Source organism: Nocardia sp. NPDC058480 (assembly GCF_042720495.1).
Classification (GTDB): Bacteria; Actinomycetota; Actinomycetes; order Mycobacteriales; family Mycobacteriaceae; genus Nocardia.
The window spans coordinates 1-57,671 of the sequence record NZ_JBHXMN010000024.1 but is presented as its reverse complement, the minus strand read 5'-3'; the positions used below and the strand labels follow the sequence as shown (position 1 = coordinate 57,671).

Here is a 57,671-nt window from a genome sequence, read left to right as displayed (position 1 = left end):
GTCGAGGCCGCCGAACTCGATGAGCATGTCCATGATGGCGGGCGTGGGCGGGCGGACACTGCCGGCGGTGACGACATGGGTGTCCATCATCGCCAGGGTCGCGACGTGGGCGCCGGCGCGCCGGAGTTGGACGGCGATCGCGTGGGCAATGGTGCCGCCGAGCGAGTAACCGAGCAGGTGGTAGGGACCGCGCGGCTGAACGGACCGGATCTCCCGCACATAGCGGGCGGCGAGTTGGTCGAGCGTCTCGAATCGCGCGGCCGGGTCGGTCAGTGTCGGGGATTGCAACCCGTATACGGGACGTTCGGGGTCGAGATGCTGCACCAACCCGCTGAAACCCCAGGCCAATCCGATGGCGGGGTGGACGCAGAACAGTGGGGGTCCGGTGCCCGTCGCACGCAGCGTGAGCAGAATCGAGAGCGCCTCGCCGGGGTCCTGCTCGCCGAGGCCCCGGCGGCCGGCGTCGATCCGCCGGGCCAGCAATTGCGGTGTCGAGTCGGTGAATATCCACTGGACCGCGACGTCGGAACCAGTTGACGCCCGCAGCCGCTCCACCAATCCGATAGCGGCCAGCGAGTTTCCGCCGAGGGTGAAGAAGCTGTCGTCGACGCCGGCTCGTTCGATGTCGAGGGTCTGGGTGAAGGCGGCGCAGACGGTGGCCTCGAGCGCGGTGGACGGCGGCCGGAACCGGGCGGGTTGCGGGTCGGGCGCCGGTAGGGCTTTGTAGTCGAGTTTGCCGCTCGGAGTGACCGGTATCCGTTCGAGGATATGGATGACGGTGGGGATCATGTGGGTGGGCAGATGGGCCGTGAGGTGGGCGGTGAGCGCGGTCGTGTCGACAGTGGTGCCGGGATTGGCAACGACGTAGCCGACGAGTAGGTCGGCGTCGTTGGATCGGGTGTCGACGAGGACGGCGGCATTGGCGATATCGCGATGGCTACGGAGGGCGGTTTCGATATCGCCGGGTTCGACGCGGTGACCGCGGATCGCGAGCTGAAGGTCGCTGCGGCCTTTGTACCGCAGTGTCCGTTCAGCGGTCCAGGTGACCAGGTCGCCGGTGCGGTACATCCGGGTACCTGCCTGGCCGTATAGATCGGGGACGAATCGGGCGGCGGTGGTGACGGGCTGCTTGTGGTAGCCGCGGGCCAGGCCGGGTCCGGACAGGTAGAGCTCCCCGACCACCCCGGGCGGGACCGGGCGCAGTCGGCGGTCGAGCACGACGGCGCGAAATCCGCGAATCGGTCCACCGATCGTGATTTCTCGGCCGGGCGTGGTCGAGCGGGCCTCGGCGCAGGCCATGATCGTGGTCTCGGTGGCCCCGTAGGTATTGACCACCGTCCGACCCGGTGCCCAGTGCGCCGCCAGGTCTGGTGGGCAGGTCTCGCCGCCGAGGACGACAGTCTCGACGGTGTCGAGGCCATCAGGGCGCATCGACGCGAGCACTGTGGGCGTAAGCGCGATGTGAGTGACGTATTCGGTGGCAATCAGTTCCGCCAGTTCGGTGCCTGCGACTATCGATGGCGGGGCGAGAACAAGGGTGGCTCCGCTGGCAGCCGCGCTGAGCCATTCGAGGATCGAAACGTCGAATGTAGGCGAGGCGGCGGCCAGCACCCGAGATGTCGGAGTGAGTCCGAATCGCTCCCTGGTCTCGGTGGCCAGGTCGGCTATCCCGGTGTGCGTGACGACAACGCCTTTCGGAGTTCCGGTGGAGCCCGAGGTGTAGATGAGGTAGGCCGGGTGTTGTGGTTGTAGTGGGGTTGTGCGTTCGTCGTCGGTGATTGGTTCGGCGTTGCGTGTGGTGTCGTCGAGATCGTCCACTGTCCACCAGTTGATGTGATCGGGCACTGTCGCGCGCGCGACTGTCGCGGCGAGTCCGATGGTGGCGCCGGAGTCGGTGAGCGTCTGGCTGATGCGTTCGGCGGGGTGGGTCGGGTCGAGCGCGAGGAAGGCTGCCCCGGTCTTGGCTGTCGCCCATATCGCGATCACGAAGTCGACAGACCGTGGAATGCCGACCGCGACAACGGTTTCCGGCCCGGCTCCCAGGTCGATCAGGACCCTGGCCAGCCGGTTGGATCGCTCATCGAGTTCCCGGTAGGTCAGGTGTCGGCTCTCGAACACGACTGCGATGGCATCCGGGTTCCGGGCGGCCGCCGCGGTCAGCAGATCGGCCAGTACGACAGGCGTTGTCGGGGGTGCTCCCTGGTAAGTCATCAGCTCGGTTCGTTCGGCTGGTTGCAGTATTTCGATGGCGCCGACCGGCGGTGCCGGGTCGCTGGTGACCGCTTCGAGTATCCGGATCCATCGGTGTATGAACGACTCGATCGTCGTGGCGTCGAACAGTTCCGTGGCGTAGGTGAAAGACGCTGTCACACCGGTGTGCTCGTTGTTGCCCGACAACACGAGCTGAAGGTCGAATCGCGATACCTCGTCGGGAAGATCCGCCACGACCGACACGTCGAGACCCGGCAGCTCCAGGTTCACCTGATCGAGGTTCTGGAATACCAACATCACCTGGAACAGCGGGTGGCGGGACGGGCATCGTTGCGGAGCCAGTACGTCGACCAGTTGCTCGAATGGCACATCGGCGTTGGCGAAGGCATCCAGGTCGACTCGTTCGACGCGGTCGAGCAGGTCGGTGAACGACTCGCCGAGGTCGATCTCGGTCCGCAGCACCAGCGTATTGACGAACATGCCGACGACATCGTCGAGCGCGGCCTCTCCGCGTCCGGCGATGGGCGTGCCGATCGCGATATCGCCGACGCCACACAACCGAGCCAACAGCACCGCCAACGCGCTGTGGAAGACCATGAACAACGACGAGTTGCATTGGTGCGCCAACATTTCCAGATCCCGCACCAGCTCGGGATGCAGAGTGTGGTTGATGGTGGCGCCTCGATGTGATGCCGCTGCCGGCCGGGGCCTGTCGGTCGGTAGGCGCAGTTCCTCGTCCATGCCGTCCAGGGTTTCGGTCCAGTATCGAATCTGTTCGGCGGAGAGTGATTCCGGATCCTCGGGCGAGCCGAGGGTGCTTCGTTGCCACACTGCGTAGTCCGCGTATTGGATCGGTAGTGGTGTCCACGATGGGGCTTGTCCGTGGCTGCGGGCGGTGTACGCGGTGGTGATGTCGCGGGCCAGTGGTGTCATCGAAAAGCCATCCGCGGCAATGTGGTGCGCCACGACAGCCAGGACGTACTCGGGCGTTTCGCCGGTATCGGCGCGGAACAATCGAGCACGCACCGGCACCTGAGCGCTCACATCGAAACCCTGAGTGACCAGCTCGATTATCGTCGAGGCCAACCGGCTTCGCGGAACGGGCATCGGGGTGAGCTCGAGATCGACCTCGTCGACGGGTTCGATCAGCTGGATCAGCATCCCGTCGTGTTCGGGATATCGGGTTCGCAGGGACTCGTGCCTATCCAGCACGTCGGCCATGGCCGACCGGAGCGCCTCGATGTTCAACTCGCCGCGTATCCGGATCGCGATCGGCACGTTGTAGGCGCCTGAGTCCGTGTCGTATCGGTTGAGGAACCACATGCGCTGTTGCGCGGGTGCAAGGGGCACAAGGTTCGGTCGTGGTCCGGCGACCAATGCGCGATGGTGCCGTCCCGTACCGGCATGCCCCTCGAGTCGCGCTGCTAGTGCTGCGACCGTTGATGCGTCGAACAGCAGTCGCACCGGGACCTCGGTATCCACCATCGCTGCGAGTCGGGCGGCGATCCTGGTCGCGATCAGACTGTTGCCGCCGAGCGCGAACAATGAATCCTCGACGCCGACGCGTTCCACACCCAGTACTTCGGCGAACACGTCAGCGATTGTGTGCTCGAGCGAGGTTCCGGGTGCTCGGAACACGGCCTTGTCAGCGAACATCGGATCCGGCAATGCCGCACGATCCAGCTTGCCCACCGGTGTCAACGGAACATGATCGAGAACCATGATCGCGGACGGAACCACATAGGAAGGCAACCGACCGGCGACGTGCTCGGTCAGCGCCGCGGTATCGATCGAATGACCAGGCGCGGCAACGACATACGAAACCAGCGAATCGGTCCCGGAACCGCTGCGGTGGCCGATGGTGGTGGCGAAACCGACGGTCTCGTGCGCGGCGAGCGTGGCATCGATCTCGCCGAGTTCGATACGCAGACCACGAATCTTCACTTGGCAATCGGACCGTCCGAGATGCTGCATCGCTGCGTCGGGTGTGTACCGGACCACGTCCCCGGTCCGGTACATCCGCTCGGCGGGCATCCAGGGGCACGCGACGAAACGCCCTGCTGTCAGACCGGCCCGACGATGGTAACCGCGGGCCAGCACAGCACCCGCGATATACAACTCCCCCGCCACACCCACTGGGACAGGGTTGAGCCGCTGATCCAACACCCACGCCGAGACACCGCGAATCGGGCCGCCGATCGTCACCGGCTCCCCCGCCACCAATGGGGCGGTCAACGTCGCGACGACGGTGGCCTCGGTAGCCCCGTACTCGTTGAACATCCGGCGGCCGCCGCACCAGCGCTCGACCAACTCGGGGCCATTGACCTCGCCACCGACCACGAGGTATCGCAAATCCGTTAGCGGCCATCGGGTGTGGTCGATGGTGGACAACGCCGAAGGCGTGATGAGGAGATGGCTGATGCGCTCGCGGTCGAGCAGTTCGCCGAGTTCGTCACCGCCGTAGATATCGCTGGGTGCGATCACCATGGTCGCACCCAGCGCCGACAACAACTCCGCCACCGAAACGTCGAAGCTGGGCGATGCCAACTGCACAGCGCGCGAACCGGATTCGATGTGCAGCGCATCCCGGTGCGCGGTGGCAAGGTTGGCAAGTCCGGAATGCGTCACGGTAACGCCTTTTGGCACGCCGGTAGTGCCGGAGGTGTAGATGAGGTAGGCCGGGTGTTGCGGGCGCAGTGGGGCCATGCGTTCGGGGTCGGTGATCGACGTAGAGGATGCCGACGCTGCCGTAGCGATGTGGGCGGCGTCGTCGAGGACCAGCCACCTGGTTGTGCCCGGAAGCCTGGAGCGGTGTGCCTCGAGTGTCAATCCGATGGTGGCGCCGGAGTCGGCGAGCAGGACAGTGATGCGTTCGGCGGGATGGGTCGGGTCGAGGGGAAGGAAGGCTGCTCCGGATTTGGCCGTCGCCCATATCGCGAGCACGCAGTCGATAGAGCGCTGTAATGCGATGGCCACCAATGATTCCGGTCCTGCGCCGAGGTGGATCAGGACGCGGGCGAGCTGGTTGGATCGTTGATCGAGTTCTCGGTAGGTCAGATGTTGGTCGGCGAATACGACGGCGGTGGCATCGGGGTTCCGGGCGGCCGCGGCACTCAGCAGATCAGGCAGTACGACTGGTGGTGTCGCGAGTGTTTCCGGGTGGAACAGCAGGGCGGTTCGTTCGGCTGGTTCCAGTATTTCGATGGCGCCGACCGGTGTTGTCGGGTCGGCGCCGACCGATTCGAGTATCCGGATCCATCGGCGTATGAACGATTCGATCGTCGCGGTATCGAACAGGTCGGTGGCGTAGGTGAAAGCTGCTGTCATGCCGGTGTTCTCATGGTTGTCCGACAGCACGATCCGCAGGTCGAAACGGGACACTTCGTCGGGAAGGTCGACGATGGACGCGTCGAGATCCGGTAGTTCGAGTTTCGCCTGATCCAGGTTCTGGAATACCAGCATCACTTGGAACAGTGGGTGGCGGGATCGGGATCGTTCGGGGGCCAGTGTCGTCACCAATTGTTCGAACGGGACATCCGCGTTGGCGAAGGCATCGAGGTCGATCTGCCTGACGCGATCGAGCAGGTCGGTGAACGACTCGCCGAGGTCGATGTCGGTCCGCAGCACCAGCGTATTGACGAACATGCCGACCGCATCGTCGAGCGCGGCCGCGCCACGTCCGGCGATGGGCGTGCCGATCGCGATATCGCCGGTGCGGCTCAATCGAGCGAACAGCACCGCCAGCGCGCTGTGGACGACCATGAACAACGACGCACTACCCTGGTACGCAACTCTTTCCAGCGCCTGAATCAGCTCCGGATCCAGTGCATAGCTCGTGGTGGCGCCTCGATGGGATGCCGCTGCCGGGCGCGGTCTGTCGGTCGGCAGGCACAGTTCTTCGGCCATGCCGTCCAGGGTTTCGGTCCAGTATCGGATCTGTTCGGTAGATAGTGATTCCGGATCCTCGGGTGAGCCGAGAATGGTTCGTTGCCACAGTGCGTAGTCCGCGTATTGGATCGGCAGTGGTGCCCACGACGGGGCTTTTCCGTGGATGCGGGCGGTGTAGGCGGTGGCCATGTCGCGGACCAGTGGTGTCATCGAAAATCCGTCTGCGGCAATGTGATGCACTATGACGGCCAGCACGTGGTCCGGTGCCTCGCTGGTGTCGACGCGGAATAATCGAATGCGTACCGGCACCCGAGTTGTCACATCGACATGCTGAGCGCTGAACTCGGTGACCGCCGTGGTGACCTTGTTCGCGTGAACTGGTGTCGGGGTCAGCTCGAGGTCAACCTTGTCGGCGGGCTCGATCAGTTGGACGATTGCCCCGTCACGTTCGGGGTATCGGGTTCGCAGGGACTCGTGCCGGCACAGCACGTCGACGATGGCCGATCGCAGGGCCTCGACGTTCAACTCGCCGTGTAGGCGGATCGCGATCGGCACGTTGTAAGCCGCCGAGTCCTTGTCGTACTGGTTGAGAAACCACATTCGCTGCTGCGCGGGTGCCAGGGGGACGAATTCCGGGCGTGGTCCGGCGACCAACGGTGGACGGAGTCGTCCTGTTCCGGTGTGCTCCGCGAGACGCGCTGCCAGTGCCGCGACCGTTGGTGCTTCGAACAGCAGTCGTACCGGAACCTCGATGCCGAGCATCGCGCCGAGGCGAGCGGCGCTCCGGGTCGCGACCAGGCTGTTGCCACCGAGAGCGAAGAACGAATCGTCGGCACCGACGTGTTCCGCACCCAGTATCTCGGCGAACAAGTCGGCGATCATGTGCTCGAACGGCGTTGCGGGCGCCCGGAATACGGTGTTGTCGGTGAACACCGGATCCGGCAACGCCGCACGATCCAACTTGCCCACCGGGGTGAGTGGAATGTGGTCGAGTACAACCACCGCGGCGGGCACCATATAGGCGGGCAGCGAGTCGCGCACCAGCGCAACCAGTTCCCCGGACGCCACGGGTGATGTCACCGAGACGTAGGACACGAGCCTCGGCCCGACCGTGTCATCGCGATGGACCACGGTGCGAGCGAAGGTGACCGATGGGTGGGTGAGCAGCGTCGCGTCGATCTCGCGTACTTCGACGCGGTAGCCGCGAACCTGCACCTGATCGTCGATCCGGCCGAGGAACCGCAGCGTACGGTGTACATCCAGGCGTACCAGGTCACCGGTGCGATACATCCGCAGACCGTGCTCACCGGGGAGGGCATAGGGATCGGCGACGAACCGGCTCGCGCTCAGCGACGGGCGGCCGTGGTACCCGCGGGCCACCCCGGGCCCGGCCAGATACAGCTCGCCGGGTACCCCGACCGGAACCGGGTGCAGCCTGCCATCGAGCACCAGCATCTGCATGCCGCGCACCACGCTGCCGATACTCACCTGCTCACCCGCGCGCATCGGCGCGCTCACCGTGGCCGCGACGGTGGTTTCGGTCGGTCCGTAGGCGTTGAACACGGCACGGCTCGAACTCGCCCATGCGGCAACGAGTTCCGGACCGCACGCGTCGCCGCCGACGGCAATCACGCCGAGATTGTCGAGCCCGGCCGGGTCGAGTGTCGCCAGCGCCGCCGGGGTGATGAAGGCGCAGTCCACCCGTTCCCTGCGCAGCAGCCGGGCAAGCTCGTCGCCGCCGTACACGTCGCCGGGCACGATGATCACCGTCGCGCCCGACAGGAAGGCAGGCAACAACTCCAAGACCGACGCGTCGAAGCTGGGCGAGGAGAAGTGCAGCGATCGAGTACCTGCGCCCAGCCGGAACCGCTGCGCGAGTTCGGCTCCCAGACAGGCCAATCCGCGATGCGTCACCACCACTGCCTTCGGGCGTCCCGTAGATCCCGATGTGTAGATCAGATACGCCGGGTGGTCCAGCTGGGGGGCAGCCGTCAGTTCCGCGACTCCGACCGCTGCGGCCGACACTGCGGCGCACTGTTTTTCGAGGTGCGATGAGCCGATCGGCAGCCAGTGCACCTCGGCGGGAAGCGCCGCCCGATGGCTGGTATCGGTCAGACCGATCCGGACTCCCGCGTCGGCGATCATTGCTTCGATCCGGGCAGCCGGGTACTTCGGGTCGATCGGCAGGTAGGCCGCGCCGGTCTTGGCGACGGCCCAGATCGAGATGATGGCCTCGATGGACCGCGGCAGCGCCACCGCGACCACCTGCTCGGCACCGACACCCTCGGCGATCAGCACCCGTGCCAGGCGGTTGGATCGCTCGTCGAGTTCGCCGTAGGACAGATCGATACCCCGGCACCGCACGGCCGTCGCAGCTCGGTCACGCTCGACCGCCGCGGTCAACAGCGCGGCCGATATCGCGGGCGATTCGGCCGGACCGGACACCACCGGGCACAGGTCAGCCCACTCGACCGCGTCGAGCAAGGGCAGATCGCCGACCGCACGACCGGGGGTCGTGATCACCGCGGTCAGGATCGCGGTGAACCGGCGGGCGAAGCCGGCGACCGTCTCGTCATCGAAAAGGTCAGTCGCGTAGCCGAATTCCGCTCGCATCGCGCCGGACGTCTCGGTGATGGTCAGCTGCAGATCGTATTTCGTGATGCCGGTGCTGATCGCCGCGATCGTCGCGCGCAGACCCGGCAGCTCGACCGTGCCGAGATCGGGGGTCCGCTGATACGACAGCATGACCTGGAACAGCGGATGACGTGCCGGGGAGCGCGCCGGATCGAGCTCCTCGACCAAGCGCTCGAACGGGATGTCCGCATTGGCGAAGGAGTCCAGATCACGGTCGCGGATCCGGCCGAGCACGGTATCGAAACCGGCGCTCGGATCGATCTCGGTGCGCAGCACCACCGTGTTCACGAACATGCCGACCAGCTCGTCGAGTGCTGCCTCGCCGCGGCCCGCGATCGGTGTACCGATCACCACATCGGTGGTCGCGCTCAGCCGCGCCAACAGGATCGCCAGCGCGGTGTGCGCCACCATGAACACACTCGCACCGCTGTCGGCGGCCAGCTCAGCCATCCCGCGGCGAGTGTCGGCATCGATGCCGAACGCGTACGTGCCGCCGCGATGCGAGGGCACCCTCGGGCGTGCACGGTCGGTGGGGAGATCGAGTTGTTCCGGTATGTCGGCGAGGGTGGCGCACCAGTAGTCGAGTTGTCGGCGCATCGCGCTGTCGGGTTCGTCCGCACTGCCGAGCGTGTCCCGCTGCCACAGCGCGTAATCCGCGTAATGCACCGGAAGTGGCGACCAATCGGGCGCGACCCCGCGCCGGCGAGCGTCGAAGGCGGTTACCAGATCCCGGGCCAGCGGCTCGAACGACCAACCGTCGCAGGCGATGTGGTGCAACACCACCGTCAGGACGTGTTCGCTCGGTCGCGTCCGGTAGAGGGCCACCCGGATCGGTGGTTCCACGGCCAGGTCGAAGCCGGTGGACGCGTCGGCCACCAGCTGTGCGTCGATATCCTCCGGCGCTACCTCGACCGCCGTCAGTTCATCCGACAGCCGCGCCGCCGCGTCCTCGGCCGATCCGATGACCTGGCTAGGGTTCGCGTCCCCGGAGTAGATGAATGTGGTGCGCAGACTCTCGTGCCTGCGCACCACATCGGCGAGCGCCGCGTGCAGCACGGTCGGGTCGAGCGCACCGGTCAGCCGGATCGCCAGCGGCATGTTGTACATCGCCGAGAAACGATCGAATCGGTTCAGAAACCACAGCCGCTGTTGCGCGTACGACAGCGGCAACATCTCCGGCCGCGCCTGTGCCCGGGCGTACGAGAGCAACGACGGCGGCGCCCCGGGGCCATCGCCGTTGGTGGACTTCATGGCCAACCGGGCGGCCAGGTCGGCAACAGTCGCCGCCTCGAACAGGTCACCCAGCGCGATTCCCGCGTGGGGCAGCGCGGCATTGATCCGCGCTACCGCCCGTGCCGCGAGGAGCGAATCGCCACCCATGTCGAAGAAGCCGTCATCGATACCGAGCTTCGCCTCGGCGCGGCCGAGCACGTCGACGAACACCGCCAGCAGCAGGTGTTCCACCTCGGTGCGCGGAGCTCGGGCGCTGCCTTGCGTTTCGTACCGCGGCGCGGGCAGCGCATCACGGTCGATCTTTCCGTTGGGTCCCAACGGCATCGCGTCGAGCACCACGACAGTGCGCGGAACCATGTACTCCGGAAGTGTCCGTCCCAGCGCCACCCGCACCGCACGGACATCGACCGTCTGTCCCGTAGCCGCGACGACATAGCCGACCAATTCGTCACCGCCGTGCGCGGTCGGCCTGGCGAGGCAGACCGCCTGAGTGATCGGCTCGTGCGCCACCAGTGCGGACTCGATCTCGCCGAGTTCGATCCGCAGGCCGCGCACCTTCACCTGGAAGTCGGTGCGGCCCAGGTACTCCAGGTTCCCGTCGCCGCGCCACCGAGCCAGGTCTCCGGTGCGGTAGAGCCGCGTGCCCGGGCCGTAGGGGTTGGCCACGAACCGGCCCGCCGTCAGCGCCGGACGGCCGAGGTAGCCGCGCGCCAACTGCACACCGGCCGAGTAGAGTTCCCCCGCCGCTCCGACCGGGACCGGCCGCAGCTCGGCATCGAGCACGTACACCGAGGTGTTCCACACCGGCGCGCCGATCGGCACCACTGTGGCATCGCTGTCGCATTCCCACGACGTGACGTCCACCGCTGCCTCGGTCGGGCCGTACAGATTGTGCAACTCCACGCCCGGATAAGCCGCCCGGACCAGCCGAACCGTCTCCGCGGGCAGCGCCTCACCGCTGCACAGCACACGCCGCAGCGCACTCGCACGGATCGGACAGTCGGCGACGAACACCGCCAGCATCGATGGCACGAAATGGGCCGTGGTGACGCCCTCGTGCGCGAACAATGTCCGCAGATAGGCCGGATCGCGATGCCCGCCCGGTGCGGCCAGCACCAGGCGCGCGCCGACCTGCAACGGCCAGAAGAACTCCCATACCGACACGTCGAACCCCGTCGGGGACTTCTGCACCACCACATCGTCGGCGCTGAGCCGATAGCGATGCTGCATCCACCGCAGCCGGTTGTCGATCGCGGCGTGGGTGACGGCGACGCCGTTGGGCTTTCCGGTCGAGCCGGAGGTGAAGATCAGATAGGCGGGGTGATCCGGCCGCAGCCGGTGACGCCGATCAGCGTCGGTGATGGGTGCCGAGCTCGCAGGGCTATCGGCGGCACCGCGCTCGATCCGGTCGATCTCCAGCTGCCGCAAGTGCGCCGGTAGCTCCACCGGATGTCGGCTCACTGTCAGCGCACAGACCGGGTTCGCGGCCGCCAACACGTATTCGGTGCGTTCGGCCGGATGATCTGGATCCACGGGGACGTACGCGGCGCCGGTCTTCACGATCGCGTACATGCCGACGACGAGTTCCAGGCAGCGCGGTATCGCCAGCGCGACAATCGACTCCGGTCCGGCACCCGCGTCGATGAGCACCCGCGCGAGGCGATTGGACTGGACGTCCAGCTCGGCATACGTCACGCGCAGGCCGTCGAATGACAGCGCTACCGCGTCGGGCGTGCGGGCGACCTGCGCGGCGAACAGCTCTGGCAGCGTGCTCGCCACCAGGTCCACGGCAGTCGCATTCCAGCCTGCCAGCAATTGTCGCCGCTCGGCCTCATCGGATACGGCCACTGTCGCGACCGCGTCGCCTATTCCAGCGGCGAGGAACCGAGCGAAGTAACCGAGGAAGCGCCGGTGGTGCATTGCGACGTCAGCGGCTGCGTAGCGGTTCGGATTGGCCTCGAAGTCCAGCTTCAACCCGCCGTCGGGGCCGTTGTAGACATTGATGGACAGGTCTTCCACCGGACCGGTGGACAGGACGTGCACCGCTGCGACCGCCGAACCGAGCCGGAGCTCGTTGGGAAACAGCATCATGTTGATCATCGGGCCGTAGAAGCCGCGCCGACCGGCCATCGCCCCCCGATCGCGCCGAATATCCTCGTGCCGGTATCGCTGATGGGCCAGGGCGTCGCTCAGCTGTTCGCGCACCTGACCCACCAGCTCGAGCACCGACTCCTCCGCATCGACGAGCACCCGCAGCGGCACCACGTTGGATACGAAACCCGCCGACGTGCGCAGCGGTCCGGTGGTGCGCGCCGTCACCGGCAGGCTGAACAGCACCTCGCCGCGTCCGGTGACCCCGGCCAGATACCCCGCCAGCGCCGCCACCAGCAGTGCGGGCCGCGACGCGGCGTGACTCCGCTTGGCCGCGTCGCACAGATCACGTGTCGGCTCATCGAGCCCCGCCGACTCGACGATGCGATGCGCGCTCGCGGAGGCTGTGCGCGTACTGAGGCTGAAAGGTATGGGCGGCACCGGGAATTGGGCTCGCCAGTAGCGCTGGTCCTCGGTGAAGTGCTCGGATCGGCGGTATGCCAGCTCCGCCTCGTAGATGTCGTACAGGTCGGCCGCCTGCGAGGAACCAGGTTCGATACCGGCCAGCGCCGCGTTGTACAACTCCGCCGTGCGCGCGATCAACATCGTCGCGCCGTAGCCGTCGATGGCGATGTGGTGCATGCGGCAGTACCAGAAGATCTCCGCATCGCCGGTACGCAGCAGAACAAGTCGAATGAGCCGATCACGCCCGATATCGATGGGCGCGCACGAGTCCGCACGCATCCACGCGTGCGCGGCCGTGGGGGGATCGTCGACATCGCGCAAATCCAGCTGCTCGAGCTCGAACGGCGCATCCGGATCGACGACCTGTCCTGGCTGATCCGCACTGCTGAGGATCCGCAGCCGCGGGCTTCCCATCTCGACCGCGCACCGGCGAGCCGCCCGGTCGAGTAACTCGATATCCAATTCGCCGCGGATTTCGACATAATGCGCCACTGCCAATGGCACGTCGGGAGCCAGACGTTGCGCGGCCCAGATATCGGCCTGCCCGGACGACAACGGGAAAGGACGCGTGCCACGAGGACTAGTAGCGCCGCCGTTGCCGAGCGGAGTTGCCGATGCATTCATCAATTGCCCTTCGGTCGAGATGCTCATGACAAAGCGCGGACTGCGGGGACATCGTGAATCAGCTCTACGGGGATCACGGTCGAGACTTCGGTGCCCACGTCGATGCCGGCTATCGGTCACAGGAACTCATGGCTTGTGCCATCTACGTCGCCGACATCCGCTGGACCAGGCGCGTGTCGTCCTGGACCAGGTCAGCTGCGGTGGTTCGGCGGTCGTGACCCGCCGGGACGCGCTTGCGGGCATCCATTCCGCTGTCGTGGTGACCCGCGACTACCCGCCGGTGGTTTCGACGGCGAAACTCGGTGTCATCCGAGCGCGCATGCCCCTTGCATACACATTCGATGCTCGCCGATTGCCGTCGTGAGCGGCCAGGAAGCGACCTGAGGCAGAGCAGAGTCATCAGACATCGAGAACCACCTTTCTTGACAGGTACACAGCTTCGAAGCTCCAGCTTCCCACCTCGAGCCTTGCCGGCAGGGAAACCCATGGATCGTTGTTACTCCGCAATTGTCTCGAGGCGATCGCAGCCGGACCCGCAATTCACACCGCAATAGTTCTCATGCCCCAGTAGGCCCGGGGCCGGGCCCATCCCCGAGGCGCGCGGGGGTCATCGGTGCCGCGTTCATAGCTCGGCCCCGGCGCGACAGGCAGTAAAATTCGGGTGTTTCAAATTGTTGATCCTCGAGCTAGAGTCGGCGAACACATCTCACAGGAGATAGCCATGAATCATCTGCTCGCCAAAACCTTTGCCACCATTGCTCTTTCGGGCGCACTGGTCGGCGCGACCCTCGGACCGGCGCTCGCCGCCCCGTCCGCGCCTGCCCCCCTCGCACCGATCGCGGATTCCGGGTCCGCGACGGAATCGGCCGAGATGCTACTGGCCTGGCCGCTCGGCTTCCTGTACTTCGCCGCCTGCTTCGCCGACGGGGACAGCCCGACCCACAATCCCCTCTGCCAGGCGGTCATAGACCTGACTTCCGGCAGCACCGGCACAACTACCTGATCACGCTCAGGGCTTCGCGCTACCGACGTGCGCCTCACCGTCGATGCGCCACCACCACAGGCACTCAGAGTGCGGTCGCCGGCAGCGCCGTCATTATGTCGGCGACGAGACGGACGATCCGCTGAGCGTCCGAGCGGTCAGGGTCCTGGTCCGGGTCGTAGATAGCCAGACTCCAGCCGATACATCCGCCGCGTGCCACGGCGGCGGTCAGTGCGCGGGTGAGCTGGTCCCAGGTCAAGCCGTGCGGTTCGTCGGCGACGTCAGGTAAGCCTTGGGCTGGGAACTGTTCGGGGTCGAGGACGTCGAGATCGACGTGCAGCCACCAGCGTCGGGCATTCTGTTTCAGGTGGTCCACCGCCGAGCGCGCGAGGTCCTCCGGTACGGCGGCGACTTCCTGCCAGTCGCGCATCCAGACGCCGCTATCCCGTAGCGAGCCGACGTTGAACTGCTGACGCCAGCCACGGTCACGCGGGCCGAGGACGGCGAGCTCGTCGCGTCCGAGCGCGGGTAGTCGCTCGGACAAGGGACCTTGCATCAGCTGCCCGGAGAGCCCGAGCAGCAGGCCGAGCTCGGTATTTGCGGCCTCACCGTCTTCGGAGACATCCAACGGCATCGTGTCTTCGTGCCCGTCGACGAACAGCAGGCTCACCGGTCCGTCAGCACGAAGTGCTGGGATTGTGCCGAGCAATGTGGAGCAGTCTGCGCCGTACACGAGCGGGAAGCGTCCACCAGTCACCGCTGTCGTAACCCGGGAGCCGACCTCCTCGGTCATGGCCAGCAGCGCAGGTTCGTTGATCAACGAAGTCTGCGTTCCCCGCTCGCGGCTCCCCGTGGGCAGCACCATTGCGTCACGCTCGGTGACCTCATACGCCGCCAAGGCGGCGCCGAGACCGGACCCACGCAACGCCGCGGCAGCGACTGCCTGATGGCCCGACCGGCCGTATCCGTCGAAGGGAACCCCAACCAGCTCCACCGCAACCATGACAGCAATCGTCGCACCTCAACCGGACCGATGTCATCCCACCCCGGGCCGCTCGTGGACAGCGCGCTGGGTTCAGATCCCTACGGCAGCTGCCAGAACTGGCCGGTTAGCCCGCACACATCGAGCAAACGCTGATTGTGCTCGCGGCTGTGTGGCTGAAACTGAGGGTGTAGGCGGTCGCCGTACCACGGGCCGGCCAGTCGCCACACCGCCGTCGCATCGGCGATATAACCACTGCCGGGGGCATTTTCAGCGGTCCAGCGATCCGCATGTTCACGGTCGCAGAACATGCGGATCATCGTGCACGTGCCGACGACGTCGTCCCACCATTGTGCCGCCGGACGTGGAAACCGGACCGCGAGCTCAGCCGGAGGTGCGGTCTCCGGGCCCGAAACGACAGCGATCGCCGCACCACAGTGGGGGCAATTGGTGTCGATGCGGACATCGAGATGCAGAGCCGCGCTGATGCCGAAGGAGTCCCACGCGCATCCACCCCACCAGCGCCGATCATCATGCCCGTCGGCGGGGGTCACGACGAACGCCATCGGTGCCGCGGTGAACGGGTGTGCCATGCGCACCGCGTCGCGGTCAGGTGCCAAGACCAGTGCATGCGCGTCGGCCAGGATCTCGAGATTGTCTTGAACCGATTCGACGGTGCTCTGCGTCAGACGAGCCAGCTCGGCAACCGACGGCGCACGGCCCTGCGCGGCGAAGATCTCGTAGACGAGATCGCGAATTCTGCGCGATTGCGGTGTGTTCATGACGATCCTCCAGCCCTGCAACGATGAGGTCGCACGACCCTAACCTCGCTACTCAGACGACATCGCTCGCGGGGCCCCTCGAGAATTCATACTGTTGACCTGCGATCTATCGGTGAATACAGGTCAGGCCGAAGATCCACCGAGACAACCACAGGAGACAACTGTGGTTTCTCGGCTGAGTGCAAGGACCGCTCCTCAGCGGCTACTTCCGGCCATGCAGGCGAGCACGCGCGCCTGCGATGATCGTGATGATCATGACCGTCATAATCTGCAGCGCGGTGAGCGGAGGTGAAGGTGGTGACTGAACAGGTGCGGCGTACTCGACCCGGGGCGGTAGGGGCGGCTGTGGCGGGATCGCTGCGGGGATCGATGGGATCACCTCGGGCGGTCGCACTGGGATAGGCATCACGGCCGGTGCCACCGCTGTCGGTGGAATGATCAGGGGGATACCGGGTTCCGGCAGGCCGGGGACCGGTAGCAACAGCATGCAGGTCAGCAGGGCGCTGCCGGTCGCGGCGCTGCCGACCGCCGCACTGCCCGCACCGGCCGAGCCCGAGCCGACGCTTCCGCTGGAGCCGAGGCCGATCAGGCTCGAGCCCATGCCGCTACCGGTGACGATGCCAGACCCCAGCGCGGCGCTGCCGATTGCCGCGCTGCCGACACAGGCGGGGAGCACATGGTCGGGGTTGAGGAGCAGCAGGCCGCCGAGCGTGCCCGGGTCGGCGATCGTAGTCGGCGGTGCCGTACCCGGCGCGCGATCGGGATCCACGGCGGTTGCATCGATCATCGCGTGGGCGGCATCGATGCCGCTGGGTCTACTCTGGCCGAGGCCGAGAGCTTGCCCGGCCGCCGGGTTCGGGACCACCCCCGCCGAGCTGCCGGTCGGCGCCGACGACCAGCCCGGTTCATTCGCGGCGCTGCTGCCGGTGCCGAGCCCCAGCTCCAGCCCGTCGGATGGTCCGTCGCTCGGGGCGGCCACGGTGCCCGGAGCCGCACTGCCGCTGATGATCTGGTCGATCGTCGGTATTCCCGACTCAGCCGCGGCGAGCGGAGAGTGGACGGCGAGCAACGCTGCAACCGCCGGCACCGTCGCGAATCCTCGTACTGCTCTTCGTTTTCCGCCCATCATGCCTCCGAAAGCCAAGTACTGATCGCTGTTCGACCCGGTCAACGAGGAATATCGCCACTGGAGGACGGTTCCGCGGCAAGGTGCTGGAAGCGTGCGAGCGCGAGTTCGTAGGCGTCTTTGGCGACGTGGTTCCCGCCGGCGAACGGCCGATCCAGTTGATAGACAGCCACAATGACCGCACCGATCACCAGACCGAACAACCCGGTCATGAGGATGCTGCGCTTGGTGACCACAACACCGGAGAAGACGGTGCCGAACAACAGCATGGCAGTGGCGAACCACAAGGCGATGTAAAGAAACCAGGGCAACCGATAACCGGCGTCCAGGCCACGGTCGAAGCGGGCATCGGCGATCGCCGCAACGGCAGTGGCGGTCTCGTCCTGGGCCGCCTTCGCGTCCGCGGTGGCGGCAGGCACGGAACTCACCGCCTCCCGCAGATCATCCAGCGTCGCCTGCGTGGACGGGCTCAGTCGGCGCTGTTTGTCCATGACGTGCCACTCCTCGTCGAGCACCTGTCGGGTGTAGGCGGTCACCAGGGTTTGGATCTGCTCCCGATCCGGCTCGGGCATGCTGTTCGCGGACTCATACACGCTCACCAGGGCCTTGCCCTCCGCCACCGTGTGCGCATGCGAGGTGTCGTACTGCTGCCACAGGATCACCACCACGAACGCCACGATGGCGGCGAAGAACATGTTGACCATGTCCAGCATCATCGAACCAGCACCTGAATCGTCTTCGTGCCGCCACGATTCGGGCCGCACCCGATCCCCCAGCACGAGGATCCCCATCGCGACGCCTACGAACAGCGCCAATACCGCCAGCTGCAACAGAATTCCTAGCATTCCGCGACTCCGTTCCTGCCGGGGGTGGAAGCGATCACACGGTATTCGGGGTGGCTGCGCGGATGGATTGCGATCTGAATCCGTTCCACCCCAATGATTTACAACCGAGCGGTCGCTTTTGGGTGCTGCCACCGTGCCAACTCCGTGCCCGGTCGACGTTCACGGCCTCCTCGAGCACTGGGCACTGCGGCACTAGGCCCTCGGTCTGGGATCGGGCAACGTGAGTGCCGTATGGGCCGGCCGCCCTGTGGTCGGCGGCGACGTGGTGAGGCCGCGGAGTCTGTGGTTGCGAGCTTCCAGGGCGTCGGCCGTGGTGGGAAACAGTGCCGCCTCGCCGGTGGAGATCTGCGCTTGGTTGAGGTCGACGAATCCGCGGCTGGCGCGCTCGTAGGCGGTGAAGGCGGTGGTGTGATCGTCGTGTGCGGCCAGGGCGTCGGCGAGCATGTAGGCGCCGACGAGTGCGAGGCCAGACCCTTGCCCGGTCAGGAACGACGGCGCGTAGGCGGCATCGCCGACGAGTGCCACACGCCCTCTGGACCATTGCGGCATATGGATCTGACTTACCGTGTCGAAGAAGGGATCTGGGGTGTGGTGCATGGCCTCGACCATGGCCGGTATCTCCCATCCGTCATCGCCGTAGACGGTGGAGATCAGATCACGGTGAGTATCGGCGGCGCGAAGGACTTCGTGCGACGGTTCGGAGTGGGCGAAGGCCAGCAGAGCGTGTACGTCGCTACCGTCTCCGACGGCGTAGAGCGCAGCGGCCCGTCCCGGGGTGTTCCAGATGAGTGCTTCGTGCGAGAGCCCCAAGGTATTGGGCATGGCGCAGATCGAGAAGCAGTAGCCGAGGTAGCGCAGGTAGTGCTGTTCGGGGCCGAAGGCGAGTGCCCTGGTTCGTGAGTGCAGTCCGTCAGCGCCGACTACGAGGTCGAAACTGCGTTGGGCGCCGCTGCGGAAGGTGACATCGACACCGTGATCGTGTTCGGAGAGTGCGTCGATGGAATCGTCGAAGACGAACTCCACGTTGTTGCGGACTGCTGCGTAGAGCACGTTCGTCAGGGCCCCTCGCGGAATCTCGAGGTCATGTCCGTCGACACCCCCGACCACTGCTTGCGGATGAACGACCGCGGCTCGACTGCCGTCGGCATCGAGGAAGGTCACCCGCCGCGTGTCGATATGGGCTTGCTGTAGTTGCGGCAGGATGCCCATCCGGTGAGCGACAGCTACGGCGGTGCCACGCACGTCGATCGGGTATCCGCCGTCGCGCACACCGGTGGACTTCTCGACCACTGTCACCGTGAAGCCATATTGGTGCAGCCAGAACGCCAACGCGGGACCCGCGATGCTCGCGCCGGAAACCAGGACGGTTCCTCTCGATCCGGTATTCATGTCAACTCCTGTACTTCTCAGGGGATTGGCCAGGGAAGGGCTCATTCGCGGGTTGCGCGGTTCAGCCGACAATCTCGGGCTCGAGTCTCGGCGCGGGCGTCTGACGCTCCGGGCGCATGGTTCGTACGAGAACGGCGACGACTATCGCGGCGATCGCGAATGCCGCGGTGGCGATCGCGATGTAGCTGAACACCCCGGTAGCTGAGTTCACTGTCTCGCCATCTGAGACGACCGTGGTCGATGCGAGGACAGCCGCGCCGACGAAGTTGAACACCACAGCCCCGGTCGACACCATCACCATGACCAGGCTGGACACGATGCCCTGCCGTTGTGCCGACGCCAAGTTGCCTGCCATGTTGAAGCCTGACGCGCCCAATGCGGCGACCGTGACACCGAGCAAGAACGCGAAGCACAGCGCTGCGAGTAGCTGCGAAGTACCGAGAAACATCCCGATCGTGGCTACCGTTCCGAGCATGACCGCCCCGGCCAAGGTCCGGGCCGGCCCGATCCGCGTACCCAACCATCCGGCCACCGGACCGCCGAGCATGACTCCGACGGCCGGTGCCGCGAGTAGCAGCGCCACTGACCCGTGATCTGCGAGGCCGTAGCCCAAGTGCTGGTCCGCCGAGATATCACCGATGAGGGGAATGAGCTGCAGCATGCTCTGGTAAGAACCCGCACCGAGGAAGACGACCAGTAGCGTGAGAATCAGTGGCCTGCCGAGGTTTCCGACGTCGACCAGCGGGTCAGGCTTTCGGCTCGAGGCCCTGAACCAACTGGCCGACGCCACGAACCCACCGAAGAGAAGGGCGAGCGGGCCGACGCCGGACCAGCCGAGGTCGGGACCCATGCTGATGTAGCCGAGCACACCGAGCAGGCCACCCCCGAGCAGGAGAGCACCCGCGATATCGAGCCGGCCCGGTGTCTTCACCAGTGATTCGGGAACCAGGAAACGCACGCAGATCGCCATCGCGACCGCGATCACCGCGGAGAGGAGGAACAGGATCTGGAAGCCGAACTCCGTCGCCAGCTTCTCGATGAGAAACCGGGAGGCGACATTGAGCACCGCGGTGCCGGTGGTCACGATGCCGACAATGATCATGGCCAGGCGTGGCGTGCACACGGTTCGCACGATCGCGACCGACAAGAACATGGCGGCCAACGCGGCTCCCTGCAGCATGCGTCCCACAACGAAGACCCACATCGTCGGGGCCACCGCACAGATCAGCGCACCCACGCAACTGATCAGCAATGCCAACACGAGCACTCGACGTTTGCCGTAGATGTCGGCGCTCTTCCCGAGCAGTGGCGCCCACATCACTCCCGCCAGCATCGCGGTGGCATTGAGCCATGCCGCCTGGTCGGTGCCGAAGTGGTCGAGCATCTCGGGCAGGACGATCAGCGGTGCGCCGATTGCCGAGTCCACCACGAAGTTCACCAGAGCCAGGACCGCCACGAGACCGAGTAGGCGCCAGCTCCACCTGGAATGAAGGCCGACGTTCGCACCGTCGGTTATGTTCTGCTGCATCGAAATCGGCTCCTCACCAGACCTGATCCGCCCCGGGTAGCGCCGTGGCGACGTTCTGGCTACAACAGTTCCAGCGGACCTTCTGGCGGGCATCGTCTCTCGTCACCGATCGCCTCTAGTGCTGCTGCACCAGACGGCCGCATACGCCTGGTGCGTTCGTACTGGGTCGAGCGCCTCGCGGTTGAGGCAGGCTTCGGACGCGTATCTTGGGCGAGGTGTTGGGCGACCCCGCAGCGTTCCCCGATCAGGTGATGGCCACTCGCCAGGTGGCGCGACGACCGACGTCGTGGCGCGAGGCGCTGGTCCTCGCGACAGCGTTCCTGCTGTGCCTATCCGGCGGGATCTTTCACCTCGACGACACCTTGGGATGGCCACCGATCGCCACCTATGTTGTCGCGGGGGTCTCGTGTGCGGCGCTGTTCGTGCGGCACCGGGCGCCTGTGGCCGCGGTCGCGGTAACCACGGCGTGCGGGATGCTGGCCGCGCCCGCGGGACTGCTGCTGACCCCGCTGATCGTGGTGCCGGTCGCGATCGCCGCCTATGCGCTGGCAGTGCATACGGAACCGAAGGTGGCGATCGCGGTTCTGCTCCCTGCCGTGGCATTGCTGATCGCGGTGACGCCATTTCTCGGTGGCTTGTCCTGGCAGGACAGCAGCAGACTGCTGTCCGTGGCAGCGCTGCCGCTGATCGCCGCAGCGCTCGGTAACGCGACGCAGAGCCGACGGGCCTTCCTGGCAGCCATGGAAGAGCGAGCCCTGCGCGCCGAGAAGAGCCGGGAGAGTGAGGCGCGCCATAGCGTTGCCGAGGAACGGGTACGCATCGCGCGCGAGCTCCACGATGTCGTCGCCCACCAGATCACGCTCGCCAACGCCCAAGCAGTGGTTGCCGCGCACGTGTTCGACTCTCACCCGGAACAGACTCGCTCGAACCTGCACAACATTATCGAGACCACGAGAAACGCCCTCGACGACCTGAGGGCCACGGTCGGGCTGCTACGCCAGGCCGGGGACGCGAACGCTGCCGCCGAACCGTCGCCCGGCCTGTCCCAGCTTCCCCTGCTCTTCGAGTCATTCGGCCGTGCGGGACTGCGAGTGACGATGGACCACGAAGGCGCGCCAACACCGCTACCTCCTGGCGTGGATCTCACTGCCTACCGGATCATCCAGGAAGCCCTGACCAACGTGAACAAACACGCTGGGACCAGCAGCGCTCGAATCCGCTTGTCCTGGAGGCACAACCGGCTCTCTATCACTGTCACCGACGACGGGCCGGACGCGCAGGCCGCACCGAAACCACTGCTCGAGCCGAGTGCGTTCACACGATCGGACGGGCCATCGGGCTACGGGCTGATCGGTATGCGAGAACGCGCCACAGCGATCGGGGGGCAACTCTTCACCACTGACAGCCCGGCGGGTGGCTTCATCGTCTCCGCCCACCTGCCACTCACTCCCGAGTATGCGGCGGCTGTCGACAAACCGGTAACCGACGCCAATTCAGACGCTGGGCGTGTCAGTGACGCAGAGAACGGTGGTCCCCCGTGACGATTCGAGTGTTACTCGCCGACGACCAGGCCCTGTTGCGCCAAGCGTTTCGAACACTCCTCGACACCGCCGAGGACATCAGCGTGGTCGGTGAGGCCGCCGATGGCCGACAAGCGGTGAGCCTCACCCGTGAACTGCACCCCGATGTAGTCATCATGGACATCCGGATGCCCGATGCCGACGGCCTCACCGCCACCGCACAGATCTGCGCGGACCCACAACTACACGACAGCCGCGTCCTGATCCTCACCACCTACGAGACCGACGACTACGTCGCACAGGCGCTGCGCGCGGGCGCGAGCGGCTTCATCGGCAAGGGCATCGGCGCAGCGGAACTACTCGACGCCGTCCGCACCATCGCCCACGGAGAAACCCTCCTGTCCCCCGCGGCAACGCGCAGCTTGATCGCTCGCTTTCTGGCAACGCCAACCGACCAGGCGGCCGACCACACGTCCGAGCTACTCGACGCCCTCACACCGCGAGAACGCGAAATGACCATGCTGGTCGCAACAGGACTGTCCAACAACGAGATCGCCGAGCAACTGTTCGTGAGTCCGTTCACCGTCCGTGCCCATGTGCAACGCGCCATGAACAAACTGCAGGCTCGCGATCGTGCACAACTCGTCGTCATCGCCCACCAGACCGGACTGGTCAACCGAGCACATCCTGGGCGTTGACGCCGCAGGCCGGCAGATCAGCGCTGAGGCCACATGACCTGTCGAAGAACAGGTCCCACCACCTGCTTCCCGATCTTTCGCCTACCGCAGTCGGTGCCGCGAACGCCGAAACTGGCTATCGTCGAGCTGGTGCAGCCTATGCGCAGATCGAGCGATCTCATGGACCGAAAGTGATGGTGCGATGGCTGATTCGGAAACCGTGTTCGATGCGAAACTGACGACCTTCCAACAGTGGCAGACGACCCCGTGGGGCAGGCTCCGCTACAGCATCGCCGCCGCGAACCTGACGCCCCACCTCCACCACGCCAGCCGCGTGCTCGACGTCGCCGGCGGCAACGGCCTCGACGCCATCGAGCTCGCGGCACGCGGGCACCACGTCACCATCGTCGACATCTCCGAACCGGCGCTGGCTGACGCGCGCGCCCTCGCCGCGAAGCAGGGCGTCGGCGACCGGATCAGCACGCAGCGCCTCGGCGTCGACGAGCTGGCGCGGCATTTCGCACACGACCAGTTCGATGTGGTGCTCTGCCACAACCTGATCCAGTACGTGCCCGACCCGAGAACGCTGATCGCCGTGCTGGCCGCGATGGTGGCACCGAACGGCGTGGTGTCTGTGATCGCGCCGAACGCCGACGCCGATCCCCTACTCACCGCGGTGCGCGACCTCGACCTCGAGGAAGCGCTACGACAGCTCGACAGCTCGACTCGCCACACGGTCACCTACGACACCGAAACCCGTGCCTGCTACGCCGATTCCGTCATCGACGACCTCGCCGAGGCAGGCCTTCATCTGCGGGCACGCTGCGGAATCCGCAGTGTCTGCGACCTGCTCGTCGACGACACCCGCAAGGACGACCCGATGTTCTTCGCCCAGCTCGAACGGCTCGAACTGGCGATGTCCACGCGCGCGCCTTACAGCTACACCGCGCGATTTTTCCAGCTCGTCGCCGGCCCTGCCCGCTGAGCGACCCGGTCAGCAGTTCGCTCACTGAGCGGGATCCGCAGTCGCAGATCAGCCCGGGATATCATCACGAACCGGATTCAGTTCGGTGAGGGGCAGAATGCCCCCGCTCGACAGCCGGTCCGCGGCATAGTCTGGACTGATGGCACGGCTGCCGGAAAGTAGGACCGAGCTGGTTCTGGGTCCGTTGCTGCGTCACGTCGGCGAAGGCGACGCCACCGTCTGGGTCGAGACGTCCGCACCGTGCACTGTCGAGGTCCTCGGCCACCACGAACACACCTGGACCATCGCCGGACACCACTACGCTCTCGTCCTGATCGCGGGACTGGCGGCCGGTTCCGTCACGCGGTACGAGGTCAGTCTCGATGGGGAGCGCGTCTGGCCACTGCCCGACGCCCCGTACCCGTCCGTCATCCGCACGCTCAGCGGCGACGCCGATCTGACCCTCGCCTTCGGCTCGTGCCGATTCGCCACACCGACGGCGACCCAGGACAACGACCACTTCGACGCCGACGCTCTCGACGCCTATGCGCGGCGAGTCATGGAACGCTCACCCGATGATCTGCCCGACGCGTTGTTACTGCTCGGCGACCAGGTTTACGCCGATGAGCTGCTGTCCCCGGAGATCCTCCGTCGCATCGACGAGTTGCACGACCTCGACCAACCGCCGGGCGCCCAGATCCGCAACTTCGAGGAGTACACGTGGCTCTATCGCGAGTCATGGTCCGACCCGCAGGTGCGCTGGCTGCTGTCCACGGTTCCGTCGTCGATGATCTTCGACGACCACGACGTCATCGACGACTGGAACATCTCGAAATCGTGGCGGGACGAGATCGAGGCCACCGATTGGTGGGAGGAACGCATCGTTGGCGCGTTGTCGTCGTACTGGATCTACCAGCACCTGGGCAACCTCTCGCCCGCGGCCCTGGCCGATGACGAGCTCTACCAGCGGATCCGATCCGAGGGCGGCGACTGCGCGGAGTTGCTCCGCGATTTCGCATCCGCAGCGGACGAAGAAGCCGACGGCGCCAAGGGAACGCAATGGTCGTATCGCCGCGATCTCGGCACCACCCGGCTGCTCGTCATCGATTCACGGTGCGGACGCATACTCGGCGGCAGCACGCGGTCGATGGTCTCCGAGCCCGAGTTCTCGTGGATCGAACGACAGACCGAGGGCGACTACGACCACCTGCTGGTGGGGAGCTCGCTCCCGTGGCTGCTGCCGCGCGCCCTCCACGACCTGGAGTCGTGGAATGAGCGCTTGGCCTCAGGGGTGCGGGGCCGACGTGTGACCGGATGGGCCGAAAGAATGCGACGCTCAGCCGATCTGGAACATTGGGCCGCCTTGCGAGATTCATTCGACCGGCTCGCCCGGCTCGTCGCCCGCGTCGGGCGCGGACAGTGCAGTGGCCCGGGAGGACGAGCGCCCGCCACGATCTGCGTGCTGTCCGGCGACGTTCACCACGCTTATGCCGCGCAAGCGCAGTTCCCCGACGACGTGAGGTCCCGGGTCTACCAGCTGACCTGTTCGCCGATGCACAACCGCATTCCGACAGCCATGAAGGTGATTTTCCGGGTCTCGTGGAGTCGGACCGCCGAACGGGTGACGCGTTTCCTCCTGGACCGGGTGTCCACCGTTCCCCCGGTGTCGGTCGAGTGGAGTCGGGTCACCGGCCCCTTCTTCGGCAACCAGATAGCGACGTTGCATCTGCGCGGTCGGACCAGCCGCCTCGTGCTGGAGCAGGTGAGCACCGACGGCGGCCGTCCACAGTTGACGACGGTCGCGGACGTCGTGCTCTCGACCGAGACGGACGGCTCGCCCTTGTTCTGATCGCGAATCTCGTAACCATCTCGGTAGCGAATACCAGCACCGCGCGATTCTGGTGTTCGTGAATTGTGGCGTCCCCAGCCAGACGACCATCAGCGCCCAACGCTGCCGTTTGTCGCTAGCTCATCGGTGGTGAGGGAGGTCCTGAGGATTCTTGAAGATCTCGAACATGGCGAAGTAGTTCTGGGAGCCGTACCCCTGAGCGAGCGCGAGTTCGGCGAATTCCTTCATCAACTGCGGCTGATCGGCGTTGACGCGCTGTTCGATGCTGGTGCGAGTGATGTGGTCCAGGGCGGTGAGGTTCATGTGCATGGTGCCGAGATCACCGGGGTAGGCGGCTTTGTCCAGGTTCGGTGCCTGTTCGGCGAGGCTCGCCGGGGCCAGCATCAGGGGCATGAACCAGCCCAGCGCGAGTTCGGCGAACTCGACCGCGGGCACGCCCGCGGAGCCGACCAGGGCAGCGCCGTGCAGGAATCCGTTCAGCGTCGCGTACATCATGCCCAGCAGCGCCGTGTTGTAGAGGACGGCGAGCCCTGGATCGGTGCCGAGGTATCGCGGGTCACCCAGGAGCGCGAGAGTTCTACGGTGGCGGTCGAATACGTCCCGAGAGCCGCTGTACACAAAGACTGATTCGGGGTCACCGACGAGCGGCGGCGGCACCATGACCGCGCCATCGAGGTAGTCGAGGTCGCGCTCGTCCGCCCAATCCGCTGCTGCCCGGGCTTGGGCCGGGGTCCCCGAATTGAGGTTCACCAGCAGGTGACCCCTGAACGCGTCGTCACCTGAGCCCAAGACCATCGGCGAGCTGTCCCGGCTCACGGGAGCGAGCGTGCGCTCGTTGCGTTACTACGAGGAACAGGATCTGCTTCGGCCACTGCGACGCCCGAGCGGCTACCGCGAATACCAGGCGGAGGATGTCGCCACGGTGCACGGCATCCGCTTGATGCTCGCGGCGGGGCTCAGCACCGCGACGATCCGCGGATTGCTGCCGTGCATGTCCGACGCCGGCGGCGAACTCACGCCGTCCTGCTCTGCGATGCTGCCCGACCTGCACCGCGAACGGCAACGGCTGAGCAGTGCCGCAGCCGACATCCTGACCGCACGCGACAGACTGGACGCACTCATCGAGGCCACCTCACGGCTCGACCTCGCTGATCCTGCGGAGTGTGACTCGGTGATGGCGGCGAACGGGTCACGCAGGGATGGCGGACTCGGGCACTGAGTGCAGCGATAACCCGTTCCAATCTGCTGTCGGTGGCTCGGGCAGAAAACGAATCCGCGAAACCTTGATGAGGATTAGAACACGTTCTAATATGTTGATATGGACCTCATCGCGATCGAAGAGATAAAACGCCTCAAATACCGATACTTCCGCACACTGGACCTCAAGCGATGGGACGAATTCAGCGATTGCCTGACCGCAGACATCAAGGCTCGCTACGGCACCCAGGCTATGAAAGCGCCGCTGCACTATGACACGCGCGAGGGGGTCGTCGGATTCATGTCCGAGAAGGTGGGACCAGGGATCATCACCACGCATATCGCCAACCATCCGGAGATCGATGTCGACGGCGATACCGCAAGGGGTTCTTGGGCTTTCGAGGATACGGTAATCGTGTCCAAATATAACGTACAGATCCGGGGCTCCGGCTACTATCGCGACGAATACCGTCGGGATTCCGACGGAAAATGGCGGATCGCGGCCACCGAGTACGAGCGAATCTATGAAGCGTCGACGTCGCTTCGGGACCTCCCGAGCTTTAAGCTGATCGCGAATCGCTGGGACCCGGATCTGCAGCACTGATCCATTCGACAACCACAGGCCGCTGACCCGGCGGAATATATCGACCGGGTCAGCGGCTTGTGTTATATCCGGAACAGATCACGCAGAATTCTTGGCAGTGGCTCCCGCATCGATCGGAATGACCATGCCGGTCATGTGCGCGCTGGCGTCCGCGGCCAGGAACAGCACGATTCTCGACACCTCCTCCGACTCGATCGCGGCGATGGGCAGGACATGGATCTTCTGGGCGAGCACGGGGGCGACATCGTCCCAGGAAGGCTGGTCGAGGTCAGGCCGGAACTTGCGATACATCGCGTCGTTCATCACCATCGGCGTCGCGACGTTGCCCGGGGCGATCGCGTTGACGGTGATGTTGTGTGGAGCCAACTCCAGCGCAACGGATTTCGTCATCCCGATGACCCCCCATTTCGATGCGGAGTAGGCGGTCATTGTCGCTCCGCCGGTCCGGCCGAGCATCGACGAGGTGGTGATGATGCGCCCATACTTCCGGGCGATCATGCCCGGGGTGACTGCGGCCAGGGTGTTGAATACGCCGGTGAGATTGCTGGCGATGACCTCGTCCCAGAGCTCTGCCGAATGCGAGTCGATCGGTGACATACCCACCACGCCCGCATTCGCGACGGCGATATCGACACCCCCGAACTCGCTGTCGGCTCGCCGCACCAGCGCCTCCATCGCGGCCCGGTCAGCGGTGTTCACGGTTGCGCGCAGACAGCGGCGCCCGAGCGCGGTGATCATCTTCTCGGTCTGGGCCAGATCAGCTTCGGACGCCAACGGATAGTCGAGCGCACCGCTGTCCTCGCAACGATCGCAGATGACGACATCAGCGCCGCGTTCGGCGAACGCGACCGCGTGCGAACGCCCTTGACCTCGCGCCGCGCCGGTGACCAGCACGACCTTGCCATCGAACTCGGTGGGCATGTTCCTCCTCGATACTCCGGAAAATTCATCGGGACAGTAGATTTCGTCGCAGCCGGCCGTACTGGCATCACCGCACGCTCGGGCTGTGGACGGCGCCTTTCGGTATCCGCAGGGCCACCGCCGCGGTGGCGAGGCAGGCCAGCACGATGTAGCCCGCGACGAGATCCAGCGAAACGACCGTCGGTGCCCCCGTTTCCGGCACGGTCGACACGGAGAGCACGAGCATTCCGATGGCGACCCCGATCGCCATCGACGCGGTGCGCACAACCGCGTTGGTGCCGACCACCTCACTGGTGTTCGCTTCGGGGACCGCCTCGACCAGCAGTATCGGCAGAGCGGTGTACGCGAACGCGGTGCCGATGGCGGCCGATGCCACCACGAACAGCATGCCGAGCACGGAATCGTGCATCGCGACCATCAGCACCGCGGAGACCGCGAACAGGGCAGTGCCGATGAGCAGCGAGCGACGGGCACCGAACGACTGCGCGACCCGACCGCTCAGCGGGGCGCAGAGGTAGGCGCCGGCCGAGGTGACGAAGACGACGAAACCCGCGACCGTCGGCGTGAGACCGAGTCCGAAGGGCGCAGTGGTGGGCGATTGGAGAACGATCGCGAAGACCATGCTGGTGATGCCGAGTGGTCCGATCGCCAGCGCGCAGGTGGCGGCCATGGTCAGCGCGACTTTGTGGTCGGTGAGCAAGCGCAGGTTGACGATGGGGTCCGGATGCCGCAACTCCCAGCCTGCCCAGGCAGCCAGCGCAACAACACCGCCGACGATGAGTGCCACGATGCGCGCGTCGGTCCAGCCGAGCGACTTCGCGAGGGTGAGACCGAGCAACGTCGCCGCGATGGCAGGCGCGAAGGTGCAGGTGCCGACCCAGTCGAGGCCGGTGCGCGGATGATCAACCGTGCTACGCGGCACGACGAACGCCACCAGCACGGCTGCCACGACGCTGTAGACCGCCGTGAAGGCGAACATGGCGTGCCAGGACAGGTAGTCGAGGAACAACCCGGCGACGATGAGGGCCGCGGCCCCAGCCGCCACCGCGGCTCCGGACACCAGCGCTACCGCCACGGGTACCCGTCGCCGGTCGACGTGCTGGCGCGCCAAGCCGATGCACAGCGGCAGGATCGCGCCGGCGACGCCCTGGATGGCGCGACCCGCCACGATCCCCCACAGCGAACTCGACAGCATGCTCACCAGAGAACCGACGACCGAGACTGCGAGCAGCACGATCAGCACCCGCTCACGACCGAACATGTCGCCCAGGCGGCCGCAGATAGCCGCCGAGGCCGCGGCGACGAGCAGGAAGGCGGTGTAGGTCCAGCTGACGGTGGCCGTGTCGGCGTCGAAGATCCGCATGAAGGTCGGCGTGGCCGCGATCACCATCGATGCCTCGAGCGCACTGATGACCTCGACGACGACCAATACGGTGATGATCGACCACTCCGAGCGTGGCGATTGCATGGTGATGCCTCGAATCATTTGCGGCCGAGGAGTTTTCGCATGGCCCGTGCTGCGCCTTCGACGAGCTGGGCACGGGGAAAGCCGCTGCGCTGCTCGGCGGCCGCGTAGTTGCCGCCCGCTACCCAGACCGGACCGTCGGCGAGATGTTCGAGCCCTTCTGCGGCCACGTCGCCTGGCTCGGCGACGAGCATTCCCGGAATGTCGAAATTCAGGCCGGCACGTTCCATCGCGGGGGTTCGGGTAACGCCGAGGACCAGCTCGACGACGTGGACACCGTGCGGCCGGAGCTCGAGCCAGAGCCCCTCGGCGAACACCCGGCTGAACGCTTTGGCCGCCGCGTAGATGCTCTGATGCTCCGCACCCAGGTAGCCGGCCAGCGACCCGAGCAACATGATTCCGCCGCGGCCGCGCGCGGCCATTTTCGCGCCGAAGTGGTGGGCGAGCTCGAGCTGGCGGTCGATATTGAGCGTGATGACACCGCGGAACCCGGCCAGATCGCCGGTGACGAACTCGTGGCCGTAGCTGTTGGCCCCGGCGTTGAAGATCAGCAGGCCGACCTCGAGGTCGGCGGTGGCTTCGCGGATCCGGTCCACCGCGTCGGCATCGAGCAGATCCAATGCCAGTGTCCTTACCTCGACGCCGGTGGCGCGCACCTTCGCCGCGGTCTCCTCGAGCGGGCCCGGCTTGCGGGCGATGAGCACCAGATCGAGTCCCGCCGTGCTCAATTGCTCGGCGAACGCGGCGCCTACGCCCTCGGACCCGCCGGCGATCACGGCCCACGGGCCGTAGTGGTTCTTGTCGATCATGCGCTTGCCTCTCAGTGGGGAACGGACGCCACGAACGGCGCGTGGACGGTCTGGAAGTACTGGAAGGCCGAGTACGCCAGGATCGGTGCCCCGACGAAGATCGTGCCCGCCATGGTCCCCACCGGACCGAGCATCAACGCGCCCGCGGCGCAGCCGGCAATGGGGCCCGCGCCCAGCAACGCCGCGAGCGGCAACGTGGCAGCGGTCAGCACGGCCGCGCCGAGCACGCAGCCCGCGACACCGCCGATGACCGTTCCGATCATCGCCCCGCTGACCGAGGCGATGGTCGCCTGCTGCACCAGCGAACCGAAGGCAGCGGCATTGCGCGCCTCGACCGTCGGATACGACGCGTCCGCCTGACGGCGAGCGTCAGCGATCGAGACGAGCGGACCGGTAGTCGGGGCATCGGCGACCGTGACTGCCGCGGCCGTGTTCCGGTCAGGCGTCAAGGTAGCGGTCGTACCGTTGAACTCGGCGGCGATCGGGTAGGCACGGCCCGCCAGCTGGTAGGTCAACGGCAGTTCGGCGACAACGGTCCCGACGCCGTTGCGGATCTGGACCTTGCCGTCGCGCTCGGTGAACGATCCGACATCGGTGGCGATCACCACGGACTTGTCGACGATGCTCGCGGTGTAGTTGATGCCCGGCGCGAGAGGGAGCTCGATCTGTTCGAGGCCGTTGGGCTCCGGTGCGGGTGCGGGATCTGCCAGGGCCTGCCCGCCGACTGCGCTGACGGTGAGAGCGGCCAATGCGGCTGCGGCGGTGAACTTTTTGATCACGCTCATGTGCGTTGGTCCAATCCTGAATTCGATGCTTGATGCCGTTGTCTACGGGAGTGGGCTACGTCACGGTCGGGCCCTCCCAGTGGATGGGACTGGCGCACAGCGGTAAAGACAGGCGCATGGGCCGAGTAGGGCGGCGGGGTCTGCGATGATGACGTGTGGTCGGCCGACTCGATCTCACTGAGCGGGCGCAACCTACCGAGCGATGCGCGCGGCGGGCAGCATCGAACTCGCCGGCGCAGGGCCGGACGGAAGGGGAAGCGATGCCGAGAATCGCCGAGTCGCGCGATGCTGCGGCACCGAGTTCTGCCGAGCAGCATGCCCGGGTTCAGCGCATTCTCGAAGCCGCCGCCGCACTCGCCACCGAGAACGAACTCGAACGCGTCCAGATGAGCGAGGTAGCCAAGCTAGCGGGGGTCGCGGTCGCCACGTTGTACCGCTACTTCCCGTCGAAGACGCATCTGTTCGTCGCGGTCATGGTCGATCAGATCGATCGGATGAACGCCGGGTTCGCCCGCCGTCCCCGGGCCCAGATGAGCGCCACCGCCGCCGTCCACGACACTCTCGTACGCGTCGTGCGCGCGCTGTTGCGCCAGCCGCTGCTGGCCGGCGCGATGATCCAGTCCAACAGCACCGCCAAGGCGGCCGTCGTCCCCGATGCCGCCCGCGTCGAGCAGCATTTCCGGCAATTACTCTACGACGCAGCCGGTATCGAAGTGGCGACCGAGCGCGACGCCACGCTGGTGCGCGTGCTGATCCACGCGGCGTTCGGTGTCATCCAGTCCTGTCTGAACGGCCGGATCACCGTGCCCGACGCAGAACACGACCTGCGGGTGATGTGCGACCTGTTACTGGTCGAGTGGCCGACATCCTTCACCTAGCGGCCGGATCGCCGAACAACCACGCCGGCCTGGCGCGCGCAGCGACCCGGCCGGCGTGGTTGTTCAGAGTTCGATCGAGCGGCGGGCCAGCTTACCGGTCGCGTTGCGCGGCAACGCTTCCTCGGTGATCCGCCACCTGGTCGGCACCTTGAAATACGCCAGGTGTCCGGCAGCGAACTCGGCCAACTGCTGTTCGGTGACCGACGCGTCCGGCGCGACCACGACCACGGCGGCCACTTCCTGTCCGAGATCCGGGTGTGCAACACCGAGGACCGCGCACTCCGCGACCGCGGGATGTTCGTCCAGGCACTGCTCGATCTCGGTGGGATAGACGTTTTCACCGCCGCGCAGAATCAGGTCGGAGCGACGACCGGTCAGCCGCAGCATGCCCGCTTCCAGGATTCCGTAGTCGCCGGTGCGCAACCAGCGGTCGGGGGTGATCGCCACCGCGGTCGCCGCCTCGTCGTCCCAGTACCCGAGCATGACGAACGGGCTGCGCACGCACACCTCGCCCTCGGTGCCGTCGGCCACCGGCTCGCCCAACGGGTCACGGATCTCGAGGGCGACCGTGAGGATCGGCCGCCCCAGGGTGCCCGGCGTCTGTTCGAGATCGGCGGCGGTGGCGGCCGCGATCGCGGTGCTGCACTCGGTCAGACCGTAGCTGTCGACCAGGGCGTCGCGGGCGAAGGGGAACCGTTCGCGGAGACGGTCTTTGAACGCCGTCGACGACGGCGCGGACGCCAGGGCGAATCCGGTCAGCGAGGAGAGGTCGTAGTTGTCCGCGCCCTCGTGGTCGAGCAGTCGGGCGGCCATGGTCGGCACCGGACCCCAATGGGTGACCCGCTCGCGCTCGATCAGGCCGAGCACGGTGTCGACATCGAAGCCGCCCTGATTCATCACCACCGCACTGCCGGTGGCCAGGCGCGGGACGGCCAGATTGTGCAGGCTCGCGATATGGAACAGCGGCGAGGTCATCAGGTACCGGCGCGGGCTCGGGTCCGAGTCGCGGTAGGTCTGTCCCATCAGCTCGGTGACGAACGCGTCCGCGAACCGGTGGTAGTCGACGACGGCGAGCAGATTGCGCTGGGAATGCAGGGCGCCCTTGGGCTTTCCGCTGGTTCCGCTGGTGTAGAGAATGACCGCCGGGTCGTCCTCGTCGGCCTCGGCCTGCGGCAGGTCGGCGCCCGTGTACTCGGCGATCAGCCGGGGCAGATCCGATTCCATGGTGAGCACGGTGATGCCCGAGGTGTCGACGCCGGCGAGTGCCTCGGCTCGTTTGGCGTCCACGATCAGGATCGAGGGGCGGCTGTGGCGCAGTGCGTAGTCGATCTCGCGGGGCACCCACCAGCCGTTGAGTCCCACACTGATGGCGCCGAGGCTCTGCGCCGCCCAGAACGACATCACCCATTCGGGGGTGTTGGCGGCCAGCACGGCCACCCGATCTCCCGGTGCCACGCCGTACTCCGTGCGCAGCGCGGTCGCCAGCGCGGCCACCGCGTCCAGATGCTGAGTGAACGAGATACGCCGGTCGGTGGTGACCAGGTAGTCCCGATCGCCCCAGGCCCGCGAGGCGGCCAGCAGTTCGCCCACTGTCCGGCTGCGGTGCCGCAGCACAGGTATCTCGGTGCCGAGGACCTTTTCGCCGACGATCTCGAATCGTCCGCCGGGCCCGATCAGCCGCGCGAGAACGTTCTCGACGTTCGGCTGTGCCGTTGATGCTGGTGTCGACATGGTGGCTGTCTCCTTCGCCGTGCTCATAGCCACAGCAACCTCTCATGCGCCGAGCACCCGTCCCGTGATCATTACCACTGAGCGAGACTGCGGGCCTGCCAACGGTCGGCCGTCTCTAGCGTTCGGGCACCACCACGAAGGAGGCGATATGACGACTTTCCCCGATACGCCCACAGCGCGTGTCGACCCGCTGGCACCGGCCAAGCTGGGCCCGATCACGTTGCGAAACCGGGTCATCAAGGCCGCCACCTTCGAGGGGCTGACGCCGAAGGGACTGGTCACCGACAAGCTGATCGAATTCCATCGCCGTCCGGCCGCGGGCGGTGTCGGGATGACCACCGTCGCCTATTGCGCCGTCGCGCCGGAGGGGCGCACCGCGCCAGGGCAGATCTACTGGCGCGACGAGGCGATGCCGGGGTTGCGCAAGCTCACCGACGCCGTCCACGCCGAGGGCGCCGCGGTGTCCGCGCAGATCGGCCACGCGGGACCGGTCGCTGCCGCGAAGTACCTCGGCATGTCGGCCCTGGCGCCGAGCCGGAGCTTTCGGCTGATCTCGCAGAATTTCACCAAGCCGGCGACGACGGCCGACATCGAGCGCATCACCCGCGCACATGCGCAGGCCGCACTGCGCGCGGTGGAGGCCGGGTTCGACGCGGTCGAGCTGCATTTCGGCCACAACTACCTGATCAGCTCGTTCCTCAGTCCACGCATCAACAAACGCGAGGACGAGTACGGCGGCAGTCTGAAGAACCGGGCCAGGTTCGCGCGCGAGGCGGCCCGCGCGGTGCGCGACGCCGTCGGCGACAAGATCGCCATTCTGGCCAAGCTCAATATGGACGACGGTGTACCGGGCGGATTCTGGCTGGACGAGGCGATCCGGGTGGCGCAATGGCTCGAGGCCGACGGCTCGCTCGACGCACTCGAACTCACCGCGGGCAGCTCCCTGCTCAACCCGATGTATCTGTTCAAGGGTGACGCGCCGCTGCGGGAGTTCGCCGCCACGATGCCACAGCCGACCAAGCTCGGTGTCCAACTGCTCGGCAAGCACCTGCTGCGCGAATACCCCTACCGCGACGCCTATTTGCTCGAGGATGCCAAGCAGATCCGCTCCCAGGTCAGCATGCCGCTGGTGCTGCTGGGCGGAGTGACGAGCAAAGCCGTCATGGACACAGCCATGGCGGAGGGCTTCGAGTTCGTCGCTGTCGCTCGCGCGCTGCTGCGCGATCCGGAGATGGTGAACAAGATCCGCGCCGACGAGCGCACGAGATCGCTGTGCAACCACTGCAACAAGTGCATGACCGCCATCTACCGGGGCACGCATTGCGTGCTGAATGTGGCGTGACCGCGATGGGTACGTTGGACGGCCGCACAGCACTGATCACGGGAGCGGGCCAAGGTGTCGGGCAGGGTATCGCGTTCGCGCTGGCGAACGAGGGCGCAGCCATCGCCGTCGTCGGCCGCACCGAGGCCAAACTCCTCGATACCGCGCGGCAGATCCGCGCTCGCGGTGGTCGTGCGGAGGTCTTCACCTGCGATATCGGCGACGGCGCACAGCTCGCGTACCTGGTCGATCAGGTCGTCGAGACGCTGGGCGGGGTCGATATCCTGGTCAACAACGCGAACCAGTCGACTCTCGGCCCGCTCCTCGCGATCACCCCCGAACGCATGGAACAGGCGCTGGCCACCGGCCCAGTCGCGACGCTGCGGCTGATGCAGGCCTGCCATCCCCACATGAAGGCCCGCGGCGGTGGCGCCGTCATCAACATGGTGACCTCGGCGGCGGTGCGCTGGGACACCAGCGGTTACGGGTTGTACGCCGCAGTCAAGGAAGCGATGCGCTCACTGACCCGAACGGCGGCCAGCGAATGGGGTCCCGACGGCATCCGGGTGAACGCGGTTGCGCCACACGCACTCTCGCCGGGCCTGAAATGGTGGACCGAGCACAATCCTGAGGAGGCCGCGGAATTCGTCGCGTCCATTCCGCTCGGACGGATCGGTGACTGCGAAGGCGATATCGGCCGTGCGGTCGCGTTCCTGGTCGGCCCCGATGCCCGCTATCTGACGGGCGCGACGATTCCCCTCGACGGTGGCCAGGCGCGCTGGTCCTGAAAGGTGTTGTGCCCCATTATCGATGGGGCACAACACCTTTTCCGTCTACCGCAGTTTGATGCTTCCGCCGTCGGCCATCAGGGTCTGGCCCGTCATGTAGCGGGAACTTTCGCTCGCCAGGAACACCACAATCGGGGCAATATCGGTCTCGGGATCACCGATCCGCCCGAGCGGCACCTTCGCGATCGACGCCGCCGCCCGCTCCGGGAACGCTTCCTGCCACTTCAGCACGCCCTCGGTCGCTGCGAACGGGCTCACCACGTTGACCCGGATACCGTCGGGTGCCCACTCGTTGGCCGCCACCCGGCTCAGTCCCCGGATCGCCTCCTTCGCGGCAGCGTAGGAGGCCTGGGTCGGCATTCCCTCCAGCCCCGAACCCGAGGCGAAGTTGATCACCGACCCCTGCGCGGCCTTCAACTGCGGATAGCAGGCCTGCATCAGATGCACGGTCGGATAGAAGCCGGTGCCGAAGGAGAGGTCGAACATCTCCTGCGTCTGCTCTACGAGCGGTGCCTGACGCGACGCGTGCGCGTTGTTGACCAGGATGTCGACGCCGCCGTACTTCGCGACGGCGGTGTCGCGGATCTGTGTCGCGGCGTCGGCGCGAGCGATGTCGACATCGAGGAACGTCGCGGCCTCGCCGAGCTCTCGCTCGAGCGCGATGCCCGACGCCCGATCGATGTCGACGAACACCACGGACGCGCCTTCGCGCACGAAGACCCGAGTGATGGCGCGACCGATGCCACCGGCCCCGCCGGTGACGATCGCGACCTTGCCGCTCAGTTTCATGCGCGCACTCCGGCGGCGAGGAGATCGCGTGCGGCAAGGCTCGCGATGAGGGTTGCGGTGTCGGTCATGAATTGACTCCTATCGGTTGGACGTGTCGAGATTCCGATATGCATCGTCGGGTCGGCTCCCGTCGGATTGCTCGAGGATCGCCGGTATGTGGTGATAGGTAACACGCGCGGGCTGCGGCCATCTCGGCGATCAGCATGTCGGAGTCTCCGATCTGTCGAATCTCGCGATTCTCCTCGCCGAGCCCGTTTCCCGATGCTACCTTGAAGCAAGAATTCATTTCAGTTTTTTGGTGCGTTAGGCCTCTGAACAGCACAGTTGGAGAACTCAATGACCATCATTGATTCACGCGAAGTAGCAACAGTTCCGAAACGGGACGTGCCTCCGTCCATGGTCGAACGCATGACCTTGATCCTCGATACCTTCGAGGGTCGCGCATCGCGACTGTCCCTGGAAGAGGTTGCCGACCGGGCGCGGCTACCCCGTTCGACGGTTCATCGCATCCTGCATCAGCTGGTGCAGCTGAACTGGGTCGAACACACGGAGTTCGGCTATCGCCTCGGAGTGCGAGCGCTCGGATTGGGCGGAGGTGATGATGGGCGCGGCGAGATCCGGGCTGCGGCCGCGCCACTGCTGCACGAGCTGCACCTGCAGACCGGATTGGTCGTCCACCTGACGGTGCTCGAGGGCGGTGACAGCGTGTACCTCGACAAGGTCGGCGGACAATTCGCCGCCCGATTCCCTTCTCGGGTCGGCGGGCGACGACCCGCGTACACCACAGCGGGTGGCAAATCGATCTTGGCATTGCTCGCGCCGGAAGCCGTCGAATGTCGCTACCGTCGCCCGCTGCGCGGGTACACCGATCGCACTATCACCACCCTCTCGGCCCTGCACAACGAGCTCAACCGGATCAGGCAGCGCAACGGCGTCGCGTTCGACCAAGGTGAATCAGCGTGCGAAGTCGCCTGCGCCGGCGCCGCGGTCCGCGGACCCGACGGGCCGGTGGCGGGCATCTCGCTGTGTGGCGATCTGCGCACCACCCGACTCGAGCGGGTCACACCGCTGGTCGTGGACGCGGCCAGGGCGGTATCGCTGTCGTTGTACCCCGAACTGGAGGGACGGCGGCGGCGCGGTGGCACGCGCACCGCGAGCAACTCCTCGCACGGCACGCCCGCGGTGGCCGACCGCTCACCACTAGTCGATCAGCGTGTCGGCGCCGGGTCTCGTTGATTGATTGATCCGCCAACCCTCCACCTGTAGAGAGGAATAGTGGTGTCGGCGAATAGACGACGATTCATGCTCGGTGCCGCGGCGGCGGCGGGAACAATGGCGGCGGGGTTGGCGGCCTGCGGTTCCGACCGCCCCCGCGAGACCGCAGACATCATCTTCACCGGCGGTCCGGTGGTGACGGTGGCGCCGGGCGCGCCGGAAGCCGAAGCACTGGCTGTGACCGGCCGGCGGATCACCGCCGTCGGATCGGCGGCACAGGTGACGCGACTGCGGGGATCGTCCACCCGGGTGGTGGATCTGCGAGGCCGGGCGTTGCTGCCCGCGTTCGTCGAAGCGCATGGCCACCCGTTCAGCATGGGTACCGCGCTGGCGCCACCGTCGATCGACGTGCGTCCCTTCACCGTGCCGACCGGCGGTGCGGTATGGAAGAAGCTCACCGACGCGGTCGCGACGACGCCGAAGGGCAAGCCGATCATAGTGAACGGCGTCGACCTGCTGCTGCAGGCGGACCTGCAGATCCCCACCCGGACACAGTTGGATCGAGTCGCACCCGACCACCCGGTCATCATCGTCGCCAATAGTGGGCACGCCGCCTATGCCAACAGTTCCGCGTTCACGCTGGCGGGCATCACCAGAGACACTCCAGACCCGGTCGGCGCGCAGTTCGTCCATGGCGCCGACGGTGAGCTCACCGGCGAGGTGCGCGAGGCGGCGGCGATCATCATGTTGTACTCGCCCTTCGCGGCAGCCGCAGGCACCGGCGCCCGCGACAACGTCCGCTGGGCGTACACGCAGCTCGCGCAGGTCGGCATCGCTACCGTCAGCGAACACGCTTACGACGCCAAGTCGCAGTCCGCGTTGTTCTCCGCGCTCGCGCGGGAACCGGACTGCGCGGTGCGCGTCCGTGCCTACGAGGTCGGCAGCCCGCAGCTGGCCAACGATCCCGCCAACACCGCGGGCGCACCAGCAGCCGCGGACGCGCTGTTCGCCAAGATCGGGATGAAGTTGTGGGCCGACGGCTCACCGTGGCAGGGCAACATCTTCACGACATTCCCGTATCTCACCGACGAGACGACGGCCAGAATGGGCCTCGGTCCGGATCATCACGGCGAGATGAACTACACCCCTGCGCAGATCAGCGAGCTGGCGGCGGCGTTCGTCGATCAGGGCTGGCAGTTGTCTTGCCATGTACACGGTGACGCCGCGGTCGACGTGGTCCTCGACGCCTACGCGAAGACCGGAGTGCCGGCCGATCGGCGGCCGAGGCTCGAACACGTCGGTGCCATGCGGCCGGACCAGTTCGCGCGAGCAGCCGAATTGGGTGTATCCCCCAGCCTGTTCATCGAGCACGTCTACTACTGGGGCGACGTCCTCATCGACGAATTGTTCGGGTCCGAGCACGGCGCGCCGTGGATGTCGGCGAAGTCGGCGCTGGACGCGGGCCTGCGCATCTCGTTCCACAACGACGGCACCGTCACCCCGCCGAACCCGATCGGCAACATCGCCACCGCGGTCACCAGGGCCACCCGCGGCACCGGCCGAGTTCTGGCACCCGAACAGCGCATCGATGTCGACGCGGCCATCAAGGCCCAAACCCTGGACGCCGCTTGGCAACTACACCTCGACACCGAGGTCGGCAGCCTGGAAGCCGGCAAGTACGCCGACCTCACCGTCCTGTCGGCCAACCCACGCACCATCGCCCCCGACCAGCTGCGTGACATCGGTGTCGAAGCGACCTTCCTCATGGGCAGGCAAACTCACGGCGGCCCTCTCGGCTGACCACACACCGCTCGACATCCCGACCCGGTCGCCCAAATGCTGCGGTCGATGCTTCGGTCGCACCACGTAGCTCAGCACCACTCGCGGCGCACACCATGGCAGCGTGCCCATAGTGTGCGCCGCGCCTTTGTCGCGGCCGGACCGGTGGGCACAGCCGGATATTCCTAGCGTGTGAGGGAAGCCATGAGAATTCGGTCCACTCTCGTCCTGTCTGCCGTGATGTTCCTGGTGGCCGCGTTCTTGTCGTTCACGGCGGGATTCGGTGCGGCGGCGCCGCCGACCGGTGTGGAGCAGCCGGATCCGCCACCGCCGACGTCGACGCGGGCGCCGGGGACGTTGGTCCAGCCGACCATCACGCAGCTGCCGCCGATCACCTCGCTGAGACTGCCGCCGACCTTCACCCTTCCACCGACACTCACCCTCCCACCGACTTTCACCCTCCCGCCGATTACCACGTCCGGCATCCCGCCGACCACGACGACGGTTCCGCCGACGACCACCTCCGGCGTCCCGCCCACCACGACATCGGGGCCGACTGTCACCCCGACCACGACGACCACGACGGAAACCACACCGCCGACGACGACCCCGAAGCCGAAGCCGGAGTGCCGCACCGAAGGCGGATACCTGATCTGCGTCACCGGCGACCTCCTCGTCATCGTCCCCGAGATCCCGTCGTACTACGACAAGAAGTGCGGTTGCCAGGTCTTCACCTATCGAGCACCGTCCGGTCGCCTGTGCACCGGCTATCAGAACGGCAATGACATCGTCTTCACCGGCTACTACCCGGAGAAGGTCAAGACCGTGCAGGAAGCGAAGGTGGCTCAGGAGGCCGGCGAAGTGATCCTGGAGACCCCGCCGGCCGAGATCGTGACCGGCCGCGATCCGGGTTCGGACGGCACCGGTGTCTCGGGCTGGTGGTGGATCACCGGTGGTGTCGGTGCCGCCCTCCTGGTCACCGCTGGTATATCGCTGCTGGTTCGCCGCGCCCGATAATGTCAGCCCTGGCGAAGGTGGCTCTGTTCGGCGGGGCACTGTTGATCGGTGTCTCCGTCGCACAGGCGAGCGGGTTGCTGCAGAGCGTGCTGACGCCCGGCGTGGTCCAGACGACATCGACGCCGGAGACCGTCGGGCCGCCCAGTACTCGGTCGGTCAGGCAGGTCCGGCAGTCGGCGCCGATCTGGATCGCGATCGAACCGGGTCTGCTGGGGCGGACCACGCTGAACCCGGCCGGGATCAAAGCTGTGAACGGCCGGGTGGAACCGGTCGACAACCGGCCGGTCTTCCGCACCGACAGCAACCGGCCTGGAACCGATTCCAAGGGAACCTCTTTCATCGTCGGCCACAACTTCGACGACGGTTCGGGCACCGAGGTGCCTTTCGCCGCACTCGAGCGGGTGCGGGTCGGGCACACCGTCACGGTGGGCACCGCCAACGGCACCCTCTCCTACACGGTCCAGGAGGTCTTCCGGGTGCCCAAGCGTGAGATGCCCCAGCGCACAGACTTATTGGTGAACGTGGCGGGCCGGCTGATCCTCGAGACATGCGACACCACGCCCGAAGGTGCCGACACCTTCGACAACCTGGTGATCGTCACCCAGCTGTCGGGGGCGCAGTGAACACACCTATCCGCGCAGCGCCACGGCGAGCTCGTTCCTGGACCGGATGCCGAGCTTGAGATAGGCGCTGGACAGATGCATCTCCACCGTCCGCAACGTGACGAACAGCGACTGAGCGATCTCCTTGTTCGAACTGCCGCGTGCGGCGAGTTCGGCGACCCGGTGTTCGCGGCTGGTCAGGGCCGCGACACCGGTGCCAGCACGGCGGCGCGGACGTCCACCCGCGGCCCGGAGTTCCCCGCTCGCCCGCTCCGCCAGCCCCGCGGCGCCGCACCGGTGCGCCAGCTCCATGGCCTGCCGCAGCGGCGGGCGGGCGACCGTTGTCCGGCCGGATCGGCGCAGGGCGCTGCCGTAGTCGAGCAGGGCCTCGGCCCGCCACACCAGGGAGGGTGAGTCGGCGAGGATCTCGACGGCGCGGTGCAGCAGGTCGAGGCCCTCGGCGCCGTGGCGAAGGAGCCCGGACACCCGTAGCGCGCCGCCGATCGCGCGCCGCGACTGCGCGGCGGTGGCCGCGGCGAGTGCGGCGTCGGCCAGTTCCCGTGCGCCGGGATCGTCACCGAGCGCGGCCAGTACCGGGACGAGGGCGATGCGGGTGTCGTGGTCCCCGGGCAGCAGTCCACGTGTCGCGGTCAGCCGGTGTAGTGCGTCGACGAGATCGTTGTGCGCGGAAGCGAATTCGCCCCGCGCGGCGCGTAGGCGGCCCCGCGCGATCCGTGAGCTGATCGCCATCGGCTCCGGGCCGAACTCGCCGTCGAGTCCGTTGCCGGTCAGCAGCGCGGCGGCCTCGTCGAGCCGGCCCTGATCGATGAGGACGTCGATCAGGGGGAAGACCGTGTGCTGAAAGTGTGTGGGGGTCAGGCCCTGCGCGTCGACGGCGGCCCGCAGATCGGTTTCGGCACCGCGCAGGTCACCGCTGCGATGACGGGTGAGCCCACGCAACCACAGCACCCGCGCTGTCCACTGCGGTGAGCCGGTGCGGGCGGCATGACGAGCGGCCCGGGTGAGTAGATCCTCGGCGATGCCGTAGCGCTCGGCCGCGACCAGACAGATCGTGATGTTGGTGCGCCACAACGGATGTCCGCCGTGACTGGTCATCGCCGGATGCGCCGCCGATTGCTCGGCCAGGTCACCCGCCTCGGCCACCGGCCCGCCCGTGGCCAGTGCGCGCCGCGCCACGAACGACAACAGCAGGCATTCGGCCGCCGAGTGGGCCGGTAGCGTGCCGAAGCGGACCGCTTCGGCCTCGAAGCTGGTCGGCAGGCTCGGATTAGCCAGCAAGGCACCGAGTTTGGCGGCTTCCAGGTGCAGAGCGAGCTCGCGATCGTGGTCACCGACATCGACGGCCGCGCGTTCGTAGAGGGCGATCTGGTCACGCTGACACACCGGATCGGCGTGGGTGGTCCAGGCCAACGCGATGACGGCGCGGGCCCGGTCGACCGGGTCGACCGCGGTCTCCCCTGCCAGACGCAGGTGCAGGGAGGCGTCGCGCGCGCCGATCTCGTGTTCGGCGGTGCCGAGTTCGAACAGCAACTGTGGGTGGTCCATGGCGGCGGGTGGTTCGTCGAGCGCGCGGCGCAGCAGGGTGGCGGCGGTGTCCGGTGCGCCCGCCGCGGCGGCCCGCTGGGCGGCTTCCCTCAGGAGCGTCACCACATGCTGATCACCGGACGGGCTACTGACCAGTAGATGCGCGGCGACGGCCGTGGGGTCGGCGCCCTGCGCGGCCAGCACATCGGCCGCGCGTGCATGCAGGGCAGCGCGTTCGGTACCGGGGATATCACCGTAGACGGCTGCGCGCACGACCGGATGCACGAACCGCAACGGTTCGCCGCGCTCGAGCACTGCGACAGCGGCCAGCGCGTCGGCCAGCACACCTGCCGCGGTCGGGTCGAGCCCGACGAGCCGCGCGCAGTCCTCGACACGGGCGCTGTCGCCGAGCACGGCGACGGCCCGCGCGAATCCCGGTGCCGCCGCATCGATCCGGCTCACCCGGGCCAGCACCGCGGCAGCGACACGTCGGGGCGCCAGTCTCGCCACCGTCGACGGATCGACCGCACCGGCGTCGTCGCGCCGATGCAGCGCGCCGAGCAACTCGGTGAGCAGGAACGGATTGCCCCCGGATGCCGCGAGGCACGCCCGCGCCAGGCGTGGCTGATCCTGCGCGCCGAGCCGGTCCCGCAGCAGCGTCGCGACAGCGGGCAGCGACATCGGCCGCGGACGCAGCACCGACGGCCGCGCTTCGAGTAGGAACTCCTCAACATCGCGGCGGTGGCGCTCACCCCCTGTGCCCGCGGTCACCGCGATGAGCGCGGGCAACCCGTCCAGACGCAATGTCAGATGCCGCAGGAATCGCAGGGAAGGCTCATCGATCCAGCCGAGGTCGTCGATGGTGATCAGTACCGGCGATCGTTCGGCGATGTTGGCCACCAGCCAGTACAGGCCGTGCAAGGTCGCGAAGGCGATGTCACCGCCTGCGGTGTGGTCCACCGAGGTGAACACCGCCTCGGCCAGGCTCGCCGCACCGGAGAGCAACCGGGCACGTTCGCGTGGTTCGGCGCGGGAGAGTCCGGCCTCGAGCAGTTGACGGACCACACCGAATCCGAACCCGCGCTCGAGCTCGCCGCCGCGCGCCGAACGCACGTCCCACCCCTTGACCTGCGCGCGCCTGCGCAGCTCGTCGAGCACGGTCGTCTTGCCGATACCCGCCGGTCCCTCGAGGAGCACGACGTGCCCCGCACCGGCACCGGCCTCGTCCAGACACGACTCCAGCCAGGACAGTTCATCGATCCGGTCGACGAGAACGGGCGCACGGAAGAACGATTCAGCAGTCACTTCGGCGCCACCCCTGTCGCGAGCCGGTGAACACTACGATGACAGGTGATCGCCGGGTAGAGGCCGCTTTTTCGACACTATATGGTCGGCGCTCCTCCCCGGAAGAACGTTCGGGACGAAGTCGTCGGCGACCACTCGCACGGCCAACTATTGCGGAACCGCAGCGGCATGAGGCCGTCGCGGTGGCCGAGCATATGCGTACGTCCACCGATGAGTTCCCGCCACCGGCGCCGTCAATATGGGCATGAGGACACACCAGCTCGAAACCCCCGGCGCCACACTCACCTACGACGTCCACGGAGCACTCCCCACCGCCGACGGGCGGCCGCCGCTGCTCATGATCGGTCTGCCGATGGATACCACCGGTTTCACCGCACTCGCCGCGCATTTCCCCGACCGCACGGTCATCACCTACGACCCACGCGGACTCGGCCGCAGCGTCCGCACCGACGGCCAGGTCGACAACGTCCCCGCCGTCCACGCCGACGATGTGCACGCCGTCATCGAGGCCATCGACTCCGGCCCGGTCGAGATCTTCGCCAGCAGCGGCGGGGCCATCGTCGCGCTCGCGCTCGTGACCGCTCACCCCGATGACGTGACCACATTGGTGGCCCATGAACCGCCGCTGTTGTCCGTTCTCCCCGATGCCGCGGCCGCAGAACGCGCGGCGGACGGATATCGCGCCGCCTACGCGGCGAACGGATTCGGCGCGGGAATGGCAGCCTTCATCGCGATGACATCCTGGCAGGGCGAATTCACCGACGATTATTTCGCCGCACCCGCCGCCGATCCCGCGCAGTTCGGCCTGCCGGCCCAGGACGACAGCTCTCGCGACGACCCGCTGCTGTCACAGCGTTCCCGGCCGGTCGTCGGCTACCGACCCGACATCGCGGCTCTCACCGCGGCCCCGACCCGGATCGTCATCGGCTACGGCGAGGAGTCGACGGACACGGTCACCGCCCGCACCTCGCTGGCGGTCGCCGAACGACTCGGCCACAAGCCGGTTCTCTTCCCCAGCCATCACGGCGGCTTCACCGGCCCGGAGTCCGGATACCCCGGCCAGCCAGAGGCTTTCGCCATTATCCTGCACGAAGTTCTCGACGGGATCAGCTGATCGAATGCGCCTGAAGTCGAGGCGTCGAGTGATGTCCAACAGGTCGTCGTGCTTATCGATGGGAGCACAGCCCCGAAGCCTGGTGGGCGGCAGGCCGTCATCTGACCGCCGAGCACCTGCGCGCCGCCTTCGGGCCAGTTGCCGTCCACTCGAAACAGCAGTTCGAGGCAGTGACAGGGACCGAACGGGTTGCTCGGGTGCAAGTCATGAACTCGATAGCGGTAGACGTCGGCGTCGTGGGTGGCGAGCAGATCCGCGAGTTCGGCGGTGCCGTCCTCGAATGCCTTGCGTCCGATCAATTGCTGGATTTCGGACGCGATCCGTGGACCGAACGGCAGTCGGCGGATCCGGGAGAACACCGAATGCGGGCCACCGTAGAACGCGCCCATCTCGTCGGCCGTTGCCCCGATGATCACCTGCAGGTCGCCGGCTCGCCGCACGACCTCGCGACGCCACAGGGATTCGTCCGGCAGCGGATCGACATCGGCGATCGGCGTGAACGGCGGCGCGGAGTTCAGCCCGCCCGGACCAGCCAGCGCGCGCACGGCCGCGCCCTGCGCGGCCAGTTGGCCGAGCGCAGGATCCGCTTGTCGTTTCGCAAGACAACGACCCGCGCCTGAGCTGCTGTGTGAGCACTCCGGCCGTCGCCGCCCTCGATCACGGGCGCGTCGGTGAGCCAGCCGTGCAGGTCGGGGCCGTCGGGGGTGTCGAGATCGTCCAGGCGCCGGACGCGACTCCGATCATGTGATGGGAAAGTCGAAGTAGACATCGGGATAGGGCTCGTTTCTTAGCGTGTAGTGCCACCATTCGCAGTCGTACCGATCGAATCCGCAGCCCTCCATGATGGAACGGAGATGCTCGCGGCTTTTGTCCTCGGTTGGGGTGATTCCTCGGGCTCGATGACCCGACATCGGATCCATGAGGTCGTGGTCGCCACCCATGGAAGCCAGCTCACCGGTGGCGAGGTGATAGAGCGTCAGGTCCACGGTGCTGCCCCGGCTGTGGCCCGACTTCGCAGCCACGTATCCGTGCTTGACCATGTCCACCCGGGAGATGTTCGGGTAGTGCCGCGGTTTGGTCCGGCCATCTTCTGGCTGCTCGGACCAGCGGAGGAAGCAGTCGACGGCGCGTTGGGGGCGATACCCGTCCCAGAGCAGCAGCCCGAATCCAAGGGAGGCTGCCTTCTCGCTTACTTGCTCCAGAGCCGCGCAGAGGGACCGGGTGCCGACGATGCGATTCGCGAGATAGCCGTCGACCGGTTTGCCGGTGAAGTTGTCCCACGTGGCGTATTTGGCGTCCCAGCGGATCCCGGGCACGAGCGCGTCGACGTAGGCGAAGTCGTCGTTCATCGCTTCTTTCCCTGCAGCGTCATCGAGAGGAGCCGGTCGATCACGTCGGCGAGCGGCAGTCCCGCGGCGGCCATCATCCGCGGGTAGCGGCTGTACGACGTCATGCCGGGCATGGTGTTGACCTCGTTGAGCACCACTCGTCCGTCGTCGGTGAGGAACATGTCCACGCGGGCAAGTCCCTTGCAGCCCAGGGCGCGGTAGATGGCCTTGGCGGTCTCGTGGACGAGCAGGCGCGCTTCATCGGAGATGTCGGCGGGAACGACGAACGTCGAATTCTCCGATCCCGTCTCCGGTGAGTCCTCCTGGTGGATCCGGAAGAATCCGTGCGAGAGGTCGACGCGGTCCACCTCGCCCGTGATCAGGCCGAAGCGCTCCCCCATGACCGCGCAGCCGATCTCGCTGCCGGTGACGGCCTCCTCGACAAGGACTTTCGAGTCGAACTGGCGCGCTGCGCTCAGCGCCTTCGGTAGCTCGCCTTCTCGGGTGACCTTGCTGACGCCGAACGATGAACCCGAACGGGCCGGCTTGACGAAGACGGGATACGGAAGATGAGCGGCGTCGACCGTCTCGTTCTCCGCGACGACCCAGAAGCTCGGCGTGGCGATCCCGGCGCTGTGGGCGATGGCGTACGCCAAGGACTTGTCCATGCACACGGCGGAGCCCTGGATGTCGCAGCCGACGTAGGGGATGCCAGAGAGCTCCAACAGGCCTTGGATTGCGCCGTCTTCGCCGAGTGTGCCGTGAAGTACGGGGAAGACGAGGTCGAGGCGGATGGCGTCGTAGCTCCCCTGCTCCCTGACCAGCAGGCCGTGCACACTCCGATCGGGCGAAAGCATGGCCGGACGGGCGTTACGATTCTCCCAATCCGCGTCGGGGCCGTCACAGAGCTTCCACTCGCCGCCGGTGGTGATGCCGATCCAGAACGGTTCGTACTTCTCGGTGTCGAGATTCCTTGCCACCTCTCGCGCCGACTTGATGGAGACGAGATGTTCTTCGGAAGTCCCTCCGAAGATGACCCCGACCTTTGGTCTGCTCATGCTGTTTTCCCGCTTTCGAAGTTCAGGCAGTTGATAAGGCTGTTTTCGACGGTGTCGTTCAGGGCGTGGTCTGTGTAGTACGCAGAGTGCGGACTGATCAGTACGTTCGGCAGGCGCTGCAGCCGCACCAGAGCTTCGTTCTCGATCACCGTGTTTCGGCAGTCGGCGTAGAAGATCCCTTCCTCGCCTTCGAGGACATCCAGCGCCGCGCCGCCCAACCGACCGCTCTCCAGTGCGGACAGGAGAGCCGCCGTATCGAGCAGCGGTCCGCGCCCCGTATTGACGACGTACGCGCCGCGCTTCATCTGCTCGATGCGGTGGCGATCGAGGAGATGGTGGGTGTCCGCGGTGAGTGGGGTGTGCAGAGTGACAATGTCGCTCTGCCTCAGCAGTTCATCGAGCGGAACGTAGTCGGCGCCGGCGTGCGGCCGGCTGTCATGTGCCAGGACGCGGCAGCCGAAGCCCCGCAACCGGTCGATGACCGCTGTGCCGATGCGTCCCGTCCCGATCACCCCGACGGTCAGGTCGCGCAGTTCCTTGCCACGCATGTCGCTGAGCCGGTAGTCATGCATGTCGGTGCGACGGAAACCGGATTTCGCGTGGCGCACGGCCATCAGCATCAACATCAACGTGTAGTCGGCCACACTGTCCGGTGAGTACGCGACGTTGCCGACCGAGATGCCGACGCGCTCTGCGTACGTCAGGTCGAGGTGGTTGTAGCCGATGCTCCTGGTGGAGATGTACTCCACACCGGCTCGGCTCAGCGCCAGCAGCGTGGAATCGGTGATCTGGGTCTTGTGACTCACGCTGATGCATCGGCTGCCACGTGCCAGCTCAGCGTTGGTCTCACAGACGGCTGCCTCGGTGATCGTGAGCAGCACTCCGAGGCAGGCTCCCACCTTTCGGAACAGGGCGGCTTCCTCCTCGCCGCACCCGAAGACCGTGGCACCTATCGTTGGAACGGTCGACGCGGACCGCTCGGCCATTGCTCGGGCGCGACGGTCCGCGATCGCATCGCTGTAGATCGAATTCAGTTCGCGGTAGGCCATGCGTCCAGTCAAGACAGCGTGGTGTTGCCATAACGTATGAGTTTTCCGATACACGGACGATATGCCGCTGAGTCAGGTCAGCGCGGCGGCGGCTCTGAATGCGATGCTGCGCCATAGGCGGCGGCACAGCGCGCCACCAACGGCCCAGATCAACTCCTTGCCGCAGGATTACATACCTGCCGCACACGAAGTACCCCGTTCAGCATCAAATTCGCTGTCGGTGGTTTCCGGCCTGACGCCAGAAAATCGCGGATGCGGCTAAGAGTTGCCTGTTGCGGATCCGGCACGACCAACATCCGTGCGCTCGCCCAGCGTTGCGACGAAGGAATCGGCGGTGCGACCTTGCCCATATGCCCCCTCGATCTGGTTGCATGGTCGAGGGCCTGGTTGACTCGATGCGACGCTGCGGCAACGTAATCCGATATCGTCACCGGCCCGGCGTGGCACGCTGGACTTGAAGGGATCGGAACATGTCGATGGGGTGGGACCAGGCAATCGTGCGTGACGGTAGGCAGATACGTCCGATCGGGATGCTGGGAGCATGGGCGATCACCCTGGTCGCCGGGGCTGTGGTGATGATGTTCGTCAGTGCGATCGCCGACTGGATACTGCTGGCGGACTTCGAGAGAAGCTGGAGACAGCCGACAGGGACACGCACGCAGTGGCAGTCCTACACCTGGGCCGGAATCATCTCGGCCATCCTGCAACTCGGCGCAGGAGTCACCGTCATCACGTGGTTGTGGCGGGCGCGCCGCAATGCCGAAGCGCTGTGCACCGCACGCCATCGGCGTTCCATGGGCTGGGTGATCGGCGGCTGGTTCTGTCCCGTGGTCAATGTTTGGTTTCCGCACACGATTATGTCCGATGTGTGGCGAGCGAGTGACCCGCGTACACCGCCGGACGCGCAGGATCTGCGCGGCCGTCGCGCCGGCGGATGGGTCACCGCGTGGTGGTTGTTCTTGCTACTCGGGTGGGTACTCGGGTTCGTCGCATTGGTTTTGAGCCTCCCCGCGGTGCGGACGGAAAGGGCCGGTGACTACCTCATCTACGGGTACGCACCGGTGGGCGGATTCGGGCTGATAGCAGTGGAATTGATCCGGGCAGGTGTGCTCGCGGTCGCGGCATTCTGCCTGGGAGCAGTGATCATCCAGGTGCAACGCTGGCAGCAGGCTCGGGCGGCTCAGCAACTGAATGCGCTGGGGGGCGAACGAGGGCAAACGATTCACGACACGGAAAGACCACAGCCGCCGACTTCTCTGCCGACCGGTGCCTCAGCTGGCGCATCCCTGATCGGGCCTGCCACGCAGTCCGGCCCACGCACGCTGCCGTTGCGGGCTTCCGATCCGTCGGCGATCGGTCCGTACGCGTTGATCGGCCGACTCGGTTCGGACGCACGCGGCGATACCTATTTGGCTTGTGCCCCCGGCGCGGAGAATGTCGTCGTCCACACGGTGCACTCGGACCGCGGAACCGGTATCAGCGACCGAAGCGAGCTCGCACAGATTTTCGCGGCCGCACGAGCCGTGCACAGCGACTTCACACCGGCGGTCCTGGACGCGGACCCGGAGGCTCCGCAGCCGTGGGCAGCAACCGAATACATCACCGGCCCCTCGCTGCGCGAGCTGGTGACCGAATACGGGCCGCTGCCACTACCGGCGGTCGAGAGCATCGGCATCGGTATCGCGCACGCCTTGATCGCCATCCACGGTGCGGGTCTGGTGCACGGCACCATCACCCCCGAGTCGGTGATCATCACCGAAACCGGCCTTCGGGTCATCGATTTCAGTCTTCCCAGGACCCATTCCACACCGTCGGCGTTCACGTCGCCGGAACAACTCACCGGCGAACCGGGCGGACCCGCCTCGGATGTGTTCTCCCTGGGCGCCCTGCTCTCCTCCGCACTGACGGGGCGTCCCCCATTCGGCGACGCCAACGCTGCGACGCTCCTGCATCGCGTGACTACCCAGCCACCGGACCTCACCGGCATACCCGAAACCAGACTCCGCTTCGTCATCGCGGGCTGCCTCGCGCGACATCCTGACGCCCGGCTCACGACCACACAGATACTCCGGCAGCTCGAAGCTCCATCGACGGACGGACCAGCACTGGCCCCGTCGTTCGACGTGTCCGCCGTACGGCCCACCGAGAGGGTCGGCGTCCTACCGAACTCGCCCGGCCCGAGTTCGGGGCCCGCTTCGCTGGGCCGCAGAACCATGCTCAGCAAAGGGCTGATCGGGTTCGGCTTGCTCGGCACCGGCGCCCTCGTCGGCGGCGGCTACGCCGCGGTCAAGCTGGTGGCGAGCGAAGAGGAAGCGCCGAAAACCCAGCCCGAACCACAACCCGGCCAAATCCTGTGGCAAGCCAAGATCCGTCCCCACATCAATAGAGACGGATCGCCACCGGTAGTCGCCAACGGACGCGTCTTCGTGTGCGGCCAGGACAACCGACTGCACGCACTCGACGCAGCAACCGGTGCGGTGCTGTGGAGCGTCGAGATCGGCAGCAAGCTCGCCGACGGCGAGGTGCAGGTCCTCGTCGTCGCGGATGGCACCGTGATCGTCAACGGCGACAACTCACTGATCGGATTCGACGCGACCACCGGAGCGCGGCGATGGGCGACCGGAGGGCGGCCATGGGAGGCAGGAGCCGTCAATGGCACCTACAACCTGTGCGCAACAAACGACCCGCCCTATGTCTATGCAGAGGGGCCGCTGCCTGTCTTCGACGTTGTTGCACTCGATGCCGAGAGCGGTACCCCACGCTGGTCGACCCCAACTGACAGTGGAAGTCGCGGCAACCTGTACATCACTGCGGGGAACGGTGTCATCGCAGCCGTCCAAGGCGATTCGCTTTTCGTCCTGGATTCCGTCACTGGCGCGATACGGTGGCGGGCCGCCGTGGGTGAACTGAGCGACTACGACCCGCTCTTCCGACCCTGCATCACCGCCGACACCGTGGTGGTTGCCAAGTTGAAGCAGCCGCAGATCCAGGTCTTCGACCTCGCCTCCGGCGAACCGCTGTGGACTCTCGGCACACCCGGTGAATTCCGCACCAACCGCGGTCGATACGCCGTCCCTGATGGGGATGCGATCGTCGTGGGCGGCGAACCGGAAGAATATGGTGGTGGCGGAGCGCCGAGCACACCGCTGGAATCATTCGACCGCAGAACCGGCAGGAAGCGATGGTCGCGTGTTGGTGGCAAGGGGCACTTGGGGGCGCCGTGCGTTGCCGACGGAACCGTGTTCGCGGTGTGGGAGTCCGAAGTCCACGCATTCGACGCGGCCACCGGCACACTCCGATGGGAATGCAAAATCGGTACCGCTGTAGACGAAGGCCAGTGGGAACGCGACCCCGCCGCAGCACGCAGTTCGATCTCGGTCGCCAACAAGAGGGCGTATGTGTACGGCGGGTACGGCGTGTACGCGATCCGGGTATGAGACGACATCACCCCACTTCCGTCAGTTCGGCATGACGAAGAAGTCGGCCGGCCGAATCTGCCCGGTCCCCCTTGCCGATGCGCACCACGGCAATTGGTGCCGCTGCGGGCCAGTTCGCCGCTTCGATGGGGCCAGTGCTACAACGGCATGCGATGGTGTTTTCTTGGGGCATGCCGGACGTCCTTGTCTCTCAGTATCCGCAGAGCTTTCCGAATTTCGAGCCGGGTCTGGGCCGGTTCGATGACCGCATCGACGTATCCGCGTTCGGCAGCAATCCATGGAGTGGATACGGTCGCGTTGTAGAAATCGACAAGCTGCTGTCGTACGGTCGCCCGTCCTTCGTCTGGCATCAGGCGGCTTTGATCGAGCAGCAACGCGTGGCTACCCGTGCCCGCCTGACCGCAGCACTTCCCTACGCGGCGTTCCGGATCCTCGCCGGCGACCTCGACACGACGAACCCGATCCCTGCCACGCACCTTGCCGATGGTGCGGGTGAGCCGGATACCTAGACCGAGATCTACGCTGATGCCCACCAGTGGGCGGTCAATGTCGCGGTCGACGACGACACCGAAAGATCGCCGCGGCGGCGACGGGGGCGCGCGGGTGATCATGCTCGCGCTCGTACTCGGCGCGCACGAATCCCAGATCGAAAAGAACTCCTGGCGCAGTGCCCCTTCCGAGGGCGCCCGGTACCTGAATTTTCTCGCAGAGCTCGGCGCGACGAAAGACTTCGCGCTCGTCGACGTCGAACGTGCCATCACCGGCGAGATCGACGACAACAACGTCAATCTCGACAGCCCGGCCGTCGCAGTGGTCGATGACGAATCGGTCGAACCCCTCGCGGCCTGACACCGGAAACGAACCGTGGAGCAACAGGTAGATGGTGTCCCGGTCCGACGGGATTGGACCGGGACACCATCTACCGTCGCGACATTCCTACACCCGCGCTTGCCGCCACTCGCTCTGACACCTGACAGTGGAAGATGTTGCGGCTCAGTGATTTTCATCGCCCCAAAGAGGCTGACCGTGAGTGTCCGACAGCGCCGATCCACCGTGACACCGGCTGCGAATGACTGATGCTCGGTCGTTGACTGCGCAGCGACCGAGTGATGACCGGTCGACGTTGCCACAGCGAAGCGGAGGCGCCTCGTGCCACGTCGACCCCGCAACCCGATCCGATCGCGGTCAGTCAGGCAGATTGCGGATCGGCACCGCACGCTCGATACCGGCGGCCTCGAGATCGACCAGCGTGAACACCACTTGCGCGCGCTCGCCCAGCAACCCGGTCAGCAACAGGTCCAGCAACGCCCGATGCTGGGACCGCGACGCTTCCACGGTCGTGCGCAGTTCCAGCACCATCGACCGATGTGCTTCGCCGATACCCAGATCATCGAGCGCCCCGATCAGCGCCCCCGCTTCGAGATAGCCGTCCCACGGGGAACCGGTGCGCAGCAACGACTTCGCGGAATTGAGTACCAGGCCATGCACGTACCGTGCCGGACTCCAGCCGAGGGCTTTACGAGACGTAGGCAGATCGAGTTCGAACAACCCACAGAGTCCCTCGAAGTAGGCGCGACGCTCCTCGGCCATCGGTCGCTGGACTTCTTCATCGGCGACCGCATCGACATACGAATCTCGCAGCTCGGTCAACCCGAAACGGGTCGGGGGATTCGGAACCAAACTCGCGTAGTCGTCATCCAGCAACATGCGGCCATTGTCGCTACGTCCCTTCGATTTCAGCAAGCGAATCAGGTTTGGGTCAAAGCCCTCAACCGCCTCTGGAACCTTGCTCCTGTCTTCAGCGTGACTGCGCCATCACCACACGATTCCTGCTCGGTCTTCGCCGATCCCCCGTTCGACACGACCGACGCCGCCCTGGCAACGGCTGTGCTTCGTCCATGCGCGTACCCAGGCGCAGGAAGACCGCGGAACCGATACACGCCGAGCCGCCCTGCGGAGGCGCATCGAGCAGGCTCAAACCCGTATCGGACGCCGCCTCGCCGCTATCGAGGCCGGCGTCGACCCACAAGCCGTCGTCGACGCACTGAACTCGGCCCAAGCAGACAAAGCCGCCGCACAGGTCGAACTGAACAATCTATCCAAGGAGGAAAAGTTCACCGAGACCGAGTTCCGCCAGCTCATCGGATCACTGGGAGACATTCGCTTGATCCTCGCGGGAGGCGCCCCTGAACACAAGCAAGAGCTCTACAACGCGATAGAGCTCCAGGTCCGCTATGCGCACCTGGAGCGTCAAACTACTATTACGGCATCGCCTGACGCAGGCTCGTCGCTCGGGGTTGCTGCTTGGGATTCTGCGATCCGTGGATCGTCGAACGCTGATGAGGCCTGACCATCGGCCGATAGGGCAATAGCACGTCGTCGCAGGGTGAGTCGGTGCCTCTCCGCGGATCGAGGGAGAGGTGGGTTCGCTGTTATCGGCGGCGTTTCTTCAGTTCCGCCACCCGCCGATTGGTCGGCCGTTGCCGGAGCTGCCGCCTCCCCACAAGATGCCGACGAGCAGCTGCTTTTGCGGATTCGAGCTCAACATGCTGTGCACTGTCCGCATCAACTCGATACCATTCGCGCAGTCGAGCCGATATCCGACTGCTCTGATCCCAGCCCTGGCGCGTAACGCCTCCTCGACCTGCTCGGCGCTCGACACGACTTCATCGAGGTAGTCGCCGCTCCACAGCAATGCCTTACGGTCATCCGGTACCTCGGAGAATTCTGATGCGCTGACCGTTGCCAATTCGAAGACTTCGCTCGCGACCTGCTCCGGCGTCCGACCCAGCAATTCCCACACGATGTCGATCAACCCGAGCGCAGGGGAGAAACCCAAAAGGGAAGCGTCCTCCCGAATTATGTGGTCACCATCGACACGATGCACCGTGATCGGCTGCGCGGTCGCGATTGTCACCTCGTCGATGCGACGTATTTCCTCCCCCACCGTCCGCAGCAGGCCACCGCCACCCTCGCGAACGAGCCGATGCCCGATAGCCCTGATCTCCGCCCACGGACGAATCCAATCCTCGATCGGATCCCCTGCGGACAAGCACATATCGAGGTAGGCGCCGTCCAGGCACAGCCTCCTCTGATCTTTGGTCAGATCATCGTGAGGCCCCGCGAGCTCCACCAGCCGCCCCGCGACCTGCTCTCGGGGCACATCCCTCCCCACGGCTTGCATGTCCGATGACTGTGCTGTAGCTATCGTTCCCGAAAGTCCTTCGACCTCAGAGGTTCTGCGTGACCCTGGTGGCCGCACATCCTGTCTCATCCGAAGAGCGGGACGTGGCCTAGCGCCACCGGTGCTCCGACTGTTCGGACCCACGAAATCCAGGCAAGGACGACCACGGCCACGAGGCACACACCGAGAACAACAATGAAGACGATAAGGCGTGCGTTCGTGAACATCGGCTCGTCACCACCCTCGACAAGAACCACAGATCGACGCGTGTATCGACGCACGCGTGGCTGAATCATCGCACGGCCCAACGAGAACCGCTCGGAATCCCGCTGAACCCCGAATCCTCGCAGGCTGAATCGGTGACCCTCACCGGTGCTCTCGACACACGGTCCGCAAACAGGGCGCTACTCAGCGGTGGTGACCGCCGCACGCCAGACAATGCCGGTTGATGTGCTGCGTCCGAGCAGTTTCGGCTGGAGGGATCCCGCAGAGTGGTAACTCCATCGCCAAAGTTCGCAGCGTTGGCTACCTTCAGCTCCATGATCTATCCAGGCGGGGATTCGGCCTCGCGAGTGGCGCAACTGGCGGACATCGCGCACGAAAACTGGATGCAGGACTGGCCGATCGAGGTGTCCGATCCGGTGCGGCTCGATCAATTCGTTTGCCTGCTACTCGCGAATAAGACCGACTGGGAGCTGAGTTTCTGGTTGCTGGATCTGGTCCTCCAGTCGGCCGAGGACGATCTGCTCATCACGTCGGCACAGGATGATCAGTCGGAACGAACCGAACTGTTGGTAGAGGCTCTGGTTGCGGTTTGGGAAGCCACGCAAGCACCAGGAATCGCGCAGAGGCTCGAGTACTGGGCGTGTCTGGAGGCCTCGGCTCCCGATGAGATGTTCCTTGTGAGCCCGTTGGTACGGGAAGTACGTCGTAGGTCGGTACACCGCATCGACAACACATAATCGGCAGTTGAGTGCGTTCGTCAGCTGGGACCGCGGCCGTCGGGATCGCGCGGGTCGCGGCAGAAGAGGATGTCTAGAGGCAGTGTCGACGCACCGGATCTAGCCCGAGCTACGGGGCTACCGCCCGTCGAGGTCAACAGGCCGTTGATGGCCGCACTCACGCTCAATTCCGTCCCGATCCCGCATGGTGCTGTCCACCATCACACCGACCATGATGCCGCCCTTGAGCCACGAGACCTCGAATGGCGGATCATTATTCGCCTGCGCGAAGGAGGCGCGGTCGTCGGATTCGATGATGAAGACATCTCCCGGTCGCATCCAGTAATCCCGGCCCCACGGTTCGAGCCAGACCGTGAGTATTTTCTCTGCGAAAGGTTCGACAGCGTTAGCTTGGGCACCGCGGCAGACTATGCGATTTGTCTGTGAGAAGGCGGGCCTGACGGCCACTCGACCACACGCGGCACTGGCCGGTTCGGTCAGTGCGGTAAGAGGATGTCTCATGTCGCAGGCCGTGGCCGCTGGCCCAGCGTGTTCTGTTGTGGTGCATGATCTTCGGTCGTGACCGACCAACTTTCGTTGCGTTTGGTGCCCGATGAGCTGTGGGAGCTCGTCGAGCCGTTGTTGTCGGCGTTCTCGCCGCGCCGCCAGGGCGGCGGAACCGCTCCCACCGATGAGCGGGCCGTGTTCACCGCCGTCGTGTACGTGTTGACCAGCGGATGTGCTTGGCGGATGTTGCCACCGGGATTCGGGGTGACCGTCCCGACCGCGCATCGGCGGTTCACTGCGTGGACCGAGGCAGGTTTATGGCGGCGCCTACAGTGCGCCGTGCTCGACGAGCTCGGCAGTGAGGGGTTGCTCGACTGGTCGCGCGTCGTGGTCGATGGTGCGTCGGTGCGAGCAAAGAGACCTCCGATATCGCTAAGAGTCAAGCGGCGACCGGTTCTGGCGTGAAACGGACGGGAATCGCGAAAGCCTTGGCTGGATCGAACAACTCGCCG

At 66.1% G+C, this 57,671-nt stretch carries 41 protein-coding genes and 2 pseudogenes (1 of these 43 running past the window's edge); 19 read left to right on the top strand and 24 right to left on the bottom strand.

What is annotated here, in order from left to right; all coding sequences use genetic code 11:
* Positions 1–13,146 carry the 5' portion of an amino acid adenylation domain-containing protein gene (locus ACFWO8_RS31950; protein WP_378973392.1) on the bottom strand. Its footprint begins 402 nt before the window's first position, so only the first 13,146 of its 13,548 coding nucleotides appear in the window; it begins with the start codon at positions 13,144–13,146; the stop codon falls past the left edge of the window.
* Between the two features lie 721 nt (positions 13,147–13,867).
* On the opposite strand from ACFWO8_RS31950, the gene ACFWO8_RS31945 reads away from it, so the two are divergent.
* A complete protein-coding gene (locus ACFWO8_RS31945) occupies positions 13,868–14,149 on the top strand; it encodes a hypothetical protein (RefSeq protein ID WP_378973385.1) in 282 nt (93 codons plus the stop codon).
* Between the two features lie 64 nt (positions 14,150–14,213).
* Here ACFWO8_RS31945 and ACFWO8_RS31940 read toward each other — a convergent pair whose 3' ends face one another.
* The 6 genes from ACFWO8_RS31940 to ACFWO8_RS31915 form a co-directional block, all read right to left on the bottom strand.
* Positions 14,214–15,131 carry an arginase family protein gene (locus ACFWO8_RS31940; RefSeq protein ID WP_378973382.1) on the bottom strand — a complete coding sequence of 306 codons (918 nt, stop codon included), beginning with the start codon at positions 15,129–15,131 and terminating at the stop codon, positions 14,214–14,216.
* A gap of 80 nt (positions 15,132–15,211) precedes the next feature.
* Positions 15,212–15,892, bottom strand: coding sequence for an alkylmercury lyase family protein (locus ACFWO8_RS31935; RefSeq protein WP_378973378.1), 681 nt, complete (start codon positions 15,890–15,892; stop codon positions 15,212–15,214).
* 202 nt (positions 15,893–16,094) lie between these two features.
* The gene (locus ACFWO8_RS31930) at positions 16,095–16,979 is read right to left on the bottom strand and encodes a hypothetical protein (protein ID WP_378973372.1); all 885 of its coding nucleotides are present in this window, start codon (positions 16,977–16,979) and stop codon (positions 16,095–16,097) included.
* Positions 16,980–17,059: 80 nt separating this feature from the next.
* Positions 17,060–17,863 carry a DUF4239 domain-containing protein gene (locus ACFWO8_RS31925; protein WP_378973368.1) on the bottom strand — a complete coding sequence of 268 codons (804 nt, stop codon included), beginning with the start codon at positions 17,861–17,863 and terminating at the stop codon, positions 17,060–17,062.
* A gap of 192 nt (positions 17,864–18,055) precedes the next feature.
* Positions 18,056–19,252, bottom strand: coding sequence for an FAD-dependent monooxygenase (locus tag ACFWO8_RS31920; protein WP_378973364.1), 1,197 nt, complete (start codon positions 19,250–19,252; stop codon positions 18,056–18,058).
* A gap of 61 nt (positions 19,253–19,313) precedes the next feature.
* Complete coding sequence (locus ACFWO8_RS31915; RefSeq protein ID WP_378973359.1) at positions 19,314–20,780, bottom strand: MFS transporter; 1,467 nt, start codon at positions 20,778–20,780, stop codon at positions 19,314–19,316.
* 215 nt (positions 20,781–20,995) lie between these two features.
* Here ACFWO8_RS31915 and ACFWO8_RS31910 point away from each other — a divergent pair, with 215 nt between their 5' ends.
* From ACFWO8_RS31910 to ACFWO8_RS31895, 4 genes are all read left to right on the top strand, one after another.
* On the top strand, positions 20,996–22,321 hold the full coding sequence (locus tag ACFWO8_RS31910; protein WP_378973352.1) for a sensor histidine kinase: 1,326 nt from the start codon (positions 20,996–20,998) through the stop codon (positions 22,319–22,321).
* Positions 22,318–22,998, top strand: coding sequence for a response regulator (locus ACFWO8_RS31905; protein WP_378973345.1), 681 nt, complete (start codon positions 22,318–22,320; stop codon positions 22,996–22,998). Before ACFWO8_RS31910 ends, ACFWO8_RS31905 begins: the two co-directional genes overlap by 4 nt.
* Positions 22,999–23,179: 181 nt before the next feature.
* Positions 23,180–23,962 carry a class I SAM-dependent methyltransferase gene (locus tag ACFWO8_RS31900; protein WP_378973340.1) on the top strand — a complete coding sequence of 261 codons (783 nt, stop codon included), beginning with the start codon at positions 23,180–23,182 and terminating at the stop codon, positions 23,960–23,962.
* Positions 23,963–24,101: 139 nt separating this feature from the next.
* Positions 24,102–25,790: an alkaline phosphatase D family protein gene (locus ACFWO8_RS31895; protein WP_378973334.1), complete on the top strand. Its 1,689-nt coding sequence runs from the start codon at positions 24,102–24,104 to the stop codon at positions 25,788–25,790.
* Between the two features lie 120 nt (positions 25,791–25,910).
* Here the strand turns inward: ACFWO8_RS31895 and ACFWO8_RS31890 are convergent, their stop codons facing one another.
* Positions 25,911–26,606: a hypothetical protein gene (locus ACFWO8_RS31890; protein WP_378973330.1), complete on the bottom strand. Its 696-nt coding sequence runs from the start codon at positions 26,604–26,606 to the stop codon at positions 25,911–25,913.
* A 10-nt stretch (positions 26,607–26,616) separates the two neighbouring features.
* Here ACFWO8_RS31890 and ACFWO8_RS31885 point away from each other — a divergent pair, with 10 nt between their 5' ends.
* Together ACFWO8_RS31885 and ACFWO8_RS31880 are read left to right on the top strand one after the other, a co-directional pair.
* Positions 26,617–27,009, top strand: a complete 393-nt coding sequence (locus ACFWO8_RS31885; protein WP_378973327.1) for a MerR family transcriptional regulator — start codon at positions 26,617–26,619, stop codon at positions 27,007–27,009.
* Positions 27,010–27,108: 99 nt separating this feature from the next.
* The gene (locus ACFWO8_RS31880) at positions 27,109–27,591 is read left to right on the top strand and encodes a nuclear transport factor 2 family protein (protein ID WP_378973319.1); all 483 of its coding nucleotides are present in this window, start codon (positions 27,109–27,111) and stop codon (positions 27,589–27,591) included.
* Positions 27,592–27,669: 78 nt separating this feature from the next.
* On the opposite strand, the gene ACFWO8_RS31875 is transcribed toward ACFWO8_RS31880, so the two are convergent.
* From ACFWO8_RS31875 to ACFWO8_RS31860, 4 genes are all read right to left on the bottom strand, one after another.
* Complete coding sequence (locus ACFWO8_RS31875) at positions 27,670–28,512, bottom strand: mycofactocin-coupled SDR family oxidoreductase (RefSeq protein ID WP_378973315.1); 843 nt, start codon at positions 28,510–28,512, stop codon at positions 27,670–27,672.
* Positions 28,513–28,579: 67 nt separating this feature from the next.
* The gene (locus ACFWO8_RS31870) at positions 28,580–29,980 is read right to left on the bottom strand and encodes an MFS transporter (RefSeq protein ID WP_378973310.1); all 1,401 of its coding nucleotides are present in this window, start codon (positions 29,978–29,980) and stop codon (positions 28,580–28,582) included.
* Positions 29,981–29,994: 14 nt separating this feature from the next.
* Positions 29,995–30,786 carry an SDR family NAD(P)-dependent oxidoreductase gene (locus tag ACFWO8_RS31865; RefSeq protein ID WP_378973303.1) on the bottom strand — a complete coding sequence of 264 codons (792 nt, stop codon included), beginning with the start codon at positions 30,784–30,786 and terminating at the stop codon, positions 29,995–29,997.
* Positions 30,787–30,797: 11 nt separating this feature from the next.
* Positions 30,798–31,571, bottom strand: a complete 774-nt coding sequence (locus ACFWO8_RS31860; protein WP_378973295.1) for a hypothetical protein — start codon at positions 31,569–31,571, stop codon at positions 30,798–30,800.
* 260 nt (positions 31,572–31,831) lie between these two features.
* On the opposite strand from ACFWO8_RS31860, the gene ACFWO8_RS31855 reads away from it, so the two are divergent.
* Complete coding sequence (locus ACFWO8_RS31855; RefSeq protein ID WP_378973291.1) at positions 31,832–32,449, top strand: TetR family transcriptional regulator; 618 nt, start codon at positions 31,832–31,834, stop codon at positions 32,447–32,449.
* 63 nt (positions 32,450–32,512) lie between these two features.
* Here ACFWO8_RS31855 and ACFWO8_RS31850 read toward each other — a convergent pair whose 3' ends face one another.
* A complete protein-coding gene (locus ACFWO8_RS31850) occupies positions 32,513–34,180 on the bottom strand; it encodes a class I adenylate-forming enzyme family protein (protein ID WP_378973438.1) in 1,668 nt (555 codons plus the stop codon).
* Between the two features lie 148 nt (positions 34,181–34,328).
* Here ACFWO8_RS31850 and ACFWO8_RS31845 point away from each other — a divergent pair, with 148 nt between their 5' ends.
* Complete coding sequence (locus ACFWO8_RS31845) at positions 34,329–35,522, top strand: NADH:flavin oxidoreductase (protein WP_378973284.1); 1,194 nt, start codon at positions 34,329–34,331, stop codon at positions 35,520–35,522.
* A gap of 5 nt (positions 35,523–35,527) precedes the next feature.
* On the top strand, positions 35,528–36,289 hold the full coding sequence (locus ACFWO8_RS31840) for an SDR family NAD(P)-dependent oxidoreductase (RefSeq protein WP_378973277.1): 762 nt from the start codon (positions 35,528–35,530) through the stop codon (positions 36,287–36,289).
* Positions 36,290–36,334: 45 nt separating this feature from the next.
* Here the strand turns inward: ACFWO8_RS31840 and ACFWO8_RS31835 are convergent, their stop codons facing one another.
* Positions 36,335–37,078 (bottom strand): SDR family NAD(P)-dependent oxidoreductase, encoded by a 744-nt coding sequence (locus tag ACFWO8_RS31835; RefSeq protein WP_378973255.1) that lies wholly within the window; start codon positions 37,076–37,078, stop codon positions 36,335–36,337.
* A 336-nt stretch (positions 37,079–37,414) separates the two neighbouring features.
* Between ACFWO8_RS31835 and ACFWO8_RS31830 the strand changes: the two genes are divergently transcribed.
* The 4 genes from ACFWO8_RS31830 (at position 37,415) to ACFWO8_RS31815 (ending at position 41,712) form a co-directional block, all read left to right on the top strand.
* Positions 37,415–38,314, top strand: coding sequence for an IclR family transcriptional regulator (locus tag ACFWO8_RS31830; RefSeq protein WP_378973247.1), 900 nt, complete (start codon positions 37,415–37,417; stop codon positions 38,312–38,314).
* A 42-nt stretch (positions 38,315–38,356) separates the two neighbouring features.
* Positions 38,357–40,093: an amidohydrolase gene (locus ACFWO8_RS31825; protein ID WP_378973237.1), complete on the top strand. Its 1,737-nt coding sequence runs from the start codon at positions 38,357–38,359 to the stop codon at positions 40,091–40,093.
* A 183-nt stretch (positions 40,094–40,276) separates the two neighbouring features.
* The gene (locus ACFWO8_RS31820; RefSeq protein WP_378973232.1) at positions 40,277–41,089 is read left to right on the top strand and encodes a hypothetical protein; all 813 of its coding nucleotides are present in this window, start codon (positions 40,277–40,279) and stop codon (positions 41,087–41,089) included.
* A 17-nt stretch (positions 41,090–41,106) separates the two neighbouring features.
* Positions 41,107–41,712: a class F sortase gene (locus ACFWO8_RS31815; RefSeq protein WP_378973227.1), complete on the top strand. Its 606-nt coding sequence runs from the start codon at positions 41,107–41,109 to the stop codon at positions 41,710–41,712.
* A gap of 6 nt (positions 41,713–41,718) precedes the next feature.
* Here the strand turns inward: ACFWO8_RS31815 and ACFWO8_RS31810 are convergent, their stop codons facing one another.
* The gene (locus tag ACFWO8_RS31810; RefSeq protein WP_378973222.1) at positions 41,719–44,541 is read right to left on the bottom strand and encodes an AAA family ATPase; all 2,823 of its coding nucleotides are present in this window, start codon (positions 44,539–44,541) and stop codon (positions 41,719–41,721) included.
* A 244-nt stretch (positions 44,542–44,785) separates the two neighbouring features.
* On the opposite strand from ACFWO8_RS31810, the gene ACFWO8_RS31805 reads away from it, so the two are divergent.
* Positions 44,786–45,655: an alpha/beta fold hydrolase gene (locus ACFWO8_RS31805; protein ID WP_378973212.1), complete on the top strand. Its 870-nt coding sequence runs from the start codon at positions 44,786–44,788 to the stop codon at positions 45,653–45,655.
* Here ACFWO8_RS31805 and ACFWO8_RS31800 read toward each other — a convergent pair.
* Genes ACFWO8_RS31800 through vanH form a run of 5 tightly spaced genes read right to left on the bottom strand, consistent with a single transcriptional unit; the run spans position 45,562 to position 49,027 of the window.
* Positions 45,562–46,200, bottom strand: coding sequence for a hypothetical protein (locus ACFWO8_RS31800; RefSeq protein ID WP_378973200.1), 639 nt, complete (start codon positions 46,198–46,200; stop codon positions 45,562–45,564). The genes ACFWO8_RS31805 and ACFWO8_RS31800 overlap by 94 nt on opposite strands.
* The gene (locus ACFWO8_RS31795; protein ID WP_378973197.1) at positions 46,170–46,424 is read right to left on the bottom strand and encodes a hypothetical protein; all 255 of its coding nucleotides are present in this window, start codon (positions 46,422–46,424) and stop codon (positions 46,170–46,172) included. Before ACFWO8_RS31795 ends, ACFWO8_RS31800 begins: the two co-directional genes overlap by 31 nt.
* Entirely contained in the window at positions 46,396–47,004 is a 609-nt protein-coding gene (gene vanX, locus ACFWO8_RS31790; protein WP_378973190.1) for a D-Ala-D-Ala dipeptidase VanX, read from the bottom strand. Before vanX ends, ACFWO8_RS31795 begins: the two co-directional genes overlap by 29 nt.
* A complete protein-coding gene (gene vanA / locus ACFWO8_RS31785; protein ID WP_378973183.1) occupies positions 47,001–48,041 on the bottom strand; it encodes a D-alanine--(R)-lactate ligase in 1,041 nt (346 codons plus the stop codon). The genes vanX and vanA overlap by 4 nt, the downstream gene beginning before the upstream one ends.
* On the bottom strand, positions 48,038–49,027 hold the full coding sequence (gene vanH / locus ACFWO8_RS31780) for a D-lactate dehydrogenase VanH (RefSeq protein ID WP_378973433.1): 990 nt from the start codon (positions 49,025–49,027) through the stop codon (positions 48,038–48,040). The genes vanA and vanH overlap by 4 nt, the downstream gene beginning before the upstream one ends.
* Positions 49,028–49,560: 533 nt before the next feature.
* On the opposite strand from vanH, the gene ACFWO8_RS31775 reads away from it, so the two are divergent.
* Complete coding sequence (locus tag ACFWO8_RS31775; RefSeq protein WP_378973177.1) at positions 49,561–52,527, top strand: PQQ-binding-like beta-propeller repeat protein; 2,967 nt, start codon at positions 49,561–49,563, stop codon at positions 52,525–52,527.
* 137 nt (positions 52,528–52,664) lie between these two features.
* On the opposite strand, the pseudogene ACFWO8_RS31770 reads toward ACFWO8_RS31775, so the two are convergent.
* Positions 52,665–52,868, bottom strand: a pseudogene (locus ACFWO8_RS31770) (carboxyl transferase domain-containing protein); the annotation flags it as partial.
* Between the two features lie 205 nt (positions 52,869–53,073).
* On the opposite strand from ACFWO8_RS31770, the gene ACFWO8_RS31765 reads away from it, so the two are divergent.
* Positions 53,074–53,376 (top strand): hypothetical protein, encoded by a 303-nt coding sequence (locus ACFWO8_RS31765; protein WP_378973452.1) that lies wholly within the window; start codon positions 53,074–53,076, stop codon positions 53,374–53,376.
* A gap of 336 nt (positions 53,377–53,712) precedes the next feature.
* Here ACFWO8_RS31765 and ACFWO8_RS31760 read toward each other — a convergent pair whose 3' ends face one another.
* Complete coding sequence (locus ACFWO8_RS31760; RefSeq protein ID WP_378973170.1) at positions 53,713–54,234, bottom strand: hypothetical protein; 522 nt, start codon at positions 54,232–54,234, stop codon at positions 53,713–53,715.
* 742 nt (positions 54,235–54,976) lie between these two features.
* Complete coding sequence (locus ACFWO8_RS31755) at positions 54,977–55,711, bottom strand: hypothetical protein (protein WP_378973165.1); 735 nt, start codon at positions 55,709–55,711, stop codon at positions 54,977–54,979.
* Between the two features lie 539 nt (positions 55,712–56,250).
* Here ACFWO8_RS31755 and ACFWO8_RS31750 point away from each other — a divergent pair.
* The gene (locus ACFWO8_RS31750; RefSeq protein WP_378973157.1) at positions 56,251–56,673 is read left to right on the top strand and encodes a hypothetical protein; all 423 of its coding nucleotides are present in this window, start codon (positions 56,251–56,253) and stop codon (positions 56,671–56,673) included.
* Between the two features lie 117 nt (positions 56,674–56,790).
* Here the strand turns inward: ACFWO8_RS31750 and ACFWO8_RS31745 are convergent, their stop codons facing one another.
* Positions 56,791–56,991: a hypothetical protein gene (locus ACFWO8_RS31745; protein ID WP_378973154.1), complete on the bottom strand. Its 201-nt coding sequence runs from the start codon at positions 56,989–56,991 to the stop codon at positions 56,791–56,793.
* Between the two features lie 240 nt (positions 56,992–57,231).
* Here ACFWO8_RS31745 and ACFWO8_RS31740 point away from each other — a divergent pair.
* Positions 57,232–57,579 (top strand): annotated as a pseudogene (locus ACFWO8_RS31740) (transposase); the annotation flags it as partial.
* Positions 57,580–57,671 lie beyond the last annotated feature (92 nt).

Bases quoted from the DNA above. Each gene is read 5' to 3' on its own strand.
- ACFWO8_RS31895 (WP_378973334.1), top strand. From the start codon at position 24,102: ATGGCACGGCTGCCGGAAAGTAGGACCGAGCTGGTTCTGGGTCCGTTG.
- ACFWO8_RS31745 (WP_378973154.1), bottom strand. From the start codon at position 56,991: ATGCGACCGGGAGATGTCTTCATCATCGAATCCGACGACCGCGCCTCC.
- vanH (WP_378973433.1), bottom strand. From the start codon at position 49,027: ATGGCCGAGCGGTCCGCGTCGACCGTTCCAACGATAGGTGCCACGGTC.
- ACFWO8_RS31860 (WP_378973295.1), bottom strand. From the start codon at position 31,571: ATGAGCGTGATCAAAAAGTTCACCGCCGCAGCCGCATTGGCCGCTCTC.
- ACFWO8_RS31775 (WP_378973177.1), top strand. From the start codon at position 49,561: ATGTCGATGGGGTGGGACCAGGCAATCGTGCGTGACGGTAGGCAGATA.
- ACFWO8_RS31840 (WP_378973277.1), top strand. From the start codon at position 35,528: ATGGGTACGTTGGACGGCCGCACAGCACTGATCACGGGAGCGGGCCAA.
- ACFWO8_RS31795 (WP_378973197.1), bottom strand. From the start codon at position 46,424: ATGTCTACTTCGACTTTCCCATCACATGATCGGAGTCGCGTCCGGCGC.
- ACFWO8_RS31945 (WP_378973385.1), top strand. From the start codon at position 13,868: ATGAATCATCTGCTCGCCAAAACCTTTGCCACCATTGCTCTTTCGGGC.
- ACFWO8_RS31935 (WP_378973378.1), bottom strand. From the start codon at position 15,892: ATGAACACACCGCAATCGCGCAGAATTCGCGATCTCGTCTACGAGATC.
- ACFWO8_RS31845 (WP_378973284.1), top strand. From the start codon at position 34,329: ATGACGACTTTCCCCGATACGCCCACAGCGCGTGTCGACCCGCTGGCA.
- ACFWO8_RS31820 (WP_378973232.1), top strand. From the start codon at position 40,277: ATGAGAATTCGGTCCACTCTCGTCCTGTCTGCCGTGATGTTCCTGGTG.
- ACFWO8_RS31830 (WP_378973247.1), top strand. From the start codon at position 37,415: ATGACCATCATTGATTCACGCGAAGTAGCAACAGTTCCGAAACGGGAC.
- ACFWO8_RS31855 (WP_378973291.1), top strand. From the start codon at position 31,832: ATGCCGAGAATCGCCGAGTCGCGCGATGCTGCGGCACCGAGTTCTGCC.
- ACFWO8_RS31805 (WP_378973212.1), top strand. From the start codon at position 44,786: ATGAGGACACACCAGCTCGAAACCCCCGGCGCCACACTCACCTACGAC.
- ACFWO8_RS31875 (WP_378973315.1), bottom strand. From the start codon at position 28,512: ATGCCCACCGAGTTCGATGGCAAGGTCGTGCTGGTCACCGGCGCGGCG.
- ACFWO8_RS31755 (WP_378973165.1), bottom strand. From the start codon at position 55,711: ATGCAAGCCGTGGGGAGGGATGTGCCCCGAGAGCAGGTCGCGGGGCGG.
- ACFWO8_RS31870 (WP_378973310.1), bottom strand. From the start codon at position 29,980: ATGCAATCGCCACGCTCGGAGTGGTCGATCATCACCGTATTGGTCGTC.
- ACFWO8_RS31940 (WP_378973382.1), bottom strand. From the start codon at position 15,131: ATGGTTGCGGTGGAGCTGGTTGGGGTTCCCTTCGACGGATACGGCCGG.
- ACFWO8_RS31865 (WP_378973303.1), bottom strand. From the start codon at position 30,786: ATGATCGACAAGAACCACTACGGCCCGTGGGCCGTGATCGCCGGCGGG.
- ACFWO8_RS31765 (WP_378973452.1), top strand. From the start codon at position 53,074: ATGTCGCGGTCGACGACGACACCGAAAGATCGCCGCGGCGGCGACGGG.
- ACFWO8_RS31925 (WP_378973368.1), bottom strand. From the start codon at position 17,863: ATGCTAGGAATTCTGTTGCAGCTGGCGGTATTGGCGCTGTTCGTAGGC.
- ACFWO8_RS31850 (WP_378973438.1), bottom strand. From the start codon at position 34,180: ATGTCGACACCAGCATCAACGGCACAGCCGAACGTCGAGAACGTTCTC.
- ACFWO8_RS31760 (WP_378973170.1), bottom strand. From the start codon at position 54,234: ATGTTGCTGGATGACGACTACGCGAGTTTGGTTCCGAATCCCCCGACC.
- ACFWO8_RS31835 (WP_378973255.1), bottom strand. From the start codon at position 37,078: ATGAAACTGAGCGGCAAGGTCGCGATCGTCACCGGCGGGGCCGGTGGC.
- ACFWO8_RS31915 (WP_378973359.1), bottom strand. From the start codon at position 20,780: ATGCAGCAGAACATAACCGACGGTGCGAACGTCGGCCTTCATTCCAGG.
- ACFWO8_RS31900 (WP_378973340.1), top strand. From the start codon at position 23,180: ATGGCTGATTCGGAAACCGTGTTCGATGCGAAACTGACGACCTTCCAA.
- vanX (WP_378973190.1), bottom strand. From the start codon at position 47,004: ATGAACGACGACTTCGCCTACGTCGACGCGCTCGTGCCCGGGATCCGC.
- ACFWO8_RS31920 (WP_378973364.1), bottom strand. From the start codon at position 19,252: ATGAATACCGGATCGAGAGGAACCGTCCTGGTTTCCGGCGCGAGCATC.
- ACFWO8_RS31750 (WP_378973157.1), top strand. From the start codon at position 56,251: ATGATCTATCCAGGCGGGGATTCGGCCTCGCGAGTGGCGCAACTGGCG.
- vanA (WP_378973183.1), bottom strand. From the start codon at position 48,041: ATGAGCAGACCAAAGGTCGGGGTCATCTTCGGAGGGACTTCCGAAGAA.
- ACFWO8_RS31880 (WP_378973319.1), top strand. From the start codon at position 27,109: ATGGACCTCATCGCGATCGAAGAGATAAAACGCCTCAAATACCGATAC.